The organism is Rhizobium sp. NFR07, from assembly GCF_900111905.1.
Taxonomy (GTDB): Bacteria; Pseudomonadota; Alphaproteobacteria; order Rhizobiales; family Rhizobiaceae; genus Neorhizobium.
The window spans coordinates 1-56,948 of record NZ_FOKM01000001.1 but is presented as its reverse complement, the minus strand read 5'-3'; the positions used below and the strand labels follow the sequence as shown (position 1 = coordinate 56,948).

52 protein-coding genes and 1 pseudogene (1 of these 53 running past the window's edge) are annotated in these 56,948 nt (G+C 60.0%); 29 read left to right on the top strand and 24 right to left on the bottom strand.

All coding sequences use genetic code 11. The annotated features are described in order from the left end of the window. On the top strand, positions 1-867 hold the 3' end of the coding sequence (locus tag BM216_RS00260; RefSeq protein ID WP_092993191.1) for an efflux RND transporter permease subunit. The gene continues 2,283 nt to the left of window position 1, outside the view; the window shows 867 of its 3,150 coding nt (coding positions 2,284-3,150); the start codon falls outside the window, past its left edge; the stop codon is at positions 865-867. A 218-nt stretch (positions 868-1,085) separates the two neighbouring features. Continuing rightward, positions 1,086-1,472: a DUF4174 domain-containing protein gene (locus BM216_RS00255; RefSeq protein WP_143102694.1), complete on the top strand. Its 387-nt coding sequence runs from the start codon at positions 1,086-1,088 to the stop codon at positions 1,470-1,472. A gap of 63 nt (positions 1,473-1,535) precedes the next feature. Here BM216_RS00255 and BM216_RS00250 read toward each other — a convergent pair whose 3' ends face one another. The 3 genes from BM216_RS00250 to poxB all read right to left on the bottom strand — a co-directional run bounded on the left by BM216_RS00250 (position 1,536) and on the right by poxB (position 6,739). Further along, positions 1,536-3,362, bottom strand: coding sequence for an ABC transporter ATP-binding protein/permease (locus tag BM216_RS00250; RefSeq protein ID WP_244530051.1), 1,827 nt, complete (start codon positions 3,360-3,362; stop codon positions 1,536-1,538). A 303-nt stretch (positions 3,363-3,665) separates the two neighbouring features. After that, a complete protein-coding gene (locus tag BM216_RS00245) occupies positions 3,666-4,553 on the bottom strand; it encodes a transglycosylase SLT domain-containing protein (RefSeq protein ID WP_092994941.1) in 888 nt (295 codons plus the stop codon). A gap of 458 nt (positions 4,554-5,011) precedes the next feature. Next, a complete protein-coding gene (gene poxB, locus BM216_RS00240) occupies positions 5,012-6,739 on the bottom strand; it encodes a ubiquinone-dependent pyruvate dehydrogenase (protein WP_092993182.1) in 1,728 nt (575 codons plus the stop codon). Between the two features lie 293 nt (positions 6,740-7,032). Between poxB and BM216_RS00235 the strand changes: the two genes are divergently transcribed. Next, the gene (locus BM216_RS00235; protein WP_143102693.1) at positions 7,033-7,230 is read left to right on the top strand and encodes a hypothetical protein; all 198 of its coding nucleotides are present in this window, start codon (positions 7,033-7,035) and stop codon (positions 7,228-7,230) included. Between the two features lie 218 nt (positions 7,231-7,448). Here the strand turns inward: BM216_RS00235 and BM216_RS00230 are convergent, their stop codons facing one another. From BM216_RS00230 to BM216_RS00220, 3 genes are all read right to left on the bottom strand, one after another. Continuing rightward, positions 7,449-7,673 (bottom strand): hypothetical protein, encoded by a 225-nt coding sequence (locus BM216_RS00230; RefSeq protein WP_092993176.1) that lies wholly within the window; start codon positions 7,671-7,673, stop codon positions 7,449-7,451. 197 nt (positions 7,674-7,870) lie between these two features. Continuing rightward, complete coding sequence (locus tag BM216_RS00225) at positions 7,871-8,062, bottom strand: DUF2934 domain-containing protein (protein ID WP_092993173.1); 192 nt, start codon at positions 8,060-8,062, stop codon at positions 7,871-7,873. A 168-nt stretch (positions 8,063-8,230) separates the two neighbouring features. Next, on the bottom strand, positions 8,231-9,112 hold the full coding sequence (locus BM216_RS00220) for an AraC family transcriptional regulator (protein WP_092993170.1): 882 nt from the start codon (positions 9,110-9,112) through the stop codon (positions 8,231-8,233). A 183-nt stretch (positions 9,113-9,295) separates the two neighbouring features. On the opposite strand from BM216_RS00220, the gene BM216_RS00215 reads away from it, so the two are divergent. The 5 genes from BM216_RS00215 to BM216_RS00195 all read left to right on the top strand — a co-directional run bounded on the left by BM216_RS00215 (position 9,296) and on the right by BM216_RS00195 (position 15,377). Continuing rightward, positions 9,296-10,036, top strand: a complete 741-nt coding sequence (locus BM216_RS00215; protein WP_092993167.1) for an SDR family NAD(P)-dependent oxidoreductase — start codon at positions 9,296-9,298, stop codon at positions 10,034-10,036. Between the two features lie 283 nt (positions 10,037-10,319). After that, positions 10,320-12,083 (top strand): monovalent cation:proton antiporter-2 (CPA2) family protein, encoded by a 1,764-nt coding sequence (locus BM216_RS00210; protein ID WP_092993164.1) that lies wholly within the window; start codon positions 10,320-10,322, stop codon positions 12,081-12,083. Positions 12,084-12,152: 69 nt separating this feature from the next. Further along, positions 12,153-13,151, top strand: a complete 999-nt coding sequence (locus tag BM216_RS00205) for a homoserine dehydrogenase (RefSeq protein ID WP_092993161.1) — start codon at positions 12,153-12,155, stop codon at positions 13,149-13,151. Between the two features lie 93 nt (positions 13,152-13,244). After that, positions 13,245-14,201 (top strand): quinone oxidoreductase family protein, encoded by a 957-nt coding sequence (locus tag BM216_RS00200; RefSeq protein ID WP_092993158.1) that lies wholly within the window; start codon positions 13,245-13,247, stop codon positions 14,199-14,201. A 363-nt stretch (positions 14,202-14,564) separates the two neighbouring features. Continuing rightward, positions 14,565-15,377, top strand: coding sequence for a class I SAM-dependent methyltransferase (locus BM216_RS00195; protein WP_244530015.1), 813 nt, complete (start codon positions 14,565-14,567; stop codon positions 15,375-15,377). 203 nt (positions 15,378-15,580) lie between these two features. Here BM216_RS00195 and BM216_RS00190 read toward each other — a convergent pair whose 3' ends face one another. Continuing rightward, positions 15,581-16,465 (bottom strand): LysR family transcriptional regulator, encoded by an 885-nt coding sequence (locus BM216_RS00190; RefSeq protein WP_092993155.1) that lies wholly within the window; start codon positions 16,463-16,465, stop codon positions 15,581-15,583. A 155-nt stretch (positions 16,466-16,620) separates the two neighbouring features. On the opposite strand from BM216_RS00190, the gene BM216_RS00185 reads away from it, so the two are divergent. From BM216_RS00185 to BM216_RS00170, 4 genes are all read left to right on the top strand, one after another. Further along, positions 16,621-17,283 carry an isochorismatase family protein gene (locus tag BM216_RS00185; RefSeq protein ID WP_092993152.1) on the top strand — a complete coding sequence of 221 codons (663 nt, stop codon included), beginning with the start codon at positions 16,621-16,623 and terminating at the stop codon, positions 17,281-17,283. A gap of 182 nt (positions 17,284-17,465) precedes the next feature. Further along, entirely contained in the window at positions 17,466-18,497 is a 1,032-nt protein-coding gene (locus tag BM216_RS00180; RefSeq protein ID WP_092993149.1) for an LLM class flavin-dependent oxidoreductase, read from the top strand. A 40-nt stretch (positions 18,498-18,537) separates the two neighbouring features. Beyond that, on the top strand, positions 18,538-19,440 hold the full coding sequence (locus tag BM216_RS00175) for a LysR family transcriptional regulator (RefSeq protein WP_092993146.1): 903 nt from the start codon (positions 18,538-18,540) through the stop codon (positions 19,438-19,440). Positions 19,441-19,581: 141 nt separating this feature from the next. Then, positions 19,582-20,517: a pirin family protein gene (locus BM216_RS00170; protein WP_092993144.1), complete on the top strand. Its 936-nt coding sequence runs from the start codon at positions 19,582-19,584 to the stop codon at positions 20,515-20,517. A gap of 49 nt (positions 20,518-20,566) precedes the next feature. Here BM216_RS00170 and BM216_RS00165 read toward each other — a convergent pair whose 3' ends face one another. The 3 genes from BM216_RS00165 to BM216_RS34535 are packed head-to-tail and all read right to left on the bottom strand — an operon-like array spanning position 20,567 to position 22,842. Then, complete coding sequence (locus BM216_RS00165) at positions 20,567-21,325, bottom strand: isochorismatase family protein (protein WP_092993140.1); 759 nt, start codon at positions 21,323-21,325, stop codon at positions 20,567-20,569. Between the two features lie 47 nt (positions 21,326-21,372). Then, on the bottom strand, positions 21,373-22,587 hold the full coding sequence (locus BM216_RS00160; RefSeq protein ID WP_092993137.1) for an FAD-dependent oxidoreductase: 1,215 nt from the start codon (positions 22,585-22,587) through the stop codon (positions 21,373-21,375). A gap of 54 nt (positions 22,588-22,641) precedes the next feature. After that, a complete protein-coding gene (locus BM216_RS34535) occupies positions 22,642-22,842 on the bottom strand; it encodes a hypothetical protein (RefSeq protein WP_244530066.1) in 201 nt (66 codons plus the stop codon). On the opposite strand from BM216_RS34535, the gene BM216_RS00155 reads away from it, so the two are divergent. Genes BM216_RS00155 through BM216_RS00140 form a run of 4 tightly spaced genes read left to right on the top strand, consistent with a single transcriptional unit; the run spans position 22,774 to position 26,019 of the window. Next, the gene (locus BM216_RS00155) at positions 22,774-23,466 is read left to right on the top strand and encodes an SDR family NAD(P)-dependent oxidoreductase (protein ID WP_244530050.1); all 693 of its coding nucleotides are present in this window, start codon (positions 22,774-22,776) and stop codon (positions 23,464-23,466) included. The two genes, BM216_RS34535 and BM216_RS00155, sit on opposite strands and share 69 nt — an antisense overlap. Positions 23,467-23,471: 5 nt before the next feature. Further along, positions 23,472-24,980 carry an aldehyde dehydrogenase gene (locus BM216_RS00150; RefSeq protein ID WP_092993131.1) on the top strand — a complete coding sequence of 503 codons (1,509 nt, stop codon included), beginning with the start codon at positions 23,472-23,474 and terminating at the stop codon, positions 24,978-24,980. A 23-nt stretch (positions 24,981-25,003) separates the two neighbouring features. After that, positions 25,004-25,609 (top strand): ABC transporter substrate-binding protein, encoded by a 606-nt coding sequence (locus BM216_RS00145; RefSeq protein WP_092993128.1) that lies wholly within the window; start codon positions 25,004-25,006, stop codon positions 25,607-25,609. 8 nt (positions 25,610-25,617) lie between these two features. Continuing rightward, positions 25,618-26,019 (top strand): substrate-binding domain-containing protein, encoded by a 402-nt coding sequence (locus BM216_RS00140; protein ID WP_143102692.1) that lies wholly within the window; start codon positions 25,618-25,620, stop codon positions 26,017-26,019. A 28-nt stretch (positions 26,020-26,047) separates the two neighbouring features. Here BM216_RS00140 and BM216_RS00135 read toward each other — a convergent pair whose 3' ends face one another. After that, on the bottom strand, positions 26,048-26,833 hold the full coding sequence (locus BM216_RS00135) for a GntR family transcriptional regulator (protein WP_177230657.1): 786 nt from the start codon (positions 26,831-26,833) through the stop codon (positions 26,048-26,050). A gap of 197 nt (positions 26,834-27,030) precedes the next feature. On the opposite strand from BM216_RS00135, the gene BM216_RS00130 reads away from it, so the two are divergent. Next, on the top strand, positions 27,031-27,801 hold the full coding sequence (locus tag BM216_RS00130) for a maleate cis-trans isomerase family protein (RefSeq protein WP_092993120.1): 771 nt from the start codon (positions 27,031-27,033) through the stop codon (positions 27,799-27,801). Positions 27,802-27,940: 139 nt separating this feature from the next. Here BM216_RS00130 and BM216_RS00125 read toward each other — a convergent pair whose 3' ends face one another. The 6 genes from BM216_RS00125 to BM216_RS34530 form a co-directional block, all read right to left on the bottom strand. After that, positions 27,941-29,596, bottom strand: a complete 1,656-nt coding sequence (locus BM216_RS00125) for an ABC transporter ATP-binding protein (RefSeq protein WP_092993117.1) — start codon at positions 29,594-29,596, stop codon at positions 27,941-27,943. Then, complete coding sequence (locus tag BM216_RS00120; RefSeq protein WP_092993114.1) at positions 29,593-30,507, bottom strand: ABC transporter permease; 915 nt, start codon at positions 30,505-30,507, stop codon at positions 29,593-29,595. The genes BM216_RS00125 and BM216_RS00120 overlap by 4 nt, the downstream gene beginning before the upstream one ends. After that, positions 30,507-31,514, bottom strand: coding sequence for an ABC transporter permease (locus tag BM216_RS00115; RefSeq protein ID WP_092993111.1), 1,008 nt, complete (start codon positions 31,512-31,514; stop codon positions 30,507-30,509). Before BM216_RS00115 ends, BM216_RS00120 begins: the two co-directional genes overlap by 1 nt. A 76-nt stretch (positions 31,515-31,590) precedes the next feature. After that, positions 31,591-33,180, bottom strand: a complete 1,590-nt coding sequence (locus BM216_RS00110) for an ABC transporter substrate-binding protein (RefSeq protein WP_092993108.1) — start codon at positions 33,178-33,180, stop codon at positions 31,591-31,593. Positions 33,181-33,212: 32 nt separating this feature from the next. Further along, complete coding sequence (locus BM216_RS00105) at positions 33,213-33,893, bottom strand: AroM family protein (RefSeq protein WP_092993105.1); 681 nt, start codon at positions 33,891-33,893, stop codon at positions 33,213-33,215. Positions 33,894-34,079: 186 nt separating this feature from the next. Continuing rightward, on the bottom strand, positions 34,080-35,024 hold the full coding sequence (locus BM216_RS34530; RefSeq protein ID WP_092993102.1) for an AroM family protein: 945 nt from the start codon (positions 35,022-35,024) through the stop codon (positions 34,080-34,082). Between the two features lie 156 nt (positions 35,025-35,180). Between BM216_RS34530 and BM216_RS00095 the strand changes: the two genes are divergently transcribed. The 9 genes from BM216_RS00095 (at position 35,181) to BM216_RS00055 (ending at position 45,973) form a co-directional block, all read left to right on the top strand. Further along, positions 35,181-36,260 carry a DUF917 domain-containing protein gene (locus BM216_RS00095; protein WP_092993099.1) on the top strand — a complete coding sequence of 360 codons (1,080 nt, stop codon included), beginning with the start codon at positions 35,181-35,183 and terminating at the stop codon, positions 36,258-36,260. Then, positions 36,257-37,819, top strand: coding sequence for a hydantoinase/oxoprolinase N-terminal domain-containing protein (locus BM216_RS00090; RefSeq protein ID WP_092993096.1), 1,563 nt, complete (start codon positions 36,257-36,259; stop codon positions 37,817-37,819). The genes BM216_RS00095 and BM216_RS00090 overlap by 4 nt, the downstream gene beginning before the upstream one ends. 93 nt (positions 37,820-37,912) lie before the next feature. Continuing rightward, entirely contained in the window at positions 37,913-38,953 is a 1,041-nt protein-coding gene (locus BM216_RS00085) for a zinc-dependent alcohol dehydrogenase family protein (protein ID WP_092993093.1), read from the top strand. A gap of 237 nt (positions 38,954-39,190) precedes the next feature. Beyond that, a complete protein-coding gene (locus BM216_RS00080) occupies positions 39,191-40,120 on the top strand; it encodes an ArsR/SmtB family transcription factor (protein ID WP_092994935.1) in 930 nt (309 codons plus the stop codon). A gap of 141 nt (positions 40,121-40,261) precedes the next feature. Continuing rightward, positions 40,262-41,773 (top strand): arabinosylfuranosidase ArfA, encoded by a 1,512-nt coding sequence (locus BM216_RS00075; protein WP_092993090.1) that lies wholly within the window; start codon positions 40,262-40,264, stop codon positions 41,771-41,773. Between the two features lie 9 nt (positions 41,774-41,782). Then, positions 41,783-42,853 (top strand): ABC transporter ATP-binding protein, encoded by a 1,071-nt coding sequence (gene ugpC / locus BM216_RS00070; protein WP_092993088.1) that lies wholly within the window; start codon positions 41,783-41,785, stop codon positions 42,851-42,853. A gap of 70 nt (positions 42,854-42,923) precedes the next feature. Continuing rightward, positions 42,924-44,192, top strand: a complete 1,269-nt coding sequence (locus BM216_RS00065) for an extracellular solute-binding protein (protein WP_092993085.1) — start codon at positions 42,924-42,926, stop codon at positions 44,190-44,192. 75 nt (positions 44,193-44,267) lie between these two features. Further along, entirely contained in the window at positions 44,268-45,146 is an 879-nt protein-coding gene (locus tag BM216_RS00060; RefSeq protein WP_092993082.1) for a carbohydrate ABC transporter permease, read from the top strand. Then, positions 45,143-45,973: a carbohydrate ABC transporter permease gene (locus BM216_RS00055; RefSeq protein ID WP_092993079.1), complete on the top strand. Its 831-nt coding sequence runs from the start codon at positions 45,143-45,145 to the stop codon at positions 45,971-45,973. Before BM216_RS00060 ends, BM216_RS00055 begins: the two co-directional genes overlap by 4 nt. A gap of 84 nt (positions 45,974-46,057) precedes the next feature. Here BM216_RS00055 and BM216_RS00050 read toward each other — a convergent pair whose 3' ends face one another. The 7 genes from BM216_RS00050 to BM216_RS00020 form a co-directional block, all read right to left on the bottom strand. After that, complete coding sequence (locus tag BM216_RS00050; RefSeq protein ID WP_092993076.1) at positions 46,058-47,683, bottom strand: FGGY-family carbohydrate kinase; 1,626 nt, start codon at positions 47,681-47,683, stop codon at positions 46,058-46,060. Positions 47,684-47,716: 33 nt separating this feature from the next. Further along, positions 47,717-48,358, bottom strand: coding sequence for a dihydroxyacetone kinase family protein (locus BM216_RS00045; RefSeq protein ID WP_092993073.1), 642 nt, complete (start codon positions 48,356-48,358; stop codon positions 47,717-47,719). A gap of 10 nt (positions 48,359-48,368) precedes the next feature. Next, a complete protein-coding gene (locus tag BM216_RS00040; protein WP_092993070.1) occupies positions 48,369-49,370 on the bottom strand; it encodes a dihydroxyacetone kinase subunit DhaK in 1,002 nt (333 codons plus the stop codon). An 18-nt stretch (positions 49,371-49,388) separates the two neighbouring features. Further along, the gene (locus BM216_RS00035) at positions 49,389-50,423 is read right to left on the bottom strand and encodes an ABC transporter permease (protein WP_092993068.1); all 1,035 of its coding nucleotides are present in this window, start codon (positions 50,421-50,423) and stop codon (positions 49,389-49,391) included. Then, a complete protein-coding gene (locus BM216_RS00030; RefSeq protein WP_177230656.1) occupies positions 50,420-51,973 on the bottom strand; it encodes a sugar ABC transporter ATP-binding protein in 1,554 nt (517 codons plus the stop codon). The genes BM216_RS00035 and BM216_RS00030 overlap by 4 nt, the downstream gene beginning before the upstream one ends. 89 nt (positions 51,974-52,062) lie before the next feature. After that, positions 52,063-53,073: a substrate-binding domain-containing protein gene (locus tag BM216_RS00025; protein ID WP_092993065.1), complete on the bottom strand. Its 1,011-nt coding sequence runs from the start codon at positions 53,071-53,073 to the stop codon at positions 52,063-52,065. Positions 53,074-53,093: 20 nt separating this feature from the next. Then, entirely contained in the window at positions 53,094-54,125 is a 1,032-nt protein-coding gene (locus tag BM216_RS00020; protein WP_092993062.1) for an ABC transporter permease, read from the bottom strand. A 197-nt stretch (positions 54,126-54,322) separates the two neighbouring features. Between BM216_RS00020 and BM216_RS00015 the strand changes: the two genes are divergently transcribed. The 3 genes and pseudogenes from BM216_RS00015 to BM216_RS00005 form a co-directional block, all read left to right on the top strand. After that, the gene (locus BM216_RS00015) at positions 54,323-55,411 is read left to right on the top strand and encodes a LacI family DNA-binding transcriptional regulator (RefSeq protein ID WP_092993059.1); all 1,089 of its coding nucleotides are present in this window, start codon (positions 54,323-54,325) and stop codon (positions 55,409-55,411) included. Between the two features lie 65 nt (positions 55,412-55,476). After that, positions 55,477-56,538 carry an aldo/keto reductase gene (locus BM216_RS00010; protein WP_092993056.1) on the top strand — a complete coding sequence of 354 codons (1,062 nt, stop codon included), beginning with the start codon at positions 55,477-55,479 and terminating at the stop codon, positions 56,536-56,538. Between the two features lie 133 nt (positions 56,539-56,671). Then, positions 56,672-56,948, top strand: a pseudogene (locus BM216_RS00005) (transposase); the annotation flags it as partial.

Genomic DNA, 56,948 nt, shown 5'->3' with positions numbered 1-56,948 from the left:
ACGCGCTTCGGGCATACGTTCCAAGTCTATGTACAGGCGGAAGGCTCCTATCGCAGCGTTGCGGAGGGTATCGACCGACTGAAGGTGCCGAACGCGTCCGGCTCGCTGGTGCCGATCAGCAGCATGGTCGATGTCAGGGAAACCCTCGGGCCTTCGCTGATCTCGCTCTATAACCTGCATCCCGCCACATCGATTGCTGGCCGTCCTCAACCCGATATCAGTTCAGGTGACGCAATGCAGTTTATGGAAAAGGCCGCCGCGAATGTTCTCCCCGCGGGCGCCGCGACCGATTGGACGGCGATCTCGTATCAGGAAAAGCTCGCCGGAAACCAGATCTATATCGCCTTCGGACTGGCGCTTGTTCTGGTCTATTTCGTGCTTGCCGGCCAATATGAAAGCTGGCTTGGGCCGCTGCCGGTGATTTTCTCGGTGCCCTTGGCGCTTGCCGGCACCGTTGCGGTGCTGCTGGTACTGGGCTTGCAAAATACGCTCTACACGCAGATCGGCCTTGTCCTGCTGGTGGCTTTGGCGGCCAAGAATGCCATTCTGATCGTTGAATTCGCTCGCGAACTCAGGATCAAGGAAGGAAAGTCTCTGCTGGATTCAGCCGTGATTGCCGGCAAGCTCCGTTTCCGGCCGATCCTGATGACTTCGATCGCTTTCATCGTCGGAATGATCCCGCTTGTACTCGCAAGCGGTGCCGGCGCCAGTGCGAGCAAGTCGATCGGCATATCCGTCGTCAGCGGCATGCTGATATCGACGGTGCTGTCGATCTTTGTTGTACCGGCTCTCTTTATGATTTTCCGTGCTCTGGAAGAGCGCTGGAAGCCGATGCCTACTCGTCAGCATGACACGGTGGTCATTTGATACCGTTTTTGTGCCGTGGACCAACAGCCAAGTAAAGATCTTTGCGAGGGCAACTTTTCACCTCTGTGGCAGTTCTAATGTCACTTCAATGAGCGTCGCGACCTGAAGCTTGGCCCGATGACGTTTTGCCCAGAGACAGGCTTCACTTCAAAGGCGATCTCGATGGCCAGCAGTGCGAAATTTTGCGGCAGCTGAACCGTGATGTGAAAGGGCTTGTCATGTCTGATCTCTTTGTAACCGAGCAGAAGCCGAAATGGATGCTGCTTATTGCCGGGAACGATTCTCAGCTTCGGCATCAGCAGGCGGACGAGTTGAAGCGGCATTCGCAGGAATTGAGGGACCGATCGATCATCGTCGTCGAGGTTTCGCCGACGGGAGCAGTCGCTCTGCATGGCGACTGTCGTTGTGTGGCAAGCGCAGGTGATATCGCCGATAGCTACAAGCTCTCGTTCGACCGGTTCTCATCTTCGCTTGTGGACGAGAACGACTGCGTGAAATGGGCAGCTCCAGCGCCTGTGTGTTTTTCCGACCTGATTGCAGTTATCGATGAAATGCCGCATCACGAAGCGGAAAACGCGACCCGTGGGCCTGCCTTGTCGGCCTGACCTGTTTGCAGCCTCCAGGCAGAGGCAAGCCGCTGGGATCGTGTCCTTAGACGCAGCGGAGATTTAAGGTCGCTTCAGCGGCTTCTTCCACAGGCGCGAAAGAACCATGCGCTTCCCTTTCCTGGGAACAAGGTCGACATCGCTGACGAGCCTCGCCCCACCATCGCGCTTTTCGAGGGTGATCTTGCGGCTGTGAAACGCTTCGAGCTCAGCCCTGTGGCCGACACTCAAGATCGTCACCTGTGGCAGTTCATCGATGACCGTCTCCATGATCCTGTCCTGGCTCTTGTCATCGAGCGCCGACGTTGCTTCATCCAGGACGACGATATCGGGATCGTTCAGCAGAAGGCGGGCAAAAGCGAGCCGTTGTTTCTCGCCGCCGGACAGGGTGTGATCCCATGGGGCGTCTTCCTCGAGCTTGTCTTTGAGATGCCCTAGGCCAACCTTCTCCAAGGCGGCGCCGATTTCCTCGATGCTCCAGTTCTCGGCCTCCTGAGGATAAGCGACGGACCGGCGAAGCGTCCCGGTCGGGATGTAGGGCTTCTGCGGAAGCATGAACAAGCGACTGTCAGCGCGGAAATTGACGCTTCCTTCGCCCCAGGGCCAGAGCCCGGCGATCGCCCGCACCAGCGTGCTCTTGCCGGAGCCGGACTCCCCGGCAACGAGTACGCGTTCGCCCGGTTCGATCTGAACTTCCGTCTCCTTCACGACGGCCTTCCCGTCTCCGAGCGATACCGAGAGATCGTGAAGGCTGAGCATTGTTTCGTCCTGCGTTTCTCCCCGCGTGATGCGTCCCAGGCGATCGCTCGTCTCTGCGCGTTCAAGCCCGTCGAGCGACATCATCAGTGAGGCGACGCGCCGGGCGCAGGCGTTCCAGTCTGCAAGTCGAGGATAGTTATCCACCAGCCAGCCGAAGGCGGTCTGGACGATCGTGAAAGCCGATGCTGCCTGCATGACTTGGCCGAGCGACATGCTGCCCTCGAGAAATTTCGGAGCACAGAGCAGGACCGGAACCACAGGGGCGATCAGCATGGATCCGTGCGACACTAGCGTCGTGCGCATGTATTGGTGCGCCAGTTGCCGCCATTGCTCGCGGACCTTCTGGAATGTCCGGTCGAGCTCGTTGCGCTCTTCCTCTTCGCCTCCGAGCAAAGCAATGCTTTCGCCATTTTCCCGCACGCGTGTCAGGGTATAGCGAAACTCGGCCTCAACCTGGTTCTTGACTTCGGAGACCTGGACAAAGTTGCGGGCAATGTAAGCGATCGAGCCGGAGGTCACGAAGGCATAGATCACCGCCGCAACCACGAGAAAGCCGGGGATCGTGACAGACCATCCGCCGATCGGCAGGGTCAGGGCGCCACCGATCGTCCACAGGACGACGATGAAGGTCGAGGCAGATACAAATGCGGAAATGACACCCGATACAAAGTCTACGGGTGACTCGGTCGCAATCCGCATATCCTCGGAAATCCGCGCTTCCGGATTCTGATGGTCTCCGCCGATGAGGTTCAACTGGTAATATCGGCCATTCGCCAGCCATCGTGCGATCAAGGCCTTTGTCAACCAGGAGCGCCAGCGTCGCTGGATCAGCATCCTGACGAAAACCTGTATGGTGACAAGTGTTACGCTGCCCAGAACAAGCGGTGGAAAGACCGCTCCCAGATAGTAGACGGACGATGCATCGCGCTGTTCGATCGCGTCGAAGATTTCACGGTTCCAGACGTTGATGCCATATTGGAAGCCTACATTGAGACCGATCAATGCCAGAAGAACGATTGAAGCCAGCCATGCAAACCGGTCGCCGCGGCGGCTCCAATAACCGCGCGCGCTGATCCAGAACCGTTTCAGAAGATAGGCCTTGCGCGCCTGTTCGGCCTCTTCAGGCGTCATTCCCTGATCGGGTTCGATGGCGTCGGGTAGCGGCTCGGCTTCGATGGGCTGATCTTCAGCCCGCAAGGGATCATCGGGCTCGGGCTGCCTGATACTCTTTTCAGATTTCGGATCGATTTTCCCGGCACTCATGAGCCCCACAACGGCCCATGAAATAAAAGGTTTCACCAGCCTGATGTTCTGACCTGCCGTCCTTCGATCATTCGACGACGAATTCGTTCTCCGAAGGCATCAACGGCTCTTAATAGCGTTGCGAGGGATCGATGAGTTGTCTTCGATAAATATGCGGTCAAAGGAGAAGGTTTACCGATTTCGCAACACGGTGCATGGAACCGCGGCGGCCTGGATAGCGGTGCAGAGTTCGATTGCCGCCTGGCGAGTTTCCCGCCCGATCCGTGCCGCGTATCGTGGCCGGTAGCCGAAATTGCCGCCTCGTTGTCGGACGATGAGCGCTCGTTCGGAATTCAGCGGTTTAGGCAGTCGGCTGACCGCAAGGGTAAACAATCGATCAACGACGGCAGGTCGGTGATGGGCCGCAAGTTGGACGCCCCATGGGGCCCAGTCGGCCGATCCGACGAAAACGGGTTCGTTCATCTGGCGGGTGTCTGCCAGGGTGGTGCATGCTTCCTGAAACGGGCGGGCAGGATCGAGCTCCGGAGCGACGTTCTCGGGAGGCGTGTCGCGCCAAGTCTCAATGGTGCTCCCTGTGACGGCAAAAACATAGTCTCTCGTTTCGATTGGCAGGCGCCCCGTCGTAAGAAAGCGGGAAAGACCATTTTCTCCTGCGTTATAGGCGGCCGCAGCAAGCCCATAGTTGCCGTAACGATCTCTCAGTTCTCTGAGATAGGCAGCTGATGCATCAAGCGCTGCGATCACGTCGAAACTGTCGGCAAGTCCCCGAAGTCGCGCTGTACCGGGCATGAACTGCGCGATCCCTTCTGCTCCCTTGGGGCTGATCGCTTCTGGACGGAACAAGCTCTCCCGCCAAACGAGCCGTGCAAAGAACGCGGGCGGTAGCTCATGTTGATCGGCGAAGTGGCCGATCGTGCGGCAGAGGTCCGCATTGAAGGTCCCGCTGCGGATGCAGAGGGAGGGATTTCCGTTTGCGGAGCGTTGATAGAGGCAGTCGGGCTGCGTTGCCCCATCCTGCTTCTGGCCTGCTTCTGCCGCATCCGGGGGCAAAACAAGCACAAAACTGGCGAGAAACCTCAGAAGCACAAATGGACGGAGGCGTTGAATAATGCTCACCCTCCACTCGTGTTCGATGCGCCGGATGCGTCAAGCCTGTTGGACGAGTTCCGCCGGTCCATTCAATCGAAACGTCGCTATGCAAATGCTCCAAACCAAGGACCGCGAAGACCAGCAAACTCTCGTGCGAATGGACGCCGGTTAGGCCGGCGGCCCAGCAATCCAGAGAAAGCAGAATGCTACGACTGCGACGAAAATGGCAAGCGACATGATCGTCATAATTGCTCCGCGATGAGAGGATGCGGGCTGGGGCGGAGATCCGGACGGACGGCGGTTGGCGAGATATGGCATGAAGCCTCCTTCAGTAAGAGAACCGAAAGATGCTCAGCTTGTTCCTCGGGTCCATGACTGAGCTGCAATTGCGTCACGCCGTCGAATGCGAAACTCAGGGTTTTCCGTTCTCATCGGGAAAAGAAGTTCGACTTGGTCACGTCGAGAAGTTCGTCACCTCGCCCATTCATTACCGCCTTTGCAGCCCAAAGGCTCATTCCCATCACCTGGGCGGCCTTGATCTTCGGCGGGATCGCGAGCTCCTGAGGGTTGATGACGACATCGAGAAGCGCCGGCCCCGGATGGCGCAGGACGGCTTCTATCCCCCGCCCAAGCTCGGCTGGATCTTCGACGCGTATCGCGTGAACGCCCGCCGCCCGGGCAACCGCTGCGAAGTCGGGGTTCTTGAGGTCGGTCCCGGTCTCGAGATAGCCCGCCGCCTTCATCTCCATGGCGACGAAGCCGAGCGACGAATTGTTGAAGACGATCACCTTCACCGGAAGGTCCTGTTGAGTGAGCGTCAGGAAATCACCCATCAGCATAGCAAAGCCGCCATCTCCTGACATGCTGATGATCTGCCGATCCTTGTAGGCTGCCTGAGCCCCGATCGCCTGGGGCAGCGCGTTCGCCATCGAACCGTGGACAAGCGATCCGATCAGCCGGCGCTTTCCATTCATCTTCAGATAACGGGCCGCCCAGACAGTGGGCGTGCCGACATCGAAGGTGAAGACCGCATCTTCCGACGCCTGTTCGCTGAGGAGTCGCGCAACATACTGCGGATGGATCGTGCCGCCGGCCTTTCCGGTTGCAAGCCCGTCGAGCCCATCTCTCGCCTTCTGATAAGCCGCCAGGCATCGGTCGAGATGCTTCACGTCGGTGCGCTCCTCCAGCCTGAGCAAAACTGCATTGAGCGTGGACTTGACGTCACCGACAATCGCAAGGTCGAGCGGAGTTCGGCGGCCGAGGTTTTCCGGGCGGATGTCGATCTGCACCACCTTTGCGTCAGTCGGATAGAATTGGCGGTAAGGAAAATCAGTTCCGAGCATGATCAGCGTATCGCATTCGAGCATCGCCCTGTAGCCGGAGGAGAAGCCGATCAGGCCAGTCATGCCGACATCGTAAGGATTGTCCCATTCGACATGCTCCTTGCCACCCAGGGCGTGGACGATGGGGGCCTTCAGACGTGAGGCGAAGGCCAAGAGCTGTTCATGGGCGCCCTCACAGCCGCGGCCGCACAAGAGCGTGACTTTGGAACTTTCGCTGAGAAGTTCAACGAGGCTGTCGATCTGTTCGGCCGCCGGAACCACACTCGGTTTTGCGAGCCTGAGTGCGGCGGGCGCGGAAATCTTGGCCGAGAAGTCGGCGAGTGCCACGTCGCCGGGGATGACGATGACGGCCACGCCGCGCTTGCCGACCGCCGCGCGGATGGCGGATTCCATGACGGCCGGAAGTTGCTCGGGTTGGCTGACCAGTTCGCAAAAGTGGCTGCACTCGCGAAAAAGCTGGTCCGGATGGGTCTCCTGAAAATAGCCCCGGCCGATTTCATTGGACGGGATCTGCGCTGCTATAGCCAGAACCGGAACGCCTGACCGATGGCAGTCGAACAGTCCGTTGATGAGGTGGAGGTTACCGGGACCGCAACTGCCTGCACAGACAGCCAGTTCGCCTGTGAGGTGGGCTTCCGCACCAGCGGCAAACGCGGCGGTCTCTTCGTGCCGCGTATGAACCCATTCGATGTCGTCCCGTCTACGAAGGGATTCCGTCAGGCCGTTCAGGCTGTCTCCGACCACACCATAGATCCTCTTGACGCCTGCGGAATACAGAATCTCGGTCAATATGTCGGCAACCTTGGGCTTCATCGGATACTCCTGATCGATCGCTGGCGGACAAAATTCGTATTTGTTGAACTAGGCTTGGTGCTGCTGTTTCCAACCCTCGATCCAAGCGCACCGCGTTTATTGGACAATCGCTTTGCCCAGCGGCTCAAATGGGTTCCGATGAGATGGGGAAAGGCGTGCCGATATTATGTCAGGCTCGGAGGTGTTTACGTTCGACGCACACATGCCATTGTCGGACCGTCGCTCCAATATTTTGAGATCACCGATGCTTATTGTGACGGATGATGGAACCGATCATCGCTCGGAGAATTACTGTGGCGAAAACCACGAAAATTGCGGATCTTTCGGCCATGGGCTCAGGAATGACAAGACTGCTCACGGGAGCAAAGGTGGCTCTCGCCGTTGGCTTGCAGGACCTTGGTCCAGCGCTCGCCTTGTTCATTTCGGTGTTTTCCGCCGGCGTCTTTGCCAACGGGTTCTTATCGACGTCTTTGGCTGGAAGCGGTTTTTAAGGTCTTGTAGGATGACCTGAGATTATTTCGCCGATGGAAACGTCGGCGCTGATAATCAGATTTGCTTAAGCACTTCTTTTATCCAGTTTTTGCCGCGGATAGGTCTCCGTCCTCGTCTCGCCCTGAAATGAAGATCACCCAGCCACACCGCGAAAGGCTTCGCGGTGATGCGGAAGGGATGGCGGTTTTTCATGACTGAGAATGATCTACAAGCGGCGTCAGGAGTGCCGAAGATCGTTGAGGCCGCGATGGGCAGAGATGGCGTCTCGGATTGCAGGCATCGTGTCATTGCCTTCGCGAAACAGGTTGATCACGATCGCCGCGGCCAGCTCTGCTTCCGGACTGCCCCTTTCGATGTTCGCCAGCTTCATCCACTCGGCAAAGGCGGCGTCGATGATGGCAAGCTCGGTCGGCCCGAACCTTGTCTCGAGGAATTTCTTCATGTGATCCTTCTGCCCCGGTCGCCGCGGGATGTGGGAAGAAGATGGTCATTCGTCAACCCATATTCCGCATTCCCTGGCGCCACGTATGGTAGCCGAAGAAAAGCGGAACAGACCCAAGAGCGATGGCCATCAGCGCAAGCAGACGCTTCCCTTAGTTCGAAGACCGGCGGGCATATGCTGGTAGCGGTGGAGTGCTGCTATTCTTCGCTCTCTTCGTCCCAATCCGTTTGAGCGGTAGAGACTTCACCCGTCGATAAACGACCTTGATGCTCTGCGTCCCAGGCGTCGCTGGCTTGCCGCCAATGGTCGTGATCCTGACCATCCGGACGTCCGGCGTGTTCCCAAAGGCTGTAGGCCCTGTCCGCAATCCATTCATGTCGTTCCGACATTGTTGTTTCCTCCCTGTAGTGAACGGGACCAATCTGGTCCAACCCGCGGGGCAATCAATGTCCGCTACCGTACGGAGGGCGATCATAAGACCGTGATGCACATCGCTGCCGAAACGCGGTTTTGGGCCGGTGTAGCTTGGCGAACGTTGAAGCCCAGCGTCTCTGGAATCAACGTTGCAGGTCGACTACCGGCGCGCTGCCAAACATGCTCTTGTACTCCCGGCTGAATTGCGATGGGCTTGCATAGCCTACCTCATAGGCCACGCGCGACACATTGGTGCTCCCGGCGGAAAGAAGCTTTCGAGCTTCCAGCAGACGCATATGCCGCTGGAAGGCAAGGGGGCTAAATCCTGTAACGGCTTTGAAATGCCGGTGAAAGGACGTGACGCTCATGCCGGAAGAGGCCGCCAGGTCGGGGATGACAACGGGTTCGCTGTGGTTGCTGGCGAGCCAGTCCGCCGCCGTTTTGAGCTGTTGAAACCGATCGTTACGCTGGCCGACCTGGCGGAGCGTGTCGCCCATCGAGCTCTGCAGCAGACGATAGTAGAGTTCGAACTCGTAGTGCGGTGCGAGCATGCCGACGTCGCCGGGCGTGCCGATGAGCCGGACGAGACGAGCGAACGCGTCGCCGAGCTGGCCGCTCAGGTCACTGGCCGCAACCGCGCATGCCCAGCGATCCTCCTGTTTGGGCATATCGAGCATGACGCGCGTCAACATGCCTACATCAAGATGAAGACTGATGCCGATGTAAGGAAGCTCGGGCGTCGCGCCGGTCATCTGGTGGATATAGGGCAGGCCGAAGGACGATGTCGCACACGCGCCCGCCATCAGTTCGAAGCGATTGGCACCCATTGTCAACACCTTGGTACCCCGCAGAACGGCGTAGAACATGGGTTCGAACACGGCCGGCGTGGGTGAGGTTGCGCGTGTGCTCGTCCATAGCGTCAGGCGGGGAATTGAAGTCGGCACACCAACAATCCCTCCATGACGAACCACGAAGGGAGCGACGTCGTCCAGCAGTTGAGCGGTTGGTTTCACAAGGTCGGCCATTAGCTGGAGAATGTAGCGATTTGGAAGAATCAGGCAAGCCTATGGGAGAATCGGGAATGCCGTCCTCCTCGCCTTTGCCTATCTACACGCTCGACGAAGGAAAACAGCCGTGATCGCGGGGACCAGGAGCAATGAGCTTCGAGCCTGTGCAGCGGGCGATACGGGATAGAAAGGGTTCGAATTATGCAGGAACTGGCTGGGAAGAATGCTCTCGTAACCGGTGGGTCGCGGGGCATCGGCGCGGCAATCGCACGCGCGCTCTCCGAGAAGGGTGCGGATGTCGCGATAACGTACGAGCGATCGGTGGACAACGCCGCACAGCTTGTTCGGGAAATCGAGGGACAGGGACGGCGTGCCGTCGCGATCCAGGCCGACAGCGCCGACCCGGACGCCATACAGCGCTCCGTGGACGAAGCCGTTCGCACGCTGGGTGGTCTCGACATTCTCGTCAACAATGCCGCTATCGCGCGGTATAACAATATTGCCGATTTCACTGTCGAGGATCTCGACGCGCTGCTTGCGGTTAACGTGCGCGGGCCGGTGCTTGCGTCGAAGGCTGCGATCCCTCATCTCAAGCAAGGCGGTCGCATCATAAATATCGGTTCTGCGGGTGCTGACCGTATCGTCGGCGTACCCGGCACGGTCTACTACATGACGAAGGGCGCGCTTCAGGCATTCAACCGCGGCCTTGCTCGCGAACTGGGTGCTCGGGACATAACGGTCAATCTCGTGCAGCCGGGATCGACGAATACCGACTCGAATCCCGAGACCGGAGAGTTTGGGGATTACCAGCGTAGCCTCATCCCCCTTGGTCGCTTCAATCAGCCGGGCGATGTCGCAGCCGCGGTCGCCTTTCTCGCAACGCCTGCCGCCCGGCAGATTACCGGGACGGTCGTCACGGTGGATGGCGGTGCGCTTTCCTAAGAGCGCGGCGGTCGGTGGTCGCCCGACGGAGGTCGGGTGACCGCGTCCCTGGTGGTGAGGTCGGTCATCTTAACTCCTGTCATTATGATGCCGATTGTTGGGAGAGTGTCGCGATGCAGCCAAGGGGGCGTTCCACCTTCTGCGACGGAGTTTTGCGAATATGGAGACTATTCAGGCTGAATCTGCGACGATACCAAGCACGGTCGAGAAGCTGATTGGTGGGTAAAGGCTATATCGGTCGGCGCCCGGCCACTTACGCATATTTGATTGGAAGGGAGAACGCATGGCTGAAGCAAGCTTGGGGGAGACAATCGGGCCTGCGATCGTCCTGATGGGGGCGGCCGTGGTTGCGGTGCCCTTGTTCCGGCGGCTCGGCCTCGGTTCGGTTCTCGGCTATTTCGCTGCCGGCGTGCTCGTCGGTCCGTCGGTACTGGGCATGTTCACCGATGCGTCGTCCATTCTGCATTTCTCGGAACTGGGGGTGGTGATGTTCCTGTTCGTGATCGGACTGGAATTGCGCCCGTACAAGCTCTGGGCCATGCGCGGCCAGATCTTCGGATTGGGTCTCGTACAGGTAGCTGCAGCCACGGCGGCCCTGACCTTGGCGGGCATGCTGATCTTTGGCCTGCCTAGCCCCGTGGCCTTTGTTGCCGGAGCAGGCTTCGTCCTCTCCTCGACGGCCGTCATCATGTCTGTCCTGCAGGATCGCGGCGAGATTTCTGGTGCCGAAGGCCAAAAATCGGTCTCCATTCTCCTCTTCGAGGACCTGATGATCGTGCCGCTTCTGGCGGTGGTCGCCTTCCTGTCGCCTCTTTCGCAGGGGCAGTCGGGCTGGATGGATGTGTTGCTGGCGCTTGGCGCGTTGCTGGTTCTTCTCGGCGTGTCCAGATGGGGCCTAAATCCGCTATTTTCGCTGTTGGCGCGCGCAAGGACGCGCGAGGTAATGACAGCGGGCGCGCTGCTGGTAGTTCTTGGAGCGGCCTTGCTGATGGCCGGCGCCGGTCTTTCCATGGCAATGGGCGCGTTCCTGGCAGGGGTAATGCTGTCGAGTTCCAGCTACCGCCACCAGATCGAAAGCGACATAGAGCCGTTTCGCGGCCTGCTGATGGGCCTGTTCTTCATGGCTGTCGGCATGTCGCTCGACCTTTCCGTCGTTGCCGCTGAATGGTGGCTTCTATTGTTCATGCTTGCCGCGTTCACCATCGCGAAGGGGGCGGTGGTCTATGCCGTCGCGCGCCTGTTCGGCACCTCCGGTCACGACGCGTTGCATCGTACCTCGATGTTCCTGCAGGGCGGTGAATTTGCCTTCGTGCTGTATGCCGCAGCGACGACCGGCGGCGTGATCGATGCGCGCGAAAATGCACTGTTCACGACCGTCGTGATCTTTTCCATGGCCCTGACGCCGCTGCTCATGATCGCGGCGGAGCGGTTGCTGCGCGGCGAGGCGTCGATGGATGGCGTTGAGGTGGCCAGGGACCTGGCCGGCCGGGTCCTCATCATCGGTTTCGGTCGCTTTGGCCAGATCGCCTCACAGCTGCTTCTGTCCAAAGGCGTCGGTCTCTCCGTCATCGATATGAATCCGGACCGCATTCGTGAGGCGGGCCGGTTTGGGTTCAAGGTCTTTTTCGGGGACGGTACGCGGCTCGACACGCTGCGCCACTCCGGTGCGGGCTCCGCCGAAGCGCTGATGATCTGTATCAACGACCCGAAAGCCGCCATGCAGATCGTTGAGTTGGTGCAGCATGAATTCCCTCAGGCGAAGATACTTGTGCGAAGCTATGATCGCGGCCATGCGGTGGACCTGATCCGCGCCGGCGTGGACTACCAGATCCGCGAGACGGTCGAATCCGCCTATCTTATGGGAGCGGAGGGCCTGCGGGCATTGGGTTACGCTGAAATGGATGTGGAGGAAGCCGCCGAAGACGTTCGCCAGAGGGACAATGAGCGGCTATCCGAGCAGGTTCAGGGAGATGCCATGTCTGGCAAGGCCCACCTGCACATTCGCCCGGTTCCCGAGCCGCTTAGCGGACCGGCGGCTTCGAGATAGTCGGCAGCAGATGCTTCGTCATATCGGTATGCAGGTGCTTGAGGCGTCCGAAAGCAGAAGGTCCGGAAGATGAAAACATATAAGATTGCCATTGCAGGTTTCGGCGGCGTTGGACGCGCCACAGCCGGTCTGCTTCTCTCGCGACGGGAGCGGTATCGTCAGGTTTATGATGCAGATGCCCGTCTGGTGGCGGTCTGCGGATCCCGATCCGGCCTGGCGGATGCGAATGGCCTTGAGGAAGAGCAACTGAGCAATCTTGAAGACGGACTGTCGGGCGTTGCCTTCATAGAGGAAAGCGGCGCCGATATCCTGATCGAAGCGGGACCGAGTAATTTCCGCAGCGGTGAACCGGGGCTTGCCTATCTCCGTGCCGCGCTGTCGGCCGGACGTGACACGATCGTCATATCGAAAGGCGCGCTGGTTCACAGCGGAAGGCAGCTGCGCGAGCTTGCCCGAGCCTCAGGTGCGATGCTGAAACTCAGCGGTGCGGCCGCCGCCGCATTGCCGACGATCGATCTCGTCGAGCATAGCCTCAAGGGCTGCGAAGTGCTCAAGATCGAAGGCATTCTGAACGCTACCACCAATTACCTGCTCGATGCCATGACGACGCGTGGGATCGGTTTCGAGGCGGCGTTGCGTGAAGCACAGGAAGGCGGTTTTGCCGAGGCTGATCCGCGCAACGATACGGAAGGCTGGGATACCGCCTGCAAGCTGCTGATCCTCGCCAATTTCGGTCTCGGCGCCAACCTGACGATGGATGATCTGATCGTCGAGGGCATCCAGTCCATTACCCGGGAGCGTGTCGAGGCATGGCGGAATGAGGGCTTCGTTCCGAAGCTGGTCGGGAGCCTTACAAACGTCAATGGCGCCTTTCGCGCGCAGGTGGGTATAAAGACATATCCGCTTGCCGACCCCTTCGCGAACATACGCGGAAAGGACAAGGCGATCCGCATCACGACCGATGCGATGGGCGAGACGATTGCGATCGGATCCGGCAAAGAGCCGCTTGCCACCGCAGCCGCAGCGCTGAAGGATCTCGAACATATCCTGACGAAAAGGGGCGCCTGAATGATGATGATATGGGCGCGTCTTCCTGTTCGGTGGGCGTATGGCCACTAATTATCAGGCAGGGCAAGTTTCTTCTTATAGCGAAGGAAGCATATGAAAGCTGCAGTCTATGACAGTCCCGGTCCTCCGACAGTCCTCAGATATGTCGATGTGCCCGACCCGAGTTGTGGACCGGACGATGTCCTGATTGCCGTCGAGGCGATTTCGATCGAAGGCGGTGACTTGATCAATCGTCGATCCACCCCGCAGCAATCTCGCTGGATCGTCGGCTATGCAGGGGCGGGTACGGTGGTGTCGGTCGGCGAGAATGTCCGGGACAGAAAAGTTGGCGATAAGGTCACAGCATTCGACATGCATGGGTCTCATGCGGAGCTCTGGTCCGTTCCGGCTTCGCGGACATGGCTGGTTCCCGATGGCCTGGAAATGGCTCAGGCTGCCGCATTGCCGATTTCTTTCGGAACAGCCTATCATTGCGTGATAACCAAAGGCGGCCTGCGTGAAGCCGAGACGGTCCTGATCCAGGCTGCCGCAGGTGGCGTCGGACTGGCAGCTATCCAGCTGGCGCGCGATATCGGAGCGACCGTCATTGCTGTGGCCAGTGGCCGCGAACGACTGGCACGTCTTGTCGACCTTGGCGCATCCCATGTCATAGACCGGCGTGAGAAGGATGTCATCGAGGAAGTGCTGCGGCTGACTGGCGGCGAGGGAGCAAACCTTGCGATCGATCCTGTTGGCTCGACCCTACAGGCATCGCTTTCGGCACTTGCTCCCGAAGGCCGTGTCGTCTTTGTCGGTAACGCCGGCGGCGGCGGCCTGAATGTCGACCTTTGGCAGCCGATGCAGAGCAATCAGACCCTGCATGGCGTATTCATGGGATCTCTGTTCGAGAGGCCGGCCGTGCGCAGAACGGTGGATGACCTTTTGAAGGTCGCAGCCGAAAAACGCATCGAGATCGTTATAGACCGGATCTTTTCATTGCAGGATGCATCATTGGCGCACGAACATGCAGAAACAGCCAAACCCTTGGGCCGTGTCGCCATGGTGACCTGACTGGAGTGAGAGCGGTCAAGCGGCAGTTAATTGGCGCTCCGTCCAAATTTCTCCAATAAGTTGCGTTCACTGGCGCGCGGGAGGATTGCTTATCCCTGTTTTTGGAATCGTGTTTCATCCCAGCTAGGTGCGGGCATGTCCTCAACATTTCCCGCCGGCGTCCAGTGGGCTCGTTTGCTCCGCGGACGCCATTGAAGGTCATGCCATCCATTTTGGCGGGGCGTACTTCGTTTAATTCGACGCCAGCCGGAGCGCCGAACCATTGATTGAATGACCCAATTATTGAGATGAAGGAATTTTTATATGCAGAATTCAACGACTTCGCAAAGCGAGAACAGCAACCAAGCGACCTGGATTCCTCAGGTGCAGCCGTCTGTCGCTCACCCGCATATGACGGACGAATTTGCCCGTGTTTATGAGATGACGGCGAACCGGAATACCGGCCAGGTCGCAGCTGCCGCTCTTGACCGCGTTGGAGGTGTTCAATGGGGCGCACGTGTCCTCGATATTGCGGCGGGCGCCGGAGCGCTGAGCGTGCCGGCAGCGCTTCGCGGCGCCTCGGTTCTCGCGATCGACCACGCACCGGGCATGATCAATCTTCTGGCCAAGCGGCTCGCGCCTTTCCCATCGAGTGAAGCAAGACTGATGGATGGACAGCAGCTCGTCCTGGAAGACGGCGGCTTCGATGCCACGTTTTCGCTGTTCGGGGTCAGCATCTTTCCCGACTGGCGGCGAGGACTTGCGGAACAGGTGCGTGTAACCAGAAGCGGCGGCAAGGCCTGCGTGGCGACATGGCGCAGGCCGCCGGGCGGCGGACCGTTTCTTGTCATGGCGGAAGCGCTGCGGTCCGTCTTTCCGGACATGCGCCCACCTGCCCCTCCGGAGGGGTTCCTTGCACTTGCCGAACCCGAAAGACTGGTCAGGGAAATGTCGGAAGCTGGCCTGTCCTCGGTCGAGGTCGAAGAGATCGAAGCCGTATGGGAGGGACCGTCTGGCCAGCCCTATCTGGACGATCTTGGCGAACTGCATGGCTATATGGGAGTTTACGCCGCGCTCGATGATGATCAACGGCAGCGTGTCGATGAGGCAATCCTGAAGGTGATCGATGGGAAGATGATAGGAGACCGGGTTGTCCTGCCCTCGACCGTGGTGCTGGCGGTCGGAACGAAACGATAGAAAGCAGCTCTGTCTGCGTTCCACCTGTCAAATTCCTTCGAGTTGATTTCCGTGATATTCACGCGCGCTGGAGACAGCGCGCGTTATGTTTTGAGCTCAGCTATTGTCGATGTTTGCGATAGCTGCGGGTTAATATCGGCGCTGCTGGCGGATGCCCGACCTTCGCAAGACGCCCATCCAACGCGCAACACCCGTCGAGCGCGCTACCTTTCAAAGGTTGTACCGTGGTCGAAACACTCAATCAGGATTTCAGTCAGGAGACGCACCTTTCTGGCGGGATATTGAGCGGGTGGGCGCACGACGTAGATCCCTGCAGGAGGCGGTGGATGGCGTGGCATAAGGGGCAAAAGCGCACCTGAGGCAACATACTGGGCGGTGATCCCATCCGGCAGAAGGGCGATCCCGAGACCAGCAACGGCTGCCGCGACGAGCGCAACCGCGTTGTCCGCCTTGAAACGCCCCCGTGGATTGACGGTGACGATTTTCTCGCCATCCAGAAACTGCCATGCCTCCGTTCCCTGCATAAGCGCCTGATGGGCAACGAGATCCTCCGGCCTCTCAGGGGAGCCGTGTTTTTCAACGTAGTCGGGGCTCGCAACCAGCTTGCCGAAAAGCGGGCCGACGCGCCTCGCGATCAGATTGGAATCCTGAAGATAACCAAATCGTATGGCGCAGTCATAGCCTTCCGTGATCAGATCGACGACCTGGTCGCTGTAGCATGTCTGGATTTGCAGCAGTGGATGGCGCCGGGCCATTTCAGCTATCACCGGCGCCAGGTGTGTCGGGCCGAAGGACAGCGGCGCTGCAATCCGCAATCGTCCGCGCAGTTCGCCCGCGGGCAGGACCGCCTCTCTGGCAACATCAATCTCGGAGCTGATTCTGGCTGCATAGTCCCGGAACGTGATTCCAGCCTCTGTGAGCGAGGCGCCTCGAGTGGTTCTGGCGAGGAGCTGGACGCCAAGCTCTTCTTCAAGCCGGACCAGTCGCCGGCTGACCATCGATTTCGAGACGCCAAGCCGCAGCGCGGCAGCTGAAACGCCTCCGGCATCGGCAACTTCGACAAAAGTCCGCAGATCCTCGATGTCCAAATTAGCGTTCCTTGTTTTGCGACACAGCTCAACACAATCGAGCACTACCGCATCATAAAGTGGAATGACAATCTCCGCGTGTCTGCAGCGCAGCTGTCAGCTCATACCCCTGGCAAACCAATCACTCTGACGAAAAGACAATAAAGGATTTATCGATGACCTTTCGTAACGGCCTCGCTTCGCTCCTTCGCCCCGAAGATTCGGTACTCGTTCTGATTGACCACCAGGCTTTCCAGCTTACGAACCTGAACAGCCATGACCCGCATATGGTGGTCAACAACGCGACGGCTCTGACGAAGGCCGCAAAGGCCTTCAATGTTCCGACCATCATTACCAGCGTAATCGCCGATCGGGGCGGCTTCATCTTCCCGCAGATCACCAATGTCTTTCCGGACCAGGAAGTGATCGACCGGACGCTCATCAATACCTGGCAAGATCAGAAGGTCGTTGATGCTGTCAAGGCGACGGGCCGCAAGCAGCTGATCATTGCAGGTCTGTATACTGAGATCTGCGTCGCCATGCCGGCGATCCAGGCTGCCGGCGAAGGTTGGGATGTCACGGTCATAACCGACGCCTGCGGCGGCGTGTCTGTCGAGGCTCATCAGGTGGCGATCCAGCGCATGATCGCCGCAGGCTGCAACATGATGACGTGGCTGGCTCTGGCATCCGAATGGCAGCGCGATCATGCGCGAACCGAGACCGGCCCCGCATTCGTCGAGCTCCTCAAGGATCATATGGCCGGCAGCGGCATCGCCTTCCTGTGGGAGCAGCAGTTGCTCAACACGCCGGTGCCGACCACCACCACAGGCGGACACTAAGCACCAGCAGGGATGGCGGGAGACGGACGGACGCATCGCCAGGAATGCGGACGGTTCTCCGAACCTCGTCGTCCCTTTTCATCGCGACCCGACCTGTCGTGAGTACCCGGCGGCGCTCGTGAGAATGATGAAATTCCAGTGTCGGTCGCGGGGGCGGGCCGACCATATTTAAGGACTTCAAGATGGAAATCGGTATCGACAGTTTTGCAGCAATCCTCCCGGATCCCGCCACGGGCAGGCTTCCGTCGGCTACCGAGCGCATGGCCGAACTCATCGAGGAGGTCGTTGCCGCGGATCGCGTCGGGCTCGATGTTTTCGGCATCGGCGAGCATCATCGCGGCGAATTTCTCGATTCCGCTCCGACCGTCATTCTGGCCGCGGCGGCAGCGCGCACCAGCCGGATCAGATTGACGAGTGCCGTGACTGTTCTGAGCGCTGCGGACCCGGTACGGGTTTTCCAGGAATTCGCAACCCTGGACCTGATTTCCAAAGGCCGGGCCGAGGTTGTGGTCGGCCGCGGTTCGTTCGTTGAGGCCTATCCGCTGTTCGGCCTCGATACACGCGACTATGACGACCTGTTTGCGGAAAAGCTCGACCTGTTTCTTCAGCTTGGTGAGACGACCAATATTACCTGGGAAGGCCGCTTCCGTCCGGCGCTCGACGGGCAAGGTGTTTTTCCGCGTCCCCACCAACCAAAGCTGCCGCTATGGATCGGAGTGGGCGGCACACCGCAATCCTTCGCGCGTGCCGGTGCGCTCGGCATTCCCCTGATGGTCGCAATCATCGGCGGAAGCTTCGAGCGGTTCCGTCCGCTGGTCGATCTCTATCACGAAGCGGGCAAGCGCGCTGGGCACCGCCCCGAAACGCTCAAGGTCGGCGTCCACGCCATGGGCTTCGTCGGAGAGACCGATACAGAAGCCAGGGATGCATTTTTTCCCGGTTGGGCGCATCTGACAACAACGATCGGCCGCGAGCGCGGCTGGTCGCCACCGTCGCGCCAGCAGTTCGAAGCCATGGCAGGTCCGGAAGGTGCATTTCTGGTTGGCGCTCCACAAACCGTAGCGGCCAAGATGCTGCAGGCGAGCGAGACACTCGGCGGCGTTTCGCGCTTCACCTTCCAGATGAGCACGGCGTCTCTGGACACCGCGGCGATGAAGCGATCGATCGAACTTCTCGGCACCGAGGTCGCGCCGATCGTCAGGGCAGCGCGATAGGCTTTTGTGTCGGGCCGTATCGCCAAGCGGAGAGCGCAAAATGGACATCGAGGATCTGCGGACATTTGTCGAAGTTGCCGATGCCGGGGGCGTTTCCCCTGCCGCGCGCCGATTGGGGATCTCCAAGTCGATGGTCAGTCGGCGCCTCATCCGGCTCGAAGGCGAACTTGGTATCCAACTTCTTGCGCGAACGACGCGGGGCGCCGGCCTCACCGAGGCCGGCCTTACGTTTCGGGAATATGCAGCAAGAGCCTGTGCCGAGATCGACATCGCGCGAGAAACGATACTGCCCTCCGGTGACCTTCGCGGGCGCCTGCGGGTGGCTGTTCCGCTGACGTCGGGCCCAGTGCACTTTGCGCCCGTGCTTGCGGAAATGGCACGCCAGCATCCGCAGTTTCAGATCCACGCCGACTATAGCGATCGGTTCGTCGATCTGATTTCGGACGGCTTCGACTGCGCAATCCGGGTCGGCACCCTGCGTGACTCCAACCTGATTGCGAGGCGCGTCGGTCAGATCTACGGCAAGCTCGTGGCGAGCCCTGATTACATCAGAACGCATGGCTCACCCGAAAAGCCGGATGAAATCGTGGGGCACCACGCCTTGGTGGGGGCCGAAACATGGCGTTTCATGGATGGCGAAAAGATCGTCACCGTGCAGCCGCAGGGTCGCTTCAGCTCCGATAATGGTGCCGCGCTCGCCAGCGCGGCCGCCGCCGGGCTTGGTATCGCATGGCTCCCCGATTGCGTTACCCACGAATATCTCGAGTCGGGCGCGCTTGTGCCGATCATGACACGATATCCCTTGCCGGTCGGCGGCGTCTATGTCGTGCGACCGCCCAGTCCGCATCCGGCGAGAAAAGTCCGCATTCTCTCCGAGTTCCTGATCGAAGCATTCGACGGAAGCCCGTATCTGCAAGGTCTGCGAACTGATACCTTTGGCTGAGCGTTCCGCTTTTTGCGACACAGCTCACCGCGCGGCGTAGCTATTCGCGACGGTACTTAACCGTTAGTCACTTGGGTATGTGAGGGACTCTGCACCCCGGCAGGTCCGAGGTCGCCAAATGGCGAGGAGAGGTGAACGCGCATGAGTTGGAACCCCGCAATCGAACCAGGCTGCCCTGACGAGGTAGGCATCGACGCGATCGAGACCCTTATCGTCCCCCGAGCCCGTGACCTTGGTGGCTTCGAGGTTCGGCGTGCATTGCCGGCGCCCAAGCGGCAGATGGTCGGACCATTCATCTTCTTCGACCAAGCCGGCCCGGCCGAGCTCTTGACCGGCCAGGGCATCGATGTCCGACCGCACCCGCATATCGGTCTTGGCACCGTTACCTATCTCTATCGCGGTGATTTTCACCATCGCGACAGCACCGGGGCTGACCAGATCATCCGTCCCGGTGCATTGAACTGGATGGTCGCAGGCCGTGGGGTTTCTCATTCGGAGAGGACATCCGCAGCGGCGCGTACCGGGCCGAACAGCCTGTTCGGGATACAGACCTGGTTGGCATTGCCGGAACGCCACGAGGATATGGCGCCGACGTTCGAACATCACGGCAAGGAGACCTTGCCGGTGATCGAGGACCACGGGGTGACGGTTCGACTCATTCTTGGCAACGCCTATGGCAAGGTCGCTCCCGCGACCATGTTGTCGGAGACATTTTATGCCGATGTCACGCTTGAGGCAGGCGCTCGCCTGCCGATGCCGGACAATCACGAGGACAGGGGCATCTACATTGTCGAAGGCACGATCTCTGTCGCGGGGCGGGAGTTCGAAGCGTCCCAGATGATGGTTTTCCGTCCCGGTGACAGGATTACGGTCGCAGCCGGACAACAAGGCGCGCGACTGATGATACTCGGCGGCGCAACCCTTTCCGGTCCGCGCTACATCTGGTGGAACTTCGTTGCCTCATCCAGGGAGCGCATCGAGGAAGCCAAGGCCGAATGGCGAGCGCAAAAGTGGGGCGAAGGACGTTTCGATCTGCCGGCCGACGATCGCGACGAGCACATTCCCTTGCCGGATTAACAGGCGCACGGAGGTTGGCAGAGTGCCGGCGTGCAGCATTTTACATTCGTCATGGCTTGGGGAAATGTTCGCGCGTACCAGTTTGCTTGGCGTCCGGTCCTGCGTAAACCGAAGCGCCGCTATGGCTTTCCCTTCTGCATATATCGATAATCTCCCGGCTGCTCATCACGTCGCCAAACAGCCGGTAGAACGCGATAAGCGCAGCGTTGTGATCGGCATCGCTGTGCGCGGCGTTTGCGTCGGATACCATGATCGTTTTGAAATTCAGCATCATGGCGTCGCGCGCCGAGCTTTCGCAGCAGGTGTTGGTCACAGTGCCGGCGATCAGCACCGTATCGTAGCCCTGCGACCGCAGAAGGCCTGGAAGGTCTGATGATCCTTGGATAAAGGCGGAATAGCGGAATTTCAGAACCCGCTGGTCTTCCGGCTGGACATCGAGCTCGGGCCAGAGCGCATGGCCAGGAGAGCCCTCGGTCATGGCTTCGATGCGCTTTCTGCCGCTCTCGGGCTTCATGTAGTCGTAGAGCACGGACCATGAAGTGAAGCAGCTTTCGTCATGGGTGTTCTGGATCCAGAACACCTTCCCGCCCGCCTTGCGAAGCGCTTGGGCGAGCTGGTTGATAGCCGGTACGATCGTCGGGGCCATTTCGCAGAGCGCATGGGCGACACCCGGCACCATGAAGCCGTTCTGCATGTCGATCACCACCAGCGCCGTCGTCTTGGGATCGAAGTCGGCAAAAGGATGGGCCGTGCCACGTCTTGCGATCACGCTATCGATCACGGACTCGGGAATATCGATCTTGTGCATCAGGAGACATCTTTCTGTACGAAGGCGAACGGGGGCGGCACGCGCCGTCAGTCGATCGCGGCGGACATTCTCAGCCCCTCGATCATCGAGCTTTTTAGCAGGTGGGCGTGAAGGGCCTTCCGGTCGGCGGTGATCTTCTGGAGGCCAGCAAGGATCTCACGGCGCTTCTCAGGACTCTTCTCCCGCATTCTCGCCCGGTTGGCATCGGCCTGAGCAAGAATCTGGTCGCGGGCGACAGGTCGTCGGCGGCGGTCGTAAAGGGAAAGTCGGTCGAGGCCGGCGGCATGTTTGAGAATGTCGGAAAGTGCAGCGCTGAGTTCGAACGCGTCGTGAATGCCACCATTGAGGCCCATGCCTCCAGACGGAGAGTTCAGATGTGCCGCATCTCCGACCAGAATAACGCGCTGATGCACATAGTTATCCACTATCCTCTGATGGACGCGATAGGGGCGCTTTTCGATCACGTCATAGGCGCCGCTTTTCGGCACGATCTGTTGCAGGCTCGCCTCCACCGCATCGGCCGTCAGCTGATCCTCTACCGACAGATCTTCCCTGGGATAGATCGAAACACGCCACCTTCCAGGCACTTTCAGAAGAGAAAAATTGCCACCGTCTTTCCAGCAGTAGGAGACGTTGGAAATGCCCTCGAGATTGTCCTCGAATGGGAAGTGGGTGGTCACCAGCAGCGTCGTTTCCGGATAAGTCAGCCCATTGAAATCTATGTCCAGCATCTTGCGCACGATGCTGCGTGAACCGTCGGCGCCGATAAGGAACCGCGTCCGCAGCTGGCTTTCCTCGCCGGTATGGGAACGCAGTTTGACGAGAACACCTGCCTCATCCTGCTCGAAGCCGGTGACTTCAGTGCCGAAGCGGATATCGGCCTTTCCGTCCTCGCAAAGAGCCTCCTTGAGGGCAACGGAGAGCTTCCATTGCTCGCATTGCAGGCGGAACGGATAGCGTGTGTCGCTGTCCAGCACGGACAGGTCGAATACGGCGCGTTCTCCATCGGGGTGCAGCCGGATCTGCCACTCGGGGCATATCAGTCCCTGGCCGAGGAGTTTTGCGGTGATCTCCAGTTCCTCCAGCATGTCGAGTGTCGGAGGATGGAAGGTCGAGGCGCGCAGATCCTTCTCGATTGCCATCTCTTTTTCCAGAACGATCGTGGTCAGGCCTGCCCGGCTCAGCAACAGAGACAGGCAGAGCCCGACAGGCCCGCCGCCGCAAACAATCACTTCGCAATCAAACTTCGCAGTCTCAGCCATAGTTTCCGTTCCGGATGCCGCGGTCCAGACTTGACGAACGGCAATGTTGTTTTATCAATAAAACAACTCAATGCGATCCATAAAGCAAGAGGTCGCGATAAAAGCGGGAACTGAAACGTGGCGGATGATTTTCAAGCACGCCGCATTGTAGTGGCTGGAGGCTGCGGCGGTATCGGCCGCGCGGTCGTGGGCGCTCTCATCGCAAAAGGCGCCCTTGTCATCTTGCTGGATCTGCCAGCGTCTATCGAACGTCACGGTGTTCCGAGCGGAGCACACGCGTTTTCGGTGGACGCGCGCGATGCTGCCGGGGTTGAGAAGGTCTTTGCGGAGATTGAAGAGCGCTTCACAGCGATCGACGGACTGGTCAATCTGGTCGGCTTTTCGCGGGAACGGCAGTTGGTCAGCGAGACGTCGGACGATCTTTGGCATGAAGTGACGGACGGCAATCTCAACTCCGCCTTCTACATCACTCGCTCCGCCCTTCCACTATTGAAGCGAGGGCATGATCCCGCGATCGTCAACACATCCTCGGGGCTCGCCCTCAAACCGACGCCGGGATATGGTCCCTATTCGGTGTCGAAGGCCGGCATACTTGCCTTGACGCGACTGCTTGCTCAGGAAAATGCCCCTGTCGTACGAGCCAATGCCGTCGCGCCATCCGCCGTTGATACGGCCTTCCTGCACGGCGGCACCGGTCGCGGCGGTGACGATAGGAGCACAACTCGGATGGATGTCGAAGCCTATCTGAAAACGGTCCCCCTCGCACGGCTTGCCGAAGCAGAAGACATCGTCGGGCCGATCCTTTTTCTTCTCTCCCGGCAATCCGCCTACATCACGGGCCAGACCCTGCATGTGAATGGCGGACTTTTGATGGTGTGATACGGATGAACGCTTTGTTGCCCACCCAATTCTCCTCGAATATCACCAGCCTGATCGGCGGCAAGGCGAGTTCGCCATCGGGCCATCAGCTCCCGGTCTTCTACCCTGCTACAGGTCAGCAGATTGCGACGCTGCATGAGGCGGATGCCGACGAAGTTGACCAGGCGGTCAAGGCAGCACGTCGTGCCTTCGATACTACCGATTGGGCAAGGCTACCCGTCGAAAAACGCCAAGAGCTTCTTCTGGCGATCCAGGCCAAGATCATTGCTCATGCCGACGAACTGGCACGGCTGGAATGCCTCAATCTGGGCGTTTCCATGCGGGAATTGCGCGAACGGCACGTCAAGCGGGCTGCCTACAATTTTCGCTTCTTCGCGGAATATATCGGCCAAACAAAGGGCGACGTCTACGACCAGACGACTGGATATCGTTCCGTCGTCGTGCGCGAACCGGTTGGCGTCGCGGCGCTGATCGCACCCTGGAACGCGCCCACCGCACTCGCCTCCATGAAGGTCGCCGCCTGCATAGCCTTCGGCAATACCTGCGTCCTGAAGCCATCGGAACAGACGCCACTGGCGCTAAGGTGTTTTGTCGATCTGCTGCATGAGGCAGGTGTACCGGATGGCGTGGTAAATATCGTCAACGGCCGCGGCTCGGTGACGGGGGAGGCGCTGGTAAACCATCCGGGTGTCGATCGCATCAGCTTTACCGGCGGCACCGAGACGGGTCGCCGCATCATGTCGCAAGCTGGGCTGAGGCTCAAACCATGCACTTTGGAGCTTGGCGGCAAGAGTGCCAACATCGTCTTTGCCTCCGCCGATCTCGACCGTGCCCTCGATGCGGCACTGGTCAGCATCTATTCCAACAATGGCCAGCAATGCCTTGCCGGCTCCCGCATTCTGCTCGAGAAGTCTATCGCGGATGATTTTATCGGCCGGTTCGTCGAACGCGCCGCGAAGATACGCATCGGCGATCCGATGCTGGATGAGACGGAGCTTGGCCCCCTGGCATCCTCGGGCCACCGCGATCGCGTTCTATCTTTCGCCGACATTGCGGTAGGCGAGGGCGCCGAGTTGCTGACCGGCGGAAAGGCGGCAAGCCTGTCCGGCGATTTGGCGGGCGGCTATTTCGTCGAGCCCACCGCCGTGTTCGCCAAGTCGAATTCCAGCAGAGTGTGTCAGGATGAGATCTTCGGGCCTTTCGCGGCCTTTCTCACCTTCGACAGCTACGAAGAGGCGATCGGCATGGCCAATGACACGCAGTTCGGCCTCGTGTCCTATCTCTGGTCCGACCATCTGCCGACCGTCGAGGCGGCAAGCCGCGACCTGAAGTCCGGCGTCGTCTGGGTGAACACTACGATGACGCGGGAATTGCGGGCTCCCTTCGGCGGATACAAGGATTCCGGCGTCGGACGCGAGGGGGGCGAGGCGAGCGAGCAATTCTATACCGAGATCAAGACCGTGACGACACCGACACGACCCATCACCGTGAAGAAGATCGGGATCAGCGACTAGAAAACCACCAGAGAGGAATTTCGATGACCACGCGACGTTCATTCCTGACATATGTTGCCGCGACCACTGCGGCAGGCTTGTTCCCCATGCCGGCAATTCTCCGGGCCCAGGGCCTGGAGCAGATCAACGTCCTGACGCCATTCGCGTTCGGGGCGAGCTTCATTGAAATGATGAACGCTGTATCAGGCGGACATTTCGCCAAGCAGGGGCTCGACGTCAAGCTCGAAGCGGGCCGTGGCGGCGCGCAGACCCTGCAGCAGCTGGTTGCCGATCAGACGCGCTTCATCCGCATCTCATCCATCGAGCAACTCGTGGCCGCGGAGAAATCTTCGGAAGATCTCGTCTGCTTTTCCACGATGTACCAGGCCTCGACTTTTCACGTGGTCTCGCTGACGTCGAAGCCGATCGCTTCGGCAGAAGAGCTGCGCGGCAAGACCGTTGGCCTCGTCTCGGTCGGCGGATCGACGGAGATTTTCCTCAACCTGATGCTGGGCAAGGTGGGGGTGCCGCCAGCCGAGGTGAAGCGCGAGGTGACTGGGATACGCCCGGCGCGTTCGGCATCCTGCAGACCGGGCGTGTCGACTGCTTCATCTGCTCCATCAATGTCGTTGCCGCGCTTCGTCACATGAACGCCCCGGTGGAGATCTGGTCCACCGATCGTTATGCGCCCATGCCGAGCCAGGGATATGTAGCCAAGCGCAGCGTGATGGAGAAGAATGAGGATCAGTTCGTCAGAATCAGCAGGGCACTCACTGCATCCGTGAACGAGATCATCAGCGAGCCGACGGAGATGATCTACCAGCGCGCCTCAAAGGATTTCCAGATCCCTCGCCTAGACCAGTTGGATGAGCTCACCGCCATCACGCGCGCGACAATCGATGAACTGTGGTTATCCCAGGGCAAGGACAATCTGATGCGCAACGTTCCCTCGCTCTGGGAGCAGGGCGTGAACACGCTGCGGGACGCCAAGCTGATTTCCGCTGACGATCCGACGCGCTTCTACACCAACAGCTATATCGACAGGGCCTTGAAGGGATGACAGGCCGCCCATCCGGTCGTCGATCATTTCAGGAGATCGGCGACCATTGAGCTATGGGCCCGATGCTTTGGCGTGAAAGCCGCATCCGGTATTCGAAACGGTCGGGAGGGTAGAAGCCCTCCTGATGCAGAACCGGTTCGTGGTTGGCGTTGAACATCAGTCGACGCATCACGATCAGCGGGGTTGCCGGCTCGACCTGCAGGTGCAAGGCCATGTCGGCGGTGGCCGCGACGGCACTCAAGACCTGATCGGCGTCATAGGCGAGAACGTCACCTCTTTCGAGCGCGCGGACGATCGGTTCGTCACCTATCTCTTCCGGGTCGAGCAGGTGGCAATGGCGCTCGGGTATATGAAGCGTGGTCAGCGAGATCGGCTTTCCCTCCATGCTGCGCAGTCTGACGACGCGAAGGCAGCGCTCGGAGCGCAGTTGACGGGCGATCGCCGGCTCCGCATCCAGCATCTCCCAGGCCAGGTTGACCGCAGTCGTGCGCCGATCGAAGGACAGGAGATTGTCCAATACGCTCGATATGTCGGACTTGCCCGGCTCGGTGCTTTCCCGCGCCGGAAATGTACCTTTGCCATGCACGCGTCGGATCAGGCCCTCCTGCTGCAGCCGCAGGAGCGTCTTGCGGATCGTTACGCGGCTTACGCCGTAACGTTGCGCGAGCATGGGCTCTGAGGGTAGCGGCTGGGTAATGTCCAAAGAGCTGTCCGTCAAAAGTTGCCGAAGCTGCAGATAGATCTGGTGGTAAAGCGGCTGAATGCGGCTTCGTGGAGCCATCAGAGGCTTCTTGTCGGGATCGTCTTCGCTCACTGCAAGTCTCCCGTCGAATATGCGATCATTGGAGCCCGTATAGCATCGCATAGGGGCAGGGAAGGAATATTTCCTCGTTTGCCGTCGCGCCGAGTGGGCATGGCTAGAAGAGCCGGTCTTTCTTTTTCACAATATGTATGGAAGATAATACAAGTTGTCGCGCCGTTACGATACGGTGCACTCTTTGGGGAATTGCGATGTCCGTTGCCTATGCACCGAAAGGCCTCGTGGGCGTGTTTACGCCGCAGGCCAATACGACTGTCGAACCGGAAATGGCATTGATGACGCCACCGGGAATGGCCTTTCTCAATGCGCGGATGACAAGCAAAGCGGCCACCATCTCGGAGCGTCTGCTGGACTACATGTCTCAGTTCCCGGCGCAGCTCAGCCAGTTCGCCAATGCGCCGCTCGATGTGATCGCAATCGCCTGTACCGGCGCCTCCTATCTTCTGGGAAAAGATGCGGAAGACGAGCTTCTCGCGTCGATCAGAGAGGTAACCGATCGCCCTGTGATCACCGGCGCGACAGCTTCCCTGGATGCGCTCTCGATGCTTGGTGCAAAACGGATCGGCCTTGTCTCACCCTACAATTCGGCATTGGATGCCGAGAGTGCGGGCTATTGGCGTTCCCGGGGCCTTGAGGTCGTCGCGGAAGTCAGCGCCTTTCGCGAGACTGATGCGTTCCATCCGATCTACAGCCTGGACGCCGCGGCAGCAGCCAAGGCGCTCCGACAACTCGAGGGCCGGGATCTCGACGCGGTTCTGATGCTCGGCACCGGCATGCCGACCCTGGAGGCTATCGCGGCGCAGCCTTTCCTTGGTAGGGCGCCGGTGCTGTCCTGTATGCTTTGCATCGGCTGGAGAGCCGCTGCTCTGGCCTCGCCGGATTTCGACACCAGGGAGAGCCTGCTCGATTGGATTGGCGGCGGCACCTGGAAGGCATCGCTCCAAAGGAGCCGCATGCGCTAAGTCCGCTCCGTCTCAGCCGTGATGGCATGGAATAATTGTATGCCTGCCGGACGAGAAGGCGGCGAAAGAGGTGCTACCAGGCACAGAGAGTTGTGGGCGGGGACAAATTTGTCCCCGCAAATCCACCGCCGGCAATGCGCTATCCGGTTGCGCCAATGTTGGCCGCGCGCGAAGTCTTGCGACCGCTCTCGATGAGAGCTCGGGTATAGTCTTCGGCCGGCGACAGGAAGATTTTCTCGGTATCGCCCTGTTCGACGATCTGGCCGCGCTTCATCACGATGGTCTGGTCGCAGATCTGCCGTATGACAGCGAGGTCGTGGCTGATGAAGACATAGGTCAGGTCGAGCTCGGCCCGCACCTGCTGGAGGAATTCCAGCACCTGCGCCTGGACCGAGATATCGAGCGCGGAGGTCGGTTCATCGAGGATGAGCAGCCGGGGATTGAGCGCGATGGCACGGGCGATGCAGACGCGCTGCTTCTGGCCGCCGGAAAGCTCGTGGGGATAGCGATACTTGAACATCCGCGGCAGCTGAACGATGTCGAGCAACGCCTCGACACGGGCCTCGATATCACGCTTGCTCATATTCGTCTGGATGCGCAGCGGTTCGCCGATAGCATCGCCGATCGTATGGCGGCCGTTAAGTGCCGAATGCGGGTTCTGGAAGACGAACTGCATGTGGCGGCGCATCTGCCTGAGCGGCTCGCCGTTCAGGCCCGAAATGTTCTGGCCGTCGAAGATGATGTCACCGGAGGTCGGCTCGATCAGGCGTAAAAGCATGCGCGCCAGCGTGGACTTTCCGGAACCGCTTTCGCCGACCACGCCGAAGATCTCGCCCTTGGCAACCGAGAGGTTGACCTTGTCGACTGCTGTGAAGGGCTCGCCGGACTGGCTCTTGTAGATCTTGGTGAGGTCATGCGCTTCGAGCAGCTTGACCGGCTTCTCGGTTTTCGGTTCCGCTGCCGCCGCGGCGACCCGCTTCGGCTCGGCCTCGATATCCGGCACGGCCGCGAGCAACTGCTTTGTGTAGGCGTGCTGCGGATTGCCGAGAATGTCAGCTGTCGCGCCCTGTTCGACGATCTCGCCCTTGTACATGACGGCACAGCGGGTGGCGATCGTCGCGATCGCGCCGATGTCATGGCTGATCATCACAACCGTCAGATTGAGCTTTTCCACCAGCGACTTGATGAGGTCGAGAACCTGCGCCTGCACGGTCACGTCGAGTGCCGTCGTCGGCTCATCGGCGATCAGCAGTTCCGGCTTGCCGGCAAGCGCCATGGCGATCAGCACGCGCTGGCGCATGCCGCCCGAAAGCTGGTGCGGATACTGGTCGAACAGCTGATCAGGATCGCGCATGCCGACCTGGTCGAGAAGTTCGACGGTGCGGGCGCGTCGTGCGGACTTGGACGCAACACCTTCACCGCTGGCACGTTGATGCGCCGCGATGACATCGGAAATCTGCTGCCCGATCGTGAAGAGCGGGTTCAGATACGTCATTGGATCCTGGAAGATCATCGAGATGCGAATGCCGCGGATATTGCCCCAGGCCTTCTCTGTCAGGCGGGTAATGTCCTGCCCGTCGAAGGTGATCTGGCCTTGCGTGACCTCGGACCCCTTCGGGCCGATGCCCATGACGGAACGAACCAGAACGGTCTTGCCCGAACCGCTTTCGCCGACGATGCCGAGCGTGTCGCCGCGGTTGACGGTGAGGTTGATACCCTTCAACACATGCACCGGGCCGTCGAACGTTCCGATGTCGAGGCTGTAGTCCTTGATGTCGAGAAGAGGCGTGCTCATCGGGTGCGGCTCCGGGGATCGAGGATGTCGCGCAGGCCGTCTCCAAGCAGGTTGAAGCCGAGCACGGTGAGGAAGATGGCGGCGCCCGGGAAGAAGGAATACCACCACCAGTCGGGCATGTAGGAGCGTGCGACCGAGACCATGGCGCCCCATTCGGGTGCCGGCGGCGGTGCGCCGAGGCCGATGAAGCCGAGGCCGGCCGCGGCCAGGATTGCCATGCCCATGTCCATGCTCATCTTGACGATGATCGGCGACATGCAGTTGGGCAGGATATGGTGCCAGAGGATCCACGGCGTCTTCGCGCCGATCGAGCGGGCGGATTCGACGAAGAGCTCTTCCTTCACCGAAAGCGTCTTCGCCTCGACAAGGCGCACGTATCCCGGCCACCAGACGATTGCCAGCGCGATCATGCAGTTCGTCAGGCCCGGCCCGAGCGAGGCGACGATGGCGAGCGCCAGCGCGAGCCCCGGCACGGCGAGGAACAGTTCGGTCACCCGCATGATGCATGCACGCAGAAGACCACCCTTGTAGCCGGCGATGATGCCGAGCGGCACACCGATCAGTGCGCCAAGCCCGGTGATGACGATGCCGATCCACAGCGAAGTCCGGGCACCTGCGATGACGCGCGAAAAAATGTCGGCGCCCATTTCATCGGTGCCGAACCAGTGCTCGGCGCTCGGGGGCAGAAGCCGTGCGGCCATATGCACCGCGCCCCGCGTATCTTCCGGATAGGGCACGATATAGGGGCCGATCGCCGCGAGGATGAGAAAGACGACGACGAGCGTCAGTCCCAGCATCGAGGAGAAGCTGCCGCGGAACATGTGGGCATAGAGCCGCATTTGGCGGATCTGGCTGGCATTGCGCTCGCGAAAGGAGAGGGGTCGTGTCGCCGTCTGTTCGATATTGGACATCAGGCTCTCCGAAGGCGCGGATCGATCCAGGCATAAGCGAGGTCGACCAGGGTGTTGGTGATGATGAAGAGGAAGCCGATCAGGAGTGTCACGCCGATCACCGGCTTGAAATCCGAGGCGAGCGCGGAAGAGACGGCATAGAGGCCGATGCCCGGCCAGTCGAAGACAGTTTCGACCAGCACTGTCGAGCCCAGCATCCAGCCGAAGCGCAGGCCGATCATAGCAAGCGTCGGCAGAAGTGCGTTCTTCAGTGCGTAGCAAATGACAATACGGCGTGACGAGATGCCGTGGGCGCGTGCGGCGACGATATAATCGGACTGCAGCACTTCGATCATCTCGGCGCGGTTGACGCGCAGGATGGAGGCAAGACAGGGGAAGCTCAGAACAATAGCCGGCAGTATGATATAGGAGAGCGCTGTGTTGAACGTCTTGAAATTGCCAGCCAGCAGCGAGTCGATCAGCAGCGAACCCGTGATGAACTCTGGCGGGCGTGTGACCAGCGGCAATCTGCCCGAGACAGGAAGCCAGCCGAGATCGACCGAGAAATAGAGCTGCATCAGGATACCGAACCAGAAGGCCGGGATCGCGACGCCGGAAATCGACAGGATGCGGGTGAAGTGATCGATCGGGCCATCCTTGTAGACGGCCGATAGCATGCCAAGCGGAACGCCGACGAAGATACCCAGCAGCATCGCGACCAGTACCAGTTCGATCGTCGCCGGAGCGTAGCGGAGAAGCTCGTCGAGCACCGGACGTGTCGAGACGATGGAGGTGCCGAAATCGCCCGTGACGAGATCCTTCATGTAGATCGCGAATTGCTCGATCATCGGACGGTCCAGACCGTATTCGGTGCGGATCGTCGCGACCATGTCCTCGGTCGCATTCGGGCCTGCCACCAGTCTGGCGGGATCGCCGGGTGCGATATTGGTGATGACGAAGGTCAGCACCGCGATGCCGAGCATCGTGCCGGCCACCGTCAGGAGCTTTCGCAGGGTAAAGGTCAGCATCTTCGTTCCGGGTCAGGTAGAAAAAGGAGGCGGCGGGCCGCCTCCCGGATGAAGCGAGATCAGCTAGAAGGGAAGACTACTCTTCCTTGATCCACAGCGGATAGAGGTCGACTTCGCCGGTGAAGCGGACCGGGCTGAAGTTGAAGCCCTGCAGATAGCTCTGGTGTGCCCAGCGGCGGTTCTGCAGCATGCCGAAGACTTCCGGCTGATCGGCGACGATCTGCTTTTGGATGTCGGCATAGAGCTTGGCGCGTTCGTCCCAGTTGGTCGAGCCGCGGGCCTTGTCGATCATCGCGGAGACGTCGGCGTTGTCGTAGAACGCCATGGCGTAATACTGGCCCCAGCTGTTCTTGTGGTACTGGTAGGCAACTGCGTCCGGATCGGTCGAGATCGGCGTGGTGAAGACCGAGGTCATGTTCGGCGACGTCTCGACCTTGGAACCGGCTGCAACCATGTTCGGCCACTGCTCCGGCTTAATGTTGACGCCGATATTCAGCGCTTTCAGGTTGTCGAGAAGGACGAGGCCGATACGACGTGCCTCTTCGAGGCCGGCCACATGCACGTAGTCGAGCGTGATGCCGCCGTTCGGATAAGCGGATTTCGCCAGGAATTCCTTTGCCTTGGCAAGATCCTTGCGCGGAATGCCAGGAACCTCGATATGGCCCTTCATCGCGTCCGGTAGCGGGCTGGTTTCCAGCGATGCCGCACCGTTATAGACGCCGACCAGCGCATCATAGTCCATTGCATAGGCGATCGCCTTGCGCAGGTTGATGTCGGCGGTCGGGCCCTTCTGCGTGTTGAACTTGATGCCGAAGGTCGTCATGCCCTTGTGGTTCTGGATGACGATGCCCGGTACTTTTTCGATCTGCACGTAATCGTCCGAGGTCAGGCCTTCAACGATGTCAGCTTCGCCGCGCTGCAGGGCAGCCTTCTGGGCGGCGGGCTCGCGGATGATGCGGTAGATCACGCCGGCCGGGCGGTTTTCGCCCTGAGGCCAGCGCTTCCAGTAATCGGCGACGGATTCGACTTCATAGAGAACATTCGGTTCCCAGCGGCCGAGCTTGAACGGGCCGGAGCCGGCTTCGTTGTCGGTCAGCCACTTCTGGCCGTAGTCGCCATCCACTTCGTTGGCCTTGACCTGCGCCGGGTTGACGACGAACCACCAGGGGAGGAAGGAGAGGAACGGTGCATAGGGCGCCTTGAGTTCGAACTTGACGGTATAGTCGTCGACGACGCTCACGCCTTCCGGCGCGAGAAAGTCCTTCAGCATCCAGGCAACGCCCTTGTTGAGCTTCAGGCCGCGTTCGAAGGAGTAGCGAACGGCTTCCGCCGTCACCGGGTCGCCATTGTGGAACTTGGCGTTCTTGACGAGATGGAAGGTCCAGGTCTTGCCGTCCTCGCTGGTCTCCCACTTCTCGGCAAGCCACGGCTTAACCACAGCCGGATCACCTTCATACTTGACCAGCGCGTCATAGACGCCCTGCTGGATCATGCGGGTCGACCAGTCGTAGCGGATATGCGGATCGAGGACAGGGATCGCCTGGCGGCCGCCGAAGACGATGACATTGCCGTTGTCCGTGCGCTCGAATGCTTGCGCCGGAGCAGCAAGAACCGACGAGGCCAGAAGCCCCGCCAGTACGATATTCCTGATCACAGTACCGAACATTTCGTTCCCTCTCTTATTGAAGTGGTTGGTGGTCAGATCATTTGACGGACGACGCCGGCAACGAGGCGGCGCGACAGAAGAACGGGGGCCTTGATGCTCTCGCGGGCGGCGTCGAGCATCTCCTTCGAATAGCCCATGCAGTGCATGACAACGAGGTCGCAGCCTTGGAGTGTCTTTGCCTTATCCCTCATGTCGTCACCTGCGTAGGGGGAGGCGGCGACAAGGCGTGGAGCGCCCGAAAAGACATGGCGTTCAGCGAAATCATTCACCTGACGCTCCAGTGGTAGGATGACGCCGAGCTGGCGTGCGGAGGCGGCCAGTGCCTCGACGGTCGAATCTACGATGCGCTGCGCCTCGACCACCAGCGTGCTCTGCAACGGATCAATCTTGGTGCCCGTGCAGAGGAGGACGATGAGATCGAATCCTTGCTGGTCGATATCCTGGAGGAGAACGTTGAGCTTTTCTTCCGTGCGCGGCTTAGAAGAGACGATCTCTTCGCCATTGGCCAGACGGGTGGCGAAGGAGTGTTCGCCGTCGCGGGCCTTGATGTCGTCGAGTTCGGCTGCGCTCATGCCGTCGAGAACACCGAACTCCTTATACTCGATCTGGCCCTCCGGCAGGCCCAGTGTGATGTCGGCCATCATTTCCGGCACCACGTCGATGCGCGGTGTCTGGCCAATGGTGACGAATGCGATCTTGAAGGGGGAAGGCATGCTGTCCGAGGTCCCTTTGTGATGTCTCTATGACAGGGAGCCTACCGTCAGCGTTGGCGCATCCACTATAGGGTAATGCCCCTAGATGCCTCTGATTCTGAGTTTATTTTAGCGCTCAATATTTCAGCAAATTTCGTGATTCGACGAAATTCTTGATGAAAATGTCGCCAATCGACAAAAATGTTTTCAAGGATGTCCCGCGGCCACGACCATGCGGATAAGCGTGTTGGCGGAGTTCACCTCCATCTTGCTCATCACGTTGGAGCGGTGGATCTCCACCGTCTTGGGGCTGATGCCGAGCTGTCTTGCGATCGCCTTGTTGGACAAGCCCTCGGCCACCAGCGACAGGACCTGCCGTTCGCGTGGCGTCAGTCGCTGCAGCTTTTCCTCGAATTCGGGCGAAACGCCGGGGGCTGCGACCGGATGCGTGCCGAGCAGAAGCAGCCTGATCGCCGAGACGATAATGCGCCGCGCGAGCACGACCGGCTTGCCGCTCGCCTTGGCCACCATCTGCCGGTCAGCCTCGGTAAAGCTGACTGAATTCAGGACGATGATCTCGCAATCGGCAAGGTCGACAAGCGCACTGGCGAGCAGGCGCTTGTCGCCATCGGCGGCATAGCTGGCAGTGATCTTGTAAGGTGCGAGGGCGGGAATATCGAGCTCGTCGACCTGTTGCGCCAGCGGCTGGATAAGGCCGACCGCAGAGCCGTGGGCGGCGAGCGAAATCACCATGGATTCCATCGCCCGCTGGGCATTCACCGTCGGGCAGGTGCTTTCGAAATCGCGAAACAGGCCGGTCGAGAGGATGACGATAAGATCGAACTCATTCGGCTGAAAATCCGCGGCGATCCGCGACATACGCTCGGTGATCCGCGGTTTCGAAATGACGATGTCGCTGCCATCGGCGAGGCGGGTGACGATGCTGGGTTCTCCCGGCCGCACCTTGAATTCCTCGATTTCCGTCTTGGAAAGTCCGTCAAGCGCGCCGATTTCCAAGGCATCGATCGGCATGTCGAGGCTTGCAAGCATCTCGTCGATGATGTCGGCGCGGGGCGATTGTCCGACGCTCAAGAACATCACCCTGTAGCGCGTTTCGGCATTGGCCAAGGGTAGCGTTGCCGACGTCGGCATGTCCTTTTTTGCGCTCAGCGACGTTATCCCCTCGATGCTCTCCAAACCCCCTTCTAGCGATGCTCAAAAACAAGGCAAGCTCATTCTAGGGGCAGTCCCCTATAGGCAGCGCAGACGGCTCGTGGCTAGTTTCTAGCACATTCTTCGGAGGTAAACATGATCCGTGATTTCGATGAGAGCGAGATTGATCCGCTCGCGGTAGGCGCCTGGATTCTCGGCACCGGCGGCGGCGGCAGCCCCTATCTTGCCCAGCTCAATCTGAAAAAGCTCTACAAGGACGGCAAGCGCATCAAGCTGATCGATCCGCTGGCGCTCGATGACGGCGATGCCGTTGCCGTCGTTTCCAAGATGGGCGCACCGCTTGTCGGCCAGGAGCGCCTTGTCGATCCGGCGCATCTCGCCCGTGCCATGCAGCTGATGGAAGAATATACCGGCCGCAAGTTCCGCGCCGTGATGAGCGTCGAGATCGGCGGCGGCAACGCGCTGTCGCCCTTCCTCGCAGCCGCGATGCTGGATATCCCGGTTGTCGATGCCGACGCGATGGGCCGTGCCTATCCGGAAGCACAGATGACGAGCTTTGCAATCGGTGACCTGCCGATGTACCCGCTGACATTGGTCGATTGCCGCGACAACGAGGCGATCGTTGCCAAGGCCGCGTCCTGGAAGTGGATGGAGCGCATCTCGCGCAAGATCTGCACCGAAGTCGGTTCCACCTCGGCCACCTGCAAGGCTCCCCGTACCGGCAAGGAAGTGAAGGAATGGGGTGTGCTCCATACCGTCACCAAGGCCACCAGCCTCGGCCGTGCCGTGCTAGAAGCCCGTGCCGCGCACACCGATCCCGTCGAAGCGGTGCTGGCCCATGAGGGCGGCAAGACGCTGTTCAAGGGCAAGATCACCGATGTCGATCGCACGACGACCGGCGGCTTCCTGCGCGGTGCTGCTCACATCGAAGGCCTCGATGCCGATCGCGGCGCCAAGGTGGAACTCGCCTTCCAGAACGAATGGGCGGTCGCCTTCCGCGACGGTCAGCCAATCGCCATGACGCCGGACCTGATCTGCCTGCTCGATACCGTGTCGGGCGAAGCGATCGGCACGGAAACGGTGCGTTACGGCCAGCGTGTCACGGTCGTGGCCCTGCCGGCGCCGGATGTGCTCACCACGCCGAAGGGGCTGGAACATGTCGGCCCCCGCGCCTTCGGATATGACCTTGATTTCAAATCGGTGTTTGCAGCATGAAGCGGATCGGAATTGACGTAGGCGGCACGAATACGGATGCCGTGCTCATCGATGGCGAGAAAGTCGTCTCGGCCATCAAGTTTCCCACCACTGCGGATGTCATGCAGGGCGTGGTCAACGCCATCGGTCATGTCGTGAAGGCTCAGCCGGCCGGGGCTTCTCCGGTCGATGCGGTGATGATCGGTACGACGCATTTCACCAATGCCGTCGTCGAGCGCGCCCGTCTGGAACGTGTGGCCGCAATCCGCATCGCCATGCCGGCCGGCGCCTCGTTGCCGCCGATGATCGACTGGCCGGATGATCTGCGCGAAAGCGTCGATCCGCTCTCCTTCATGGTCCATGGCGGCCATGAATATGACGGTCGTCCGCTCGTGCCGCTCGCTCGTGATGAGATCCGCGATGCGGCGATGAAGATCCGTGACGCCTGCATCACCTCCGTCGGCATCACGGCGCTCTTTTCGCCGCTGACCGCCGAATGCGAGCTGGAAGCCGCCGAGATCGTCCGCTCGATCATGCCCGAGGCACGCATCACGCTGTCGCACACGCTCGGCCGCATCGGCCTTCTGGAGCGCGAGAACGTGACGCTCTTGAACGCTGCCCTACAGGGTCTCGGCCGCAAGACGATCGACGCCTTCAAGGATGCGCTCGTCCAGGCCGGCGTCAACGCGCCCTTCTACCTGACGCAGAACGACGGCACCGTGGTTCTGGCCGATGTTGCGGCCGCCAACCCGGTCTACAGCTTCGCCTCCGGCCCGACCAACTCGATGCGCGGTGCGGCCTTCCTCACCGGCCTCAAGGAAGCGATGGTGGTGGATGTCGGGGGCACGACGTCGGATATCGGCTGCCTCGTTGGCGGCTTCCCGCGTGAAGCCAACAACGTCGTCGAAGTCGGCGGTGTACGCACGCTGTTCCGCATGCCCGACCTCCTGCCGATGGCGCTTGGTGGCGGCACGATCATCGATCCGGAAACCCGCAAGATCGGCCCGCGTTCGGTCGGCTATCGCATCACCGAAAAGGCGCTCGTCTTCGGTGGCGACACGCTGACGACGACGGACGTTGCCGTTGCTGCCGGTCTCGTCGAGATCGGTGACCGCGACCGCGTCAAGCATCTCGACAAAGACCTCGTAGCGGACCTTCTCAAGCGCATCGAAGTGATGGTCGAGGACGGTATCGATCGGATGAAGACTTCGGCGGATGGCGTGAAGCTGATCGCTGTCGGCGGCGGCGCATTTCTCATCTCGGAGCGCCTCAAGGGTGCAAGCGAAGTGCTGCGCGTCGAACATGCCGGCGTCGCCAACGCGCTCGGCGCGGCCATGGCCCAGGTTTCCGGCGAAGTCGACCAGGTCTTCTCCGACATGTCGCGTGACAAGGCGCTTGCCGAAGCAGAGCGTATCGCCCGCGAACGCGCGGTCGAGGCTGGTGCGGATGCGAATTCGATCGTCACGCTCGACACCGAGGACATCCCGATCGCCTACCTGCCGGGCGACGCCCGCCGCGTGCGCGTTCGCGTCGTCGGTGACATCGCCTTCATGAAGGACGGTCAGAAGAAGGCTTCGTAAACGCGGCCTTACATTCTACCCTGGCAAAAACGAACTGCATCCCCGGTCCCTGGAGACCGGGGATTTTGCGTCTCAAACGGATGAGGATGCGTCATGAAGGCCATGTATTACGAAGCGTTCGAACAGATGCCGGAAATCAGGACACTTCCTGACCCCGAGCCGGCTTTCGGCGGTGTCGTCATTGAGGTCGGCGCAACCGGGCTCTGTCGCAGCGACTGGCATGGCTGGAAGGGCCATGATCCGGATATCCGGCTGCCGCACGTTCCCGGCCATGAACTGGCCGGCAAGGTGGTGGCCACCGGCAAGGGCGTGATGCGCTTCAAGGTCGGCGACCGCGTCACCGTTCCCTTCGTCTCCGGCTGCGGCCATTGCTCGGAATGCCATTCCGGCAACCAGCAGGTCTGCCCCGACCAGTTCCAGCCCGGCTTCACCCATTGGGGCTCCTTCGCCGAATATGTCGCGATCGATTATGCCGATACCAACCTCGTGCATCTTCCCGAAGAGATCGACGACGCAACGGCTGCAAGCCTCGGCTGCCGGTTCGCCACGTCCTTCCGCGCCGTTGCCGATCAGGCCCGCACGGGGCCGGGAGATTGGGTGGCTGTCCACGGCTGCGGTGGCGTCGGCCTCTCTGCGATCATGATCGCCACGGCCCTCGGCGCCAATGTCATCGGCATCGATCTCACCGACGACAAGCTGGCGATGGCTCGCCAATGCGGTGCCGTCGCTACCATCAACGCCGGCACTGCGCCGGATGTGGTGGAAGCCGTGCGCGAAATCACCAAGGGTGGCGCGCATGTCTCGATCGATGCGCTCGGCCATCCGACCACATGCTTCAACTCGATCAAGAACCTGCGCCGCCGCGGCCGTCACGTCCAGGTCGGCCTGATGCTGGGCGCCCACTCTACACCGCAGATCCCTATGGCCCAGGTGATCGGCCATGAACTGGAGATCTACGGAAGCCACGGCATGCAGGCCTGGCGCTACGATGCCATGCTGGCCATGCTGACCGCCGGCAAGATGAAGCCGCAGCAGTTGATCTCGAAGCGGGTAAGCCTTGTTGAAGGTGTTGGAGAATTGGTCAACCTCGACAAGGCCGAGACGCCGGGTATCGCCGTGATCACCAGCTTCTAACCATCAGTTCTTGCGTTAGCAGGCACAACGCGCAGATAGAGTTTGTCCGCTATATGTCGTCCTGGCATTTTCGCGACGGCACGATGCTGAAGGATTCCTCTCCAGCATTCAGAAGACGGTGTCGTTGCAACGCGCTGAGCTCGTTTCTGGATTTCAAGGAACGAAACGCGTGGTCAGGATTTATTTTCATCGGAAAATTCGATATGAATGCCTGATCGTGATATTCAGGCTTGGCGCATGAACCAGAAATTTCTCGTTATCGATCCCGAAAAGGACCTTGCCGCAATCAAGGGCGTTTCCTCGCTTCCTCGCATCAAGCTCTTGAAAGAACTGTCGAAACGACCCGGCATCAATATCAATGACCTCGCCCAGGCGGCCAATCTCCCGCAATCGTCCGTTTCCACTCATCTGCAGGTTCTGGAGAAGGCGGGCCTTGTCCGTGTTGAAGTTCAGAAGGCCCGCAAGGGCAATCAGAAGATATGCTTCGCCGTTTATGACGAACTCATCGTCAGCTTCCAGTCGAAAGCAGAGGAACTTTCGTCTGATCTGATCGAGGTTTCGATGCCGCTCGGTCTCTATACGAACAATGCGGTGACGGCGCCCTGTGGAATATGTTCGACGGAAGGAATCATCGGACTTCTGGATGTCCCGGAGACATTCATGGATCCGGAGCGGATGAGGACGAGCCTCCTTTGGTTCACAAGCGGCTTTGTCGAGTACCAGTTTCCCAACAACGCCAAACTGCGCGGGGACAGTATAGAAGCGATTGAAATCGTTATGGAAGTCAGCTCGGAAGTGCCGGGAACGCTCGCCAACTGGCCCTCCGATATCGTCGTGTCGATCAATGGTCACGAGGTCGGAGTATGGACGTCGCCCGGTGATTTCGGTGACCGCCGCGGCACCTACACGCCGGACTGGTGGAAGCTGAAAGGCTCGCAATATGGCATGCTCAAGACATGGTCCGTGACGGATGCCGGAACATACGTGGATGGTCTGCGCATCTCCGACGTCAATGCTTCGAACCTGGCGCTTGATGATCACCGCTCCATCCGCGTGCGTGTCGAGGTCAAGGCGGAAGGCAAGCATCCGGGGGGGCTGAATATTTTTGGCAAGGGCTTCGGGAACTACGATCAGGACCTGCTATTGCGCCTGAAAACAAGGCGATAAGTCCTATTATTGTGTTGCGTTTCGCCCGTTTTTGCTGCGACGCACCACAATTTGCCCATTGACATCAATGGCCATCTCTCATGAGTATATCGAAAAATACGATTTATATCGTTTATCGGATTGCTTCTGGGAGGAATGAGCATGAAGGCACGCGTCTCGGTCCATCGGGATTTCAAGATCAGCACCATCGACGAGCGGCTCTATTCCGCCTTCATCGAACATATGGGGCGCGCTATCTATGGCGGCATCTATGAGCCGGGCCATCCCGAGGCTGACGCGAACGGCTTTCGCAAGGACGTGCTGAAATTCGTCCAGGAGCTGAAGATCCCGGCGATCCGTTATCCGGGTGGCAATTTCGTTTCCGCCTATCGCTGGGAAGACGGCATCGGCCCGCGCGAACAGCGCCCCGTGCGCCTCGATCTCGCCTGGCGCTCGAAGGAGACCAATCAGGTCGGTATCAATGAATTCGCCGACTGGTCAAAAATGGCCGGTATCGAGATGATGCTTGCCGTCAATCTCGGCTCTCGCGGCCTGGAAGAAGCCCGCAACTTCCTCGAATACGTCAATTTCCCCGGCGGCACGACATGGAGCGACCTGCGCCGCTCGCATGTCGACAATGACGGCTACGGCGTCAAGATGTGGTGCCTCGGCAACGAGATGGATGGTCCCTGGCAGATCGGCCACAAGGTGGCAACCGAATACGGGCGGCTCGCCAACGAGACGGCCAAGGCCTTCAAGGGGTTCGACAAGTCGATCGAGGCGATCGTCTGCGGCAGTTCCAACGACGGCATGGAGACCTATCCCGAATGGGAGCGCGAGGTGCTGGAAGAGTGCTACGAGAATGTCGACTACATCTCGCTGCACAAATATTTCGGCAACAAGAGCAAGGACACGCTCAACTATTTCGGCAAGATCGAGGAGACGGGCCGCTATATCCAGACGATCGCCGGCGCAATCGACTATGTGAAAGCGAAGAAGCGCGCCAAGAACGATGTCTATATCTGCTTCGACGAGTGGAACGTCTGGTATCATATCCGCGAAGAAGACAGCCACCGTTGGCGCACATGGGACTGGCCTGAAGCGCCGGCCCTGCTTGAAGAGACCTATAATTTCGAGGATGCGCTGTTCGTCGCAGGTCTGCTCAACGAGTTCATCCGCCGCTCCGACCGCGTGCGCATCGCCTGCATTGCACAACTCGTCAACGTGATCGCGCCGATCCGGGCGGAAAAGAATGGTCCGGCCTGGCGCCAGACGATCTACCATCCCTACCGCTTCGCATCGATCTATGGCCGCGGTGATGCGTTGAACGTCGCCGTCGATGCGCCGACCTATGACTGCAGCGTCGCTGACGATGTCTCCTACCTGGACGTGGCTGCCGTTCATAACCGCGAGGAGGGGCTGCTAACGCTCTTCATCGTCAACCGCCACCTGACGGAAGCTGCCGATCTCGATATCGGCCTGACCGGATTTGCCGACCTGACGCTCGTCGAGCATCATGCGATGGAGGGCTACGGCCTTAACGAAACGAATGGTCCCGACAAGCCGGATCATGTCGTGCCGAAGGCAGGTTCGGGCGTCGGCGTGGAGGACGGCAAGATCAAGGGATCGCTCAAGGCGCTGTCCTACCATGTCCTGCGTCTCAAGGTCGGTTGAGGCGGCACGATGGGTATCACCATACGCAATGTCAGCAAGAGCTTCGGTTCCGTCGGTGTGATCCACGATGTCAGCATGGATATTCCGACTGGCGATTTCGCGGTCTTCGTCGGTCCTTCCGGCTGCGGAAAATCGACCCTGCTGCGGATGATCGCCGGGCTGGAGGATACCAGCGCCGGCACGATCTCGATCGAGGGACGGGACGTCACGCAGGTCGAGCCGGCCCAGCGCGAGGTTGCCATGGTCTTTCAGTCCTATGCGCTTTACCCGCATCTGACGGTCTTCGAGAACATGGCTTTTTCGCTGAAGCTGAAGAAGACGCCCAAGGCCAGGATCGACGAGATGGTGCGTGAGGCGGCGCGCATCCTGCACCTGGAGGAACAGTTGAAGAAGCGCCCGTCGGAGCTTTCCGGCGGCCAGCGCCAGCGGGTCGCGATCGGCCGCGCCATCGTGCGCCAGCCGAAGGTGTTCCTGTTCGACGAGCCCCTGTCGAACCTCGATGCCGAACTGCGCGTGCAGATGCGGCTGGAGCTCGCCAAGCTGCACAAGCAGATCGGCGCGACGATGATCTACGTCACCCATGACCAGGTCGAAGCGATGACGCTCGCCGACCGCATCTTCGTGCTGAAACGCGGCAGGTTGCAGCAGGCCGGTCGGCCGCTCCAGCTCTACGACAATCCCGACAACCAGTTCGTCGGCGGCTTCATCGGCTCGCCCGCGATGAATTTCCTCGATGGTCACGTGGCCGGCCGCGAAGGTGATATGCTGCGCATCTCGCTGGATGGTCTCGACAGGGAGCTTATCGCCAAGGTGTCCACCGATGTCGCTTCGGGGACGGCGGTCAAGGTGGGCTTGAGACCCGAACACCTCAACCCGACCGATGGCGGATTCGAGGCCGTGGTCGAAATGGAGGAGGATCTCGGAGGCGTGTCCTATCTGCATGCCCGTCTCGCGAGCGGCAAGGAAATCGTGGTGGAAACGCGCGGCCGGCGCGAGAGCCTTGACGGCAAGCCCATCGCGCTCTCTGCGGATGCACAGGACGTGCTTGTGTTTGCGGAGGATGGAAGCCGGCTGCGCTGACAGGCTGACATGCCGTGACTGAAACCGCTGCCATCGGGAGAATGGCGGCCCGATCTTTGGAGGAGATCCGATGCGATACAGAAGACTTCTTGCAGCCGGCGCGATGGCGCTGATGGCGATGCCGGCCCTTGCCCAGGAAAACATCACCTGGTGGGACTTTTTGAGCGGCGGCGACGGGGTGCGGATGAAGGCCCTGATCAATCGATTCAACGAGGAGCATCCGGATATCAAGATCACCGGCACGACGCTGGAATGGGGCATTCCCTATTATACCAAGGTGCGCACGGCGGTCGCGGTCAAGCAGGGTCCCGACATCATGACCTATCACCTGTCGCGCATGCCGCTTGGTCTGGAAGAAGGCGCGCTCGACGAGATCACCGACGAGGACCTGAAAAATGCCGGTGTGGCGAAGGGTGATTTCTTCGAGGCTGCGGTCGAGGCTGCAAGCGGAGATGACGGCAAGCTTTACGCCGTTCCCTTCGATATCCATTCGATCGTGCTCTATTACAACAAGAAATACCTCGAAGGCTCGCGCTTTCTCGACGCCGGCGGCAAGCTGACGGGGATCGAAAGCCTCAAGGATTTCGAGGAAGCGCTGGCGGTCGCCAAGGAGAAAGGCGCCGAGGCTCCCGTTACCTACGCGACCGGCGACGACGGCGGCACCTACCGCGTCTTCTACACCCTGTTGCGCCAGCAGGGCGGCGAACTGATCAAGGACAGCCAAGTCTTGCCGGGGGACAGTCTCGAAAAGGCGTCGAAGGCGATCGAGGTGATGACCAATTGGGGCACGAACGGCTGGCAGCCGGAACAGGCCGCCTATGAGGCCTCGGTCGCGCTGTTCACGTCGGGAAAATCCGCGTTCATGCTGAACGGTGTCTGGGAAGTGCCGACCATGGTCGACCTTGCCAAGAAAGGGACGCTCGGCTTCGAATGGGGCGCGGTGCAGGTGCCGAACCTGATGGGCACGAAGACCACCTGGGCGGATTCGCATGCCTTCGCCATCCCGAAGGACACCGGCATGTCGCCGGAGAAGCGCAAGGCGGTGATGACCGTCATCGGCTGGATGGAAAAGAACGCCATTTCCTGGGCAGATGCGGGTCATATCCCGGCCTACAAGCCGGTCGCCGAAAGCGATGACTTCAAGAAGATGGAGCCGAACGCGACCTATTCGTCGCTCGCCGATGGCGCTTCCTACGATCCGCGTTCGCCGATCGCAGGCGTCGCGTCACCTGCCTATGACGCGGCGATCAACGTCATCTCGCCGGCGATCCACGGTTATGCGGAGTCGATGGCCGCGGCCGAGCAGGCGAAATCCGATCTCGAAGGCGCGCTGAAATAACACGGCACCGCGGCCGCATCCTGAGCTCAGGGTGCGGCTGCCACTGTTCGATGTCCGGGAGGTTTCCACTTGGCTATGCTGACCAACCGACGCAAGGAAGTGGCCGTGGCCGCCACGCTGGTGGCGCCCTTCGTGCTCACCTTTGCGCTCGTCTTTCTCTATCCCGCCATAAGGCTCGTCGAACTGAGCCTGACCAATTCGCCGCTGATCGGGCCGGGCGAATGGGTGGGGCTCGACAATTTCAAGCGGCTCCTGACCGACAAGTTGTTCCTGACCTCGCTCAAGAACAACGGCTATTTCATTCTGCTGACGGTCATCCCGACGACTGCGCTGGCGCTCTTTATCGCCCTCATGATCACGCGGCTGCGCGGCCCCTTGCAGGCGCTGGCGCTCGCCGTCTTCTTCCTACCCTACATATTGCCGGTCTCGGTGGTCACCCAGATCTGGACCTGGATGCTCGATTTCCAGTTCGGAGTGCTGCAGCCCGTGATCAGCTTCTTCTACGGCAAGCCGGTGCCCGTCTTCAAGAATCCGTACTGGGTCATGCCGATGGTCGCGATGGTGACCATATGGTGGACCAACGGCTTCAACGTGCTGCTCTTCATCGCCGGCCTGCGCAATATCCCGAAGGACTATTACGAGGCGGCACAACTCGACGGGGCGACCCGCCTCCAGCTCTTCACCAAGGTCACATGGCCGCTGCTCTGGCCGGTCACCGCGCTGGTGCTGACGCTGCAGCTCATCCTGCAGCTCAAGATTTTCGACCAAGTCTACCTCCTAAGCAGCGGCGGGCCGTTCAATTCATCCTATGTGCTGCTCCTGATGGTCTACCGAGAGGCCTTCCAGCTCAATCACGGCGGCTATGCGTCTGCGATCGCGCTCGTCCTCTTCGTCGTCATTGCCGCACTTTCGGTGCTGCAGTTCCAGCTTCTTCGTGCAGGAGGCCGTCGATGAGCTCCATCCGCAAAGTTGAAAACGGTGTCCTCACCGTCGGCACGTTTCTCGCGGCGGCGCTGTGGATCTTCCCGCTCTACTGGGCCTTCATCACCTCGATCCGCAGCGAGGAAAAGGTGGTGTCGTCGGAAGCCGGCGTGCTGCCCGACGAGTTCAATCTCACGGCCTATGCCGATATTCTCTGGAACTCCAACATCATCAACTGGTACATCAATTCGATCGGCACCGCCGTGATCATCACCTTCACGGTGATCGTCTCCGGCATGATGTGCGCCTATGCGATCTCGCAGCTCAAGTTTCCCGGCCGGCGGATTCTCTACGGTGTCGTGCTCGCCAGCTTCATGGTGCCGACCCAGGCGCTGGTGGTCACCCAGTTCATCCTGATGAACGATCTCGGCCTGATCAATACATGGGCCGGCATCATCCTGCCGCAGCTGATCGTCCCGGTGGTGATCATCGTCTACAAGCAGTTCTTCGACGCGGTGCCGAAGGAGATGCGCGAAGCTGTCGTGCTCGATGGAGGCGGCGACTACACGCTGCTTTTCAAGATCTACCTGCCGCTCAACTGGGGCATCACCACCGCGCTGGCCATCATCACCTTCATCATGGCATGGAACCAATTCCTCTGGCCGTTCCTGGCGGTAACGACCGAAAACCGGATGACGATCCCGGTCGGCATCACCCAGGTCAACGATGCCTTCGGCGTCTATTATGCTCGACTGATGTCGGTTGCCCTTCTCGGCGCCATGCCGGTCGCAATCGCCTATCTGATCTTCCAGAAGAAAGTGACGGAAGCGGTGATGATTTCATCGGGCGTCAAGGGATAGGACCGTTCCGTAGACCGTGCGCAGCGCCGTCTTCGGGTTCCTGCCGGGGTTCGACCCTGTTCAGGAGCAGATGTGCTGACGCCCCTACCGGTTCATGATCTGGCGAATGTGTTTATCCGTGTCTCTCAGGGCATGATAAGCTTCGCGCTTCTTCTCGTGAAACCTGCGGATCTCTCCCGTCTGAGGAGGGATAGCCTCCTTCATTTTGCTCATACCTGTTGCGAGATCGATAAGGGATCCGCCTTTATGCGCGCAGGCGCCGATAATGGCTGCTCCAAGCAGTACCGGCTCAATCGTTGAAGGCAGATGGACCGTCAGCCCGGTGCTGTCTGCGAGAATCCTTCGAAACAGCTCGCTGCGGGCGGCGCCACCTGACACGATGATTGTCTCAAGCGGAAGACCATTGCCGACAAGGCCGTCGATGATGTCGCAAGTGCCATAGCAAAGACCGCAGAGCGTCGCGACGTAGAGTTCGACGAGGTTTTCGATACTGTCGTCAAGCCGCAGTCCCGCAATCATGCCGGTCGTCGACGGATCGGCTTCCGGCGAGCGGTTGCCAAGTAGTTCCGGCACAACGTGAATGTTTGAGGCAAGGCGCGCGGCGTCCGCAATGCCGCCTGGTTCTTCGATCGCCATCCGCTCCAGCAGGACGAGAAGCTCTACTCCTTCCGCCGAAGCCAGCTCTTTTGCGGCGGGTGCTGCCGGATGCAGGGCAACGATATAGGCAAGGGCTGCGCCAAAGGCGGATTGGCCGCCTTCGTTAAGCCAGAGCCCGGGCAGAATGGCGCTTTTGTACGGTCCCCATACACCATCGACGAAGGTGGGCTCGGGCGACACGGTCATCGCACAGGCGGATGTTCCCATGATAAGGGCAAGCCGACTGGTTGGATCTCCTAAATCGTCGCCGTTGGATGGTGCGGCTATGGTGCCTATGGCGCCGGCATGAGCATCGATCGCCGAAAGGCCAACCGGTGTGTCGGGAAGAAGGCCGAGCTCATCCGCGGCGGTCGCAAGCAAGCCTCGCGCGATCGGCGAGCCTATATCGCCGACAATCCTGCCGATGCGCGCGAAATCCTCCTCTGCGAGTTCCTGGAGGCCGACCGCTCGAAAAAAATCCTGGTCCCATCTGTGCTCGTGTCCGAGATAGGTCCATTTGCAGGTGACCGTGCAGAGCGAGCGTGTGGCGTCGCCGGTTGCACGGAACGTGAGGTAGTCGGCGAGGTCGAAGAACTGCTCGGCCGTGTCGAACGTCGACGGGTTGTTTTCCTTCAGCCAAAGCAGTTTCGGCACCTGCATTTCGGGGGAAATCCGGCCGCCGACATAGGAGAGCACATGATGCGGTTCGCGATTGATGCGCTCGGCCTGTCCGGTTGCCCGGTGGTCCATCCAGACGATGACGTTTCGGCTCGGCTCCCCATCCCGCAGGGTCGGCAGAGGGGTTTCGTCCTTGCCGATGATGACCATCGAACAGGTAGCGTCGAAGCCGACCCCCTTGACCGATGCAGGGTCGACCTGACCGTCCAGCAGCGCCTGTCGAAGCGCGGCGCAGATCGCTTGCCATATGTCTTCCGATGATTGCTCGAAGATTTCACCGGGAGATGCCCAAGTCCTGATCGGATGGGCAACGCTTGCGATCAGCGAGCCGTCGTCGTTGAAGAGGCCGGCCCGGGCGCTGCCGGTGCCGACGTCGATGCCTGCATAGATCGCCATCCTGTCGTTCTCCAGATTGCAGTTTGAGCGATTTCAGGCGGAGGCGACGAAATCGCTGAGCTTTCTGAAGAGAAGCGCACCGACCGTTGCACCCGCATCCTGAAGGCCTACCGTTTTTTCCTGGAAGGCTGCGGCTTTGCCATGCTGGGCCACCATTGTCTTGGTGTTTTCAAGCGCGTCTTCGGCAGCGGTCGCCGCAGCGGTGAGGGCAGTAGAAAGAGAGGCTTCGGCCGCCGCCTGCTGCTCCAGCGTACGAGCGGCGGGGTCGAGAACATCAATGATCGTCTTGTCGCCCACCTTCGCCTTGCCGCGTTCGGCGATGCCGTCACGATAAGCGATCCAGAACGCCGCCATCTCCGCCGTTCCAAGCGCGGTTGCAGTTTCGACGGCCTTGCTGGCGCGCAGAAAACCGGTCGCCGTCAGCGTGCCCATGGTCGATGGAGCCGTTCGCGCCATCGTGGCGCCGGCGGTTCGCAACAGCTTGGAGATGCCCGCGGCCCCGCCCTCGGCTGCAACTGCCTCCGCCGCCGCGGCGAAGGATTTGCTCATGGTGATCCCGAGGTCGCTGTCGCCGACCTTGCCGTCGAGGGCGATCAGGAATTCCCGCTGTTCGGCAAAAAGCTGCTTCCAAGCGTCGAACAGGCGGATCAGATCGGAAGCTGTGAGGACGTCCATTATCTCGTCCTCACGCGGAAAAATGCTTGAAGAAGGGCGTGTTGGCCGGTGCCGAAACCAGACGGTCGAGTTCGGCATCGAGATGCAGGATCGAAACTGATGCACCAGCCATTTCCATCGAGGTGGCGAATTCACCGACCCAGACATGCTTGGCGTTGACGCCGCGACCTTCGAGCAGATGCGCCACGCGACGGAAAAGGATGTAGAGTTCCTCCAGCGGCGTGCCGCCGAGGCCGTTCACTAGCACGGCGACGTCGTCGCCGGATTTGTAATCCTGTTCGGCGAAGATGCGTTCCATCATCTCGTCGATGACGGCGTCGGCGCTGCCGAGCTTCTTGCGGCTGATGCCCGGTTCACCATGGATGCCCATGCCGATTTCCATCTCGTCTTCGCCGATCGAGAAAGTCGCATGACCGATCTCCGGCACGACGCAGCTTGAAAGTGCAACGCCCATGGTTCGGGTGCGCAGGCGAGCCTTTTCGGCGATGCGGTGGACCTCGTCGAGCGAAAGGCCTTCGGCTGCCGCGGCGCCCGCAGCCTTGTAGACGAAGTAGATACCGGCGACGCCGCGGCGCTTGTGCTCCTCACCTACTTTGGAGGATGCGACGTCGTCATTGCCAACGCATTGCTTGACCTGGATGCCGTCGAGATCGGCAAGTTCAGCGGCCATGTCGAAGTTGATGATGTCGCCGCTGTAATTGCCGTAGATGTAGAGAACGCCCGCGCCCTGGTCGATCGCCTTGGTCACCTGATACATCTGTTCGGAGCTCGGTGACTGGAAGACGCCACCGACAGCCGCACCATCCAGCATGCCGTCACCGACATATCCGAGGAAAAGCGGCAGGTGGCCGGAGCCGCCGCCGGTTGCGATGCCGACCTTGCCCGTCTTCGGCTTCGAGGTGACCATGCAGCGCATGTCATCGGCTGCAAAGGTAACTTCCGAGTGGGCTCGGTAGATGCCTTCAAGCATCTCGTCGACGAAATTTACGGGATCGTTCAGGAATTTTTTCATGGGTTCCTCCGGATAAGCTTATTTCTTGCGCTGGCGCGTGACGAAGAACGCCGCTGCCAGCAGGATGAAGACGCCGACAACGAGCCGCTGCCAGGTGCTTGGAATGCCGACCAGCACGAGCACGCTGTTGATCACGACGATCAAAAGTACGCCGAGAATAGTGCCGAGCACCGTGCCCGTGCCGCCGGTGATCTTAGCGCCGCCGAGCACCACCGCGGCGATGACGTTGATCTCGGTGCCGACGAGATCGAAAGGGTTGGCCTGACGGTTGGCGCAGACATGGATGATGCCGGCGAGCCCGGCGAGGGCGCCGGCATAACCGAAAATGAAAATGTGCAGCTTCTTCAGGTCGTAACCGAGTCGGCTCGCGATGTTAGCATTGCCTCCCATGGCAAAGATCGCGCGGCCCATCAGCGTGCGATTCAGGATCCACCAGGTGACGAAGGCGGCGATCGGCAAAACGAGGAAATAGAATGGCAAGGTGATCGTGGCGCCATTGGCGGATTCGAACTGCAGCAGCGGAAGGCGGCCGAAGGCGCCCATCTGCGGCGGCAGCGACATGATCCAGACCGTACCGATAAAGGACAGAAGGAAGCCGCGGAAGAGGTATTGGGTGCCGATCGTGACGATCAGCGAAGGCACCTTGAGATGGTGCACCAGCAGTCCGTTGATGACGCCGAGCAAGGCTCCTCCAACCGTTGCGATCAGCAGGATCACTGCAATCGGCAGCCCCGGCAGATGGTTCTGGACCAGTACCGTCAGCGAATACATGGTGAAGGCCGCGATTGCGGTGAAGGACACGTCGATGCCGCCGGCGGCCAGAATGACGAGAACGCCGAGGGCGAAGAGCCCCATCACCACGCTGGCGCGACCGATGTCGACCAAGGTCGATGGCTGCAGGAAAGCCGGGTTCGCAATCGCGACGATGACGCAGATCGCGACGAGCAGGGCAGCGGTGATGGTCTCCGGCCGCCGCCGCACAAGCTCGCCGAGGCTGAAGGCCTGACGCTCCGCCTGTCCCTGCTGAAGTTCTTCCAGTCGCGATGTATTCATTGGGCTGTCTCCAGCTTTGATATCAGCATGGCCTGATAGAGCTGATCCTCCGTGGCATGCTCTGCATCGAATTCGGCAACGACCTTGCCCCCATTCATCACCAGGATGCGGTCGGCGTTCTGGAGCAGTTCAGGAAGATCGTCGCTGACGATGATAAGCCCGATGCCCCGTTCGGCGAGTGCCTGGATGGCGCGGTAGATCGTGTCCTTCGAGCCGACATCCACACCGACGGTCGGGCCATGCAGCACGAGCAGTTTTGGTTCGATACTGAGCCAGCGTCCGATCAGCACGCGCTGCTGGTTGCCACCCGAAAGCGCGCCGACCGGAAGGTCGAGGTTTTTGGTGTTGAGGCGCATCTCTTCTGACAGCCTTGCCGCAGTCTCGCGACCTGCCTGCTTGTCGATGACGCCGAAATTGTTGCTGAGGCGTGTCAGGATCAGCGCGATTTCGTTTTCGAGAATGGATTTGTCTAGGAAAAGCCCTTCGGCGAGGCGGTCTTCGGGAACATAACCGATACCATGGTCGATGGCGTCCGCAGGCCGTCGGATCGTGACCTGTCGGCCATCAAGCGTGATGGTGCCCGCGCGGGCCGGTGCCACGCCGGTAATCGCCATTGCGAGTTCGTTACGGCCGGAATCCGCCAGGCCGGTAATGCCGAGGATTTCGCCCTTGCGGAGGCTGAAATCCATCCGTTCGACGCCTGCGGCAGTCAGGCCTTTTACGGAAAAGAGGTTGCCGTCCATCGGCTTGGCTGTGCGGTAGCGCGCGGAATCGATCGCCCGTCCGGTCATCAGTTCGGCGATCTGCGTCTTGGTATAATTCTCTATCGGGCCCTGGGCGACGCATTGTCCGTCACGGAATATGACGGCATTGCCGCCGATGCGATAGCATTCGTCCAGCTTGTGAGTGACGAAGAGGACGGCGACGTTCTCCTGGCGCAGCCTTTCAACCACACGGATGAGATTGTCGACTTCCCGGCGGGTCAGCGAGGTGGTCGGCTCGTCCATGATGACCAGCTTGGCATGGGTCGCGATGGCGCGCGCGATCGCGACCAGTTGGCGCGCTGCCAGCGGTAGATCGGAAACGATCGTGTTGATAAAGGCCGCGTTGTTCGGCAGGCCGACGGTCGCAAGCGCTTTTTCGGCGGTCTCCTTCAGCCGCCGGCGATCGAAAAGGCGGCTGAGCCGGCCGTTGCCAGACACCAATTGCTCGTTGAGCGCAACATTTTCCGCCACCGTCAAGTTCGGCAGCAGTGAAAGATCCTGATAGACGGTTTCGATGCCGGCACTCAGCGACTGGATCGGCGTCATGGCGGAATGTGTTTCGCCTTCCAGAATGATCTCGCCGACGCTCGGAGCAATCGCGCCGGACATGATCTTGATCACGGTGCTTTTGCCGCAGCCGTTTTCGCCCAGCAGGTGATAGGCTTGACCGAGGTCGAGCGTCAGATCAATGCCACGCAGTGCGTGCACGCCGCCGAACCATTTCTGGATATTTCGAAGCTCCAGAAACCTGTCCGGTGCTTGTTGGGTGTTGGAAGTCGCCGACAATGGAATGTCCTCTCTGATCGCGATCACCGCAGCGGGCGCGCCTGGTCCGGCCGGCGCATGGATAGCGCCGGCCGGTATGTTCGGGAGGATTAGAACAGGTGTTCCTTGTAGGTCGCCTTGTCGGCCAGAACCATGCCGTTCCCGATGATCAGCAGACCATCGCCGGCACCCTTCTTGACCGTGACCTTTTCATAGCCCGGCACGCCGAGGTCGGTGCCGTCCTTGATTTCCTTCTTTTCAAGCAGGAGCTTGGCGACGGCATTCATCGCCATGCCGGCCTTCTGGGGATCCCAGAAGCCGATTGCGGTGATGGCGCCGGATTCGAGCAGGTCGGCGGAGGGGTTCGGGAGGCCGGTGCCGACAAGGCATACCTTGCCCGATAGACCCGCTTCGTCGATTGCGCGACCGACGCCTAGAACGTCGTTGCCGGCAGACGTCTGGAAGCCCTTGATATCCGGATGCTTGCGCAGAATTTCCTTGGCTTTCTCATAGGTGCCGTTGGCATCATCGAAGGATTCGTTGTTCGGATCGACTAGCTGCATGTCCGGGTGCTTCTTGGCGTTTTCTTCGCCGGCCGTGACCCACTGGATATGGGTCCGGCTGCCGAGAGAGCCGACGAAGGTTGTCCATTTGCCCTTGTTGCCCATGCATTCGGCAAGGCGCACGTTCAAGGCCGCGCCGTAATCGCTGTTGTCGAATGCCTCGACGTCGGCCTGGGTGTTCTTCTGGTTGTCGGCCTCATGGGTGACGACCACGATACCGCGATCCATGGCGCGTTTGAGCGTGCCTTCGATGACGGCGGGGTCCATCGGTACGACGGCGAGAGCGTTGACGCCCTTGGCGATCAGGTCCTGGATGATCTGCAACTGCTGTGCAGCATCGGCGGTTGCCGGGCCGCTCTGTGTGGCGACGACATCCGGATTGGCCTTCTGATAGGCCTCGACGCCGGTGTTCATACGGTCGAACCACGGAATGCCGCTGATCTTGACGACCGTTGCGATGACTGGCTTCTCCTGAGCCATCAGCGTTCCGACAGTGCCTGAGAGAAGGGCGGCGACTGCAACGCCACCGACGAGAATACGTTTCGATACTGCTTTCATTTTCTCCTCCACGAGTTCCCTCAATTGTTTGGCTTCGGTGCTCGAGGGTTTGGCGCCGAAGAATTGGATTGACCTTTGAAAGGCATCAGGAAGCCGACGACGTCGTAGCGGCCGACAGCAAGGAAGGTCAGCAGCAGCAGGCCCCAGGCGAAGTCGCGCACGAAATTGGACAGGCCGCCGAAATTGAGCAGGCTGGACATCAGCTGCAGCGCAAGCGCGCTTAGGACCACGCAGATAACCCGGCCATAACCTCCCTCCGGTTTCACTCCGGCCATGACGACGATCAGGATCGCGATCAGAAGGTAGGAGCTGCCGTAGTCGAACTTCACGTTGACGTTGCGAGCGGCAATGATCATGCCGGCAAGGCCGGACAGCGCGCCGCTGAGCGCGTAGGTGCTGACGATGATGCCGGTACGCGGAAAGCCGGCATAGACGGCGGCTTTCGGGTTCGTGCCCATCAGCATCAGCCATAGACCATAGGGCGTGAACTTCAGCACGGCTGCGATCAACCCGGCGACAACAGCAAATATCAGGAAGCTGATCGGCACCTCGAGAAACATGTCGTTGCCGATGCGCGACAACAGATCCGGGCTGCCGACAGTAACGGCCTTGCCGCCTGAGACGACGACGGCAAGCCCCATGAAGGCCATCTGCGTGCCCAGGGTGCAAAGAATGGGCGTGATGTTCAGCTTGGAGATCAGCAGGCCGTTGATCATGCCACCGACAAGGCCGACGCCGACGGTCATCGCCATGAAGGCAAGGCTGAAGGCCATCTCGCTATCGGCGCTCGACAGGAAGGACGAAAGAACGACGGCCGACAGGACGCCCGACAGGTTCGCGAGGGCGATGCCGGAGAGATCGATGCCGCCATTTCCGGCGCACATTGCCAGCATCACGCCGATTGCGAGAAGACCGATTTCCGGCACCTGGCTCGCCATGGACTGCAGATTGAAAACGGAAAGAAACGTGCCGCCTGAAATGGCTGCGCCGGCCACAAGCAGTATGCAGTTGATCACGACAAGCATGATCAGCTGCTCGCCGGTTTTGTGCATGGTCTCCTCCCCATGTTTAGTAAACAAGCGCGAGCTTTACTAAATGGCTACCAAAGCAATTTTCGCTTAGCAAGCGCTTTTTGGTTATTTTTTGCGGTTGCACGCGCGTTTGAATTGGCATAACGCTCAATTGGGCGACTGGACCGTTTACTAAACACATCTGCGTGTTTGAACCGATTTAGAGGTCCTCAGGGCTTATGAAGACGACAAAGAAGCTGACTATCCGGGATATAGCGGGCGCTGCCGGCGTCTCTCCGGCAACCGTTTCGCTCGTGCTGAACGGCAAGGGTGATATTTCCGGCGTGACCCGGACCCGCGTTCTCGAGGCGGTCGCACGGCTGAACTATGTACCTCGCAGCGCCAAAGGCAGCGGTGAAGGCGGAAGCGAGACGCTTCGCTTTCTCAAGATTTCCAAGCATGGCCATACGGTGAACCGCGATCACAGCGTGTTCATCTCGGATTATATCGACGGCATGTCGGCGGAGGCGATCCGACGCAACTACACGCTAGAAGTCGTCAGCTTTGAAGGGCAGTCGATCAGTGCGATAGCGGAATCGCTGACCGGCGCGCCGATCCGCGGCGTGATCGCACTCGGCACCGAGCTGACAGAGGACGACATCCGGCTCATTCAGGGCGTCGGCTTTCCGACCGTGTTCATCGACACGTTTTACGATGTCGTCGACGCCAATTTCGTCGACATGAATAACGAGGATGCGGTCTACAAGGTACTTTCGCGTTTCCGGGCTCACGGCTTCGAGCGGATCGGCTTCGTGGCAAGTCATGTCGATACGACGAATTTCCGGCTCCGGCAGGACGCGTTCTTCAAGAATATGGCGCGGCTTGGCCTGAAGGTGCGCGAAGACGATGTGCTGTCCATCGAGTCCACGCATGAGGGCGCTTACGAGGACACCCGTATGTTGATGGAAGGCGGCCTCGATCTCGCCGACTGTTATTTCTGCACCAATGACATCATTGCATACGGTTTCATGAAGGCACTGAAGGAATTCGGCGTCCAGGTTCCGGCAGACGTGTCGATTATCGGCTTCGACAACCTGCCCCAAAGTGCAACGACCGAGCCGCCACTGACCACGATCGAGGTTTCCAAGCGCAAGATCGGCTATCTCGCGGTGACGATCCTGGACGATCTCATCAATGCGTCGGAAAACCAGCCTTCGGTGAAGATGCTGGTGGGAGCCGATCTCGTCCTGCGCGCAAGTGACGGGCGGGATGTCCCGCGACCGGCGCCTACCCGGCTGCGGGTTGCGAAGCAGCTGCCGGCGGAGTGAGGAATTTCCATCGCCGGTGAACATTCCCGGCGAGCTTATGCGATCAGTCTTTGTAGGAGGAGATGATGGAATATCGTGTTCTGGGCAGGTCTGGATTGAAGGTCTCCGCAATCTCGATGGGGACTTTTTCATTTGGCGGTGTGGGCGATTTCGCAAAGGTTGCCAGCCAGGGTGTCGATGATGCCCGGCGGCTTATCGACGTCTGCATCGATGGTGGCGTAAACCTCTTCGATACCGCGAACATGTATTCGTTCGGCCGCTCCGAGGAAATTCTGGGCGAAGCGCTAAAAGGCAAACGCGACGGCGTACTGATTTCCTCGAAAGTGCGTATGCGCATCGGCGACGGACCAAATGACGAAGGCGTTTCCCGTTTCCACCTCATCCGGGAATGCGAAAGAAGCCTCAAGCGGCTGCAGACGGATCACATCGACATCTACCACATGCATGAATGGGACGGCCTGACGCCTTTGGACGAAATGCTGTCTGCGCTCAGCAGCCTCATCCAGTCCGGCAAGATACGCTACATAGGCTGCTCGAACTATTCCGGCTGGCATCTGATGAAGGCGCTCTCCGTCGCCGACCAGCAGCATCTCCCGCGCTTCGTTACCCAGCAGATCCATTACACGCTCGAGGCGCGAGAAGCAGAATACGAACTTTTGCCAATTTCGGTCGACCAGGGGATCGGCGTGACCGTCTGGAGCCCGCTTGCCGCCGGCCTGCTGTCAGGTGAATTCGAAAGAGACCGGAGCCCAAAGGTTTCTCGTCAGGCTGCCGGCTGGTCCGAGCCGCCTATCCGAGACCGGGAAAAGCTTTGGGCGATTATCGACGTCCTCGGCGAGATTGCCGCAGCTCGTAATGCTACCACGGCGCAGGTCGCACTCGCCTGGACGCTGACGCGACCCGCGATTTCGTCGCTGGTCGTCGGTGGATTGACCGAGCAGCACTTCCGCGACAACATTGCGGCGGTTGACCTTAAGCTTACTGCAGGAGAACTCGACAAGCTCAATCGCGCAAGCAGGGTTCCCTACATCTATCCCTATTGGCATCAGCATAATTTCGCGCACGAGAGGTTCAGTGCTGCCGACCGGGTATTGCACGACAGCTACGGGGATCTTGGACGGGTATGATCAGGCGCCAGCGCCTGATCCTGCTCGGAAGCGCGCCGGGATGAGTGGCCTAAAGCGTGTCGCAGCTAACCGGATTCGGGATTCCCGTTTTGTGTGATCTGTGATTCACTTTGCCCATGGAAGGAGAAGCGCCATGGGCAAGCCGCATCCGATCGAGTTGCGTGAGCGTGTCGTTGCGTTTGTGAATGAAGGCAACAGTAACCGGGAAGCGGCGCGGCATTTCCGCGTTTCGCCTCGGTTCGTCAACAACATGATGATCCTGCACCGTTCATCCGGTTCTCTTAGCCCCGCCCGGCAAGGCCATCCGCCTGGCAGCAAGCTCTCGGCCCATAGTGAATGGATCCGCGAGCGCGTGGCTCTCCACGGCGAAGTGACCCTGGACGAACTGTGTGTCGAACTCGCAGAGCGCG

What these genes read in the sequence shown, in the direction of transcription:
- BM216_RS00255 (WP_143102694.1), top strand. Translation starts at nt 1,086, where the DNA reads ATGTCTGATCTCTTTGTAACCGAGCAGAAGCCGAAATGGATGCTGCTT.
- BM216_RS00250 (WP_244530051.1), bottom strand. Translation starts at nt 3,362, where the DNA reads ATGACGCCTGAAGAGGCCGAACAGGCGCGCAAGGCCTATCTTCTGAAA.
- poxB (WP_092993182.1), bottom strand. Translation starts at nt 6,739, where the DNA reads ATGAAGCCCAAGGTTGCCGACATATTGACCGAGATTCTGTATTCCGCA.
- BM216_RS00230 (WP_092993176.1), bottom strand. Translation starts at nt 7,673, where the DNA reads ATGAAGAAATTCCTCGAGACAAGGTTCGGGCCGACCGAGCTTGCCATC.
- BM216_RS00225 (WP_092993173.1), bottom strand. Translation starts at nt 8,062, where the DNA reads ATGTCGGAACGACATGAATGGATTGCGGACAGGGCCTACAGCCTTTGG.
- BM216_RS00220 (WP_092993170.1), bottom strand. Translation starts at nt 9,112, where the DNA reads ATGGCCGACCTTGTGAAACCAACCGCTCAACTGCTGGACGACGTCGCT.
- BM216_RS00215 (WP_092993167.1), top strand. Translation starts at nt 9,296, where the DNA reads ATGCAGGAACTGGCTGGGAAGAATGCTCTCGTAACCGGTGGGTCGCGG.
- BM216_RS00210 (WP_092993164.1), top strand. Translation starts at nt 10,320, where the DNA reads ATGGCTGAAGCAAGCTTGGGGGAGACAATCGGGCCTGCGATCGTCCTG.
- BM216_RS00205 (WP_092993161.1), top strand. Translation starts at nt 12,153, where the DNA reads ATGAAAACATATAAGATTGCCATTGCAGGTTTCGGCGGCGTTGGACGC.
- BM216_RS00200 (WP_092993158.1), top strand. Translation starts at nt 13,245, where the DNA reads ATGAAAGCTGCAGTCTATGACAGTCCCGGTCCTCCGACAGTCCTCAGA.
- BM216_RS00185 (WP_092993152.1), top strand. Translation starts at nt 16,621, where the DNA reads ATGACCTTTCGTAACGGCCTCGCTTCGCTCCTTCGCCCCGAAGATTCG.
- BM216_RS00180 (WP_092993149.1), top strand. Translation starts at nt 17,466, where the DNA reads ATGGAAATCGGTATCGACAGTTTTGCAGCAATCCTCCCGGATCCCGCC.
- BM216_RS00175 (WP_092993146.1), top strand. Translation starts at nt 18,538, where the DNA reads ATGGACATCGAGGATCTGCGGACATTTGTCGAAGTTGCCGATGCCGGG.
- BM216_RS00170 (WP_092993144.1), top strand. Translation starts at nt 19,582, where the DNA reads ATGAGTTGGAACCCCGCAATCGAACCAGGCTGCCCTGACGAGGTAGGC.
- BM216_RS00165 (WP_092993140.1), bottom strand. Translation starts at nt 21,325, where the DNA reads ATGCACAAGATCGATATTCCCGAGTCCGTGATCGATAGCGTGATCGCA.
- BM216_RS00160 (WP_092993137.1), bottom strand. Translation starts at nt 22,587, where the DNA reads ATGGCTGAGACTGCGAAGTTTGATTGCGAAGTGATTGTTTGCGGCGGC.
- BM216_RS00150 (WP_092993131.1), top strand. Translation starts at nt 23,472, where the DNA reads ATGAACGCTTTGTTGCCCACCCAATTCTCCTCGAATATCACCAGCCTG.
- BM216_RS00145 (WP_092993128.1), top strand. Translation starts at nt 25,004, where the DNA reads ATGACCACGCGACGTTCATTCCTGACATATGTTGCCGCGACCACTGCG.
- BM216_RS00130 (WP_092993120.1), top strand. Translation starts at nt 27,031, where the DNA reads ATGTCCGTTGCCTATGCACCGAAAGGCCTCGTGGGCGTGTTTACGCCG.
- BM216_RS00125 (WP_092993117.1), bottom strand. Translation starts at nt 29,596, where the DNA reads ATGAGCACGCCTCTTCTCGACATCAAGGACTACAGCCTCGACATCGGA.
- BM216_RS00120 (WP_092993114.1), bottom strand. Translation starts at nt 30,507, where the DNA reads ATGTCCAATATCGAACAGACGGCGACACGACCCCTCTCCTTTCGCGAG.
- BM216_RS00115 (WP_092993111.1), bottom strand. Translation starts at nt 31,514, where the DNA reads ATGCTGACCTTTACCCTGCGAAAGCTCCTGACGGTGGCCGGCACGATG.
- BM216_RS00110 (WP_092993108.1), bottom strand. Translation starts at nt 33,180, where the DNA reads ATGTTCGGTACTGTGATCAGGAATATCGTACTGGCGGGGCTTCTGGCC.
- BM216_RS00105 (WP_092993105.1), bottom strand. Translation starts at nt 33,893, where the DNA reads ATGCCTTCCCCCTTCAAGATCGCATTCGTCACCATTGGCCAGACACCG.
- BM216_RS34530 (WP_092993102.1), bottom strand. Translation starts at nt 35,024, where the DNA reads ATGCCGACGTCGGCAACGCTACCCTTGGCCAATGCCGAAACGCGCTAC.
- BM216_RS00095 (WP_092993099.1), top strand. Translation starts at nt 35,181, where the DNA reads ATGATCCGTGATTTCGATGAGAGCGAGATTGATCCGCTCGCGGTAGGC.
- BM216_RS00090 (WP_092993096.1), top strand. Translation starts at nt 36,257, where the DNA reads ATGAAGCGGATCGGAATTGACGTAGGCGGCACGAATACGGATGCCGTG.
- BM216_RS00085 (WP_092993093.1), top strand. Translation starts at nt 37,913, where the DNA reads ATGAAGGCCATGTATTACGAAGCGTTCGAACAGATGCCGGAAATCAGG.
- BM216_RS00080 (WP_092994935.1), top strand. Translation starts at nt 39,191, where the DNA reads ATGAACCAGAAATTTCTCGTTATCGATCCCGAAAAGGACCTTGCCGCA.
- BM216_RS00075 (WP_092993090.1), top strand. Translation starts at nt 40,262, where the DNA reads ATGAAGGCACGCGTCTCGGTCCATCGGGATTTCAAGATCAGCACCATC.
- ugpC (WP_092993088.1), top strand. Translation starts at nt 41,783, where the DNA reads ATGGGTATCACCATACGCAATGTCAGCAAGAGCTTCGGTTCCGTCGGT.
- BM216_RS00065 (WP_092993085.1), top strand. Translation starts at nt 42,924, where the DNA reads ATGCGATACAGAAGACTTCTTGCAGCCGGCGCGATGGCGCTGATGGCG.
- BM216_RS00060 (WP_092993082.1), top strand. Translation starts at nt 44,268, where the DNA reads ATGCTGACCAACCGACGCAAGGAAGTGGCCGTGGCCGCCACGCTGGTG.
- BM216_RS00055 (WP_092993079.1), top strand. Translation starts at nt 45,143, where the DNA reads ATGAGCTCCATCCGCAAAGTTGAAAACGGTGTCCTCACCGTCGGCACG.
- BM216_RS00050 (WP_092993076.1), bottom strand. Translation starts at nt 47,683, where the DNA reads ATGGCGATCTATGCAGGCATCGACGTCGGCACCGGCAGCGCCCGGGCC.
- BM216_RS00045 (WP_092993073.1), bottom strand. Translation starts at nt 48,358, where the DNA reads ATGGACGTCCTCACAGCTTCCGATCTGATCCGCCTGTTCGACGCTTGG.
- BM216_RS00040 (WP_092993070.1), bottom strand. Translation starts at nt 49,370, where the DNA reads ATGAAAAAATTCCTGAACGATCCCGTAAATTTCGTCGACGAGATGCTT.
- BM216_RS00035 (WP_092993068.1), bottom strand. Translation starts at nt 50,423, where the DNA reads ATGAATACATCGCGACTGGAAGAACTTCAGCAGGGACAGGCGGAGCGT.
- BM216_RS00025 (WP_092993065.1), bottom strand. Translation starts at nt 53,073, where the DNA reads ATGAAAGCAGTATCGAAACGTATTCTCGTCGGTGGCGTTGCAGTCGCC.
- BM216_RS00020 (WP_092993062.1), bottom strand. Translation starts at nt 54,125, where the DNA reads ATGCACAAAACCGGCGAGCAGCTGATCATGCTTGTCGTGATCAACTGC.
- BM216_RS00015 (WP_092993059.1), top strand. Translation starts at nt 54,323, where the DNA reads ATGAAGACGACAAAGAAGCTGACTATCCGGGATATAGCGGGCGCTGCC.
- BM216_RS00010 (WP_092993056.1), top strand. Translation starts at nt 55,477, where the DNA reads ATGGAATATCGTGTTCTGGGCAGGTCTGGATTGAAGGTCTCCGCAATC.